Below are 54,645 nucleotides of genomic sequence, written 5' to 3'. Positions count from 1 at the left end.
GGGCATAGGCCGCCGCCTTCTCGACGAAGCGCTGCAGGAAGAGCGCGGCGGTGATGGCGCCGGCGAAGCCGCCGCTCGAGACGTTGTTCACCTGCGCGACCTTCGACTCCAGCATGGAATCGTAGGTGCCCCACAGGGGCAGGCGCCACAGCGGATCCCAGACCGCGAGGCCGAGGCGCTGCAGTTCGCTGGCCAGGCTGTCGTCGCGGGTAAAGAGCGGCGGCAGGTCCGGGCCGAGGGCAACGCGCGCGGCGCCGGTAAGCGTGGCAAAGTCGATGAGCAGCTCGGGTGCCTCTTCGTCCGCGAGGGCCAGCGCGTCGGCGAGAATGAGCCGGCCCTCGGCATCGGTGTTGCCGATCTCGACCGTGATGCCCTTGCGGCTGCGAAGGATGTCGCCGGGGCGGAAGGAGGCGCCGGAAACGGCGTTCTCGACCGCCGGAACGAGGAGACGCAGGCGCACGGGCAGTCGCGCGTCCATGATCATCTGCGCAAGGGCGATGGCCGCCGCCGCCCCGCCCATGTCCTTCTTCATCAGCAGCATGGCGCTCGAGGGCTTGATGTCGAGCCCGCCGGTGTCGAAGGCGACGCCCTTGCCGACGAGGGTGACCTTTGGCGCATCGGCCGCGCCCCAGGTGAGATCGATGAGGCGCGGCGGCACCGCCGAGGCGCGGCCGACCGCGTGGATCATCGGCAGGTTATGTGCCAGGAGCTCGTCGCCGACGATCGTGCGCACCCCGGCGCCGAAGCGCGTGCCGAGCGCCCTGATCGCCTCCTCGATGCCGTCCGGGCCGAGGTCGTTGGCTGGCGTGTTGATGAGGTCGCGGCCGAGCGTCACCGCCTCGACGATCCGCGCCAGTTCGTCGCCGTCCACGCCGTCCGGCAGCACGATGCGGCAGCCGCCCTCCTTCGGCTCGCAGTAGCGTTCGAACCGGTAGGTGCCGAGCAGAAAGGCGAGGGTGGCCGTCTCGGCGCTGCCAGGCGGCAGCGTGGCGAAGTGATAGGTCCCGTCGGGCAGGAGTCCCGGCAGCTTGCCGGGCAGGAAGGGATTGGCCCGGGGGCTGTCGGCGGGGTCGATGCCGAAGAGCACGGCCGCGATGGTCCCCTTCGCGTCGGGAAGGGCGAGACAGCGCCCCGGCTTCGGCTCGAAGCCGTGCGCCTCGGCGAAGGCGCGGGCACTCGCCGGCAGGCTGTCGCGAACGCCGGGCCAGCCGTCCGGCTGCACGAGGTGAATGGCGATGGAAGGGGTGTCGATGGCGGCGACGAGCGCGTGCACGGTCACGGGTCCTCCTCGATGAACCTGACCCGTCGATAGCACGGGCGCGTTGCCCGGTCACAGATCCTTCTGCATCAGGAGCAGATCGAGCGAACGGCCGAACTTGCGGCCGATGCCCCGGAGTGTGCCGACCTCGCGGAAGCCGAAACGGGCGTGGAGGGCGCAGGAAGGCTCGTTCGGCAGGCCGATGGCCGCCACCATCACGGCGCGCCCGTCGCGGCGGGCTTCGGCGATCAGCGCCTCCATCAGTGTGGACGCGATGCCGCGATGCTGGAAGGCGTCGCAGACGTAGATGGAGTTCTCGACAGTGAGGTCGTAGCCGGCGCCGGTGCGGAAAGGGCCGTAGGTGGCGAAGCCCGCAAATTGCGCAGCGCCCTCGGACGAGGCCACCTCCGCGACGAGGACCGGAAGCCCCGCTGCGTGCGCTCGCGGAACCAGCCGAGCCGCTCGTCGAGACTGGCGGGCTCGTGTCGCCAGATGGCGAGGCTGTTGAGGATGTGGTGGTTGTGCAGGGCGAGAATGGCGGGAACGTCCGCTTCGCGGGCGGGCCGGATGGTCGTCATGGCTCAGAGCGTCTTGTAGAAGAAGGTCGTCGGCGCCGGCGTGCCGTCGGTCGTGAGCGCGTGCCCCGGCACGACGCCGAACTCCTGCCAGCCGCACGCGCGGTAGAGCGCCTCGCCGGCACTGCCCGTCTGTGTGTCGAGCAGGAGGAGCGTGCGCCCGGCAGCCCGTGCCGTCTCCTCCGCCGCCGCGAGCAGGCGCCTGCCGATGCCGCGCCGGCGGTGGCTCGCCAGCACCAGCATCTTGGTGATCTCGCCCCGGTGCGGCGCGTTGGGCTGGTGGGCATAGGTGAGGATGACGGTGCCGACGATGCACCCCGCCTCCTCCGCGACGAGCAGCACGCGCCCGCCGTCGGCAAAGCCGGGCAGCTGGCTGCGCCAGAAGGCGGCGGCCTCCTGGGCGGTGAGCCCCGCGAGGAAGTTGACGGAGGCGCCGTGGGCCACGGCATCGACCAGGACGGCGGCGAGCTCTTCCAGGCGTGCGGTCGCCTCGCCGGCCGTCAGCGGGCGAACGACGACGGATGCGGCGGCGTGCCCTTCGGCGATGGGAGCAGTGTCGTTCATGGTCTCAGCCCTTGCGCGGGTCGACGGGGGCGAGCACGACGGCGTAGCGCACCGGCCGCGTGCCCGGATTGCGGTAGACGTTGGGGCGGTCGAGCCGCATGTGCAGGCAGTCGCCCGTATGGAGCAGGAAGACCTCGTCGCCGACGGTCTTCTCCAGCGTGCCGTCGAGCACCCAGACGTGCTGGTCGATGCCGCGCGACAGCCAGGGGTGGTCGAAGGCGACGCGCGCGCCCGGCGGCAAGGTCACGTCGACGATCTCGACAGGCGAGCCGGTGCCGGGAGGCGAGACGGCGCGCCGGACGTAGCCGGTCTCCGGGTCCTGCCACACGGGCTGCTCGTCGGCCCTCTGCACCGGGCTCGCCACGGGCGTCTCGCGCGCGAAGAGCGAGGCGAGGCTGACACCGAGCCCGGCGCAGAGCCGGCCGAGCAGCACGGCAGTGGGGTTCGACTCGCCGCGCTCGATGCGCGAGATCATAGCGCGGCTGATGCCTGTCTCCTCCGCGAGCGCATCGAGCGTCAGCCCGGCCTTCTGGCGCAGCGCCTTGAGCCGGCGCCCGAGCGCCCTCGCCATGTCTTCGTCCGATGGTGCATTATCCAACATAAGAGAATTATCGTCTCATATGTTGGAATGGGAAAGCCCGAAGAATCGGCAGGCTCGCCCGCATATCGGGCAGCGACCTTCCATGCTGCTGCCGCCCCTCCTCGCCGGGCCGCCGTTAACGCCTCGTTAGGGTTAACGATCTATCAACGGCGTCGGGCGCACGATGCGCAATCAGTATCGGGGGCAATCATGGCGGCTCAATCGTGCAGGCCGTTCGCGCGGCGTGGGGCATCCATGGTTTTCTGGCGTGCCGCGGCAGTTTCGGCTCTGGCGCTGTCGCTCGGCGGCTGCCTGTCGAGCGGCGACGTCACCGGCTCGATCGGGCTCATCGGCTCGCGCAAGACCGAGCCGCAGACGCAGGCGACGGCCGCCCGCGGGGAGGCCGAGTGGCGCGCCGCCGCGCAGGAGTGGGGCAAACACTACGAGGCGCGCCCCACCGACAAGCAGGCCGCCCTCAACTATGCGCGGGCGCTGCGCGCACTCGACCAGCGCGCGCAGGCAGCAGCCGTGCTGCAACAGGCGGCGCTGCACAACCCCAAGGACCAGGAGGTTCTTGCCGCCTACGGCAAGGCGCTCATCGATGTCGGGCGCTTCAAGGAGGCGGAGGGGGTGCTGGCCCGCGCCCATACGCCCGACAAGCCTGACTGGCGCGTGCTGTCGGCGCAGGGCACGGTGGCTGACCAGCTCGGTGACCACGCGGTCGCCCAGCGCTTCTATCTCACCGCCCTCAAGATCGTGCCGGGGGAGCCGAGCGTCCTGTCCAACCTCGGCCTGTCTTATGCCCTGTCGAAGCAGCCGGCCGAGGCCGAGCGCGTGCTGCGCGAGGCGGCGGCGCATCCCCGGGCCGATGCGCGCGTGAAGCAGAACCTTGCGCTCGTGCTGGCGCTGCAGGGCAAGCTGGCGGAGGCCGAGCAGGTCCTGTCCCAGAGCCTGCCGCCGTCCGAGGTGGCCGCCTATATGGCCTATCTCAGGCAGACCACCGGCCGTCGCGCCTGAATCAGCGCGACACGGGCGCCGGCCGAAAGGTTGACCGGTGATCGCCGAGGAACGCGGCGGCGATCAGCTCGCGCGTGTAGGCCTCGCGCGGATTGTCGAAGATCGCCGCGACCGGGCCGCGCTCGACCACCTTGCCCGACTTCATCACCATGATCTCGTCCGCAAGCGCCCGCACCACGGCAAGGTCGTGGCTGATGAAGACATAGGCGAGGCCGTGCTTCTGCTGCAGGTGGCGCAGGAGTTCGACGATGCTCTTCTGCACCGAGCGGTCGAGGGCCGAGGTCGGTTCGTCCAGAACAACGAGCGCCGGCTTGAGGATCATGGCGCGCGCGATGGCGATGCGCTGGCGCTGCCCGCCCGAGAACTCGTGCGGGAAGCGGTGGCGGGTGGCCGGGTCGAGCCACACCTCCTCGAAGGCAGCGGCGGCGCGGCGGTCGCGCTCGGCGCGTGTCAGGCCGGGCTCGTGCACGAGCAGGCCCTCGGTGACGATCTCACCCGCGGTGAGGCGCGGCGACAGCGAGCCGAAGGGATCTTGGAAGACGAGCTGCATGTGGCGGCGCAGCGGCCGCATCGCCGCCCGGTCGAGCGGCATCAGCGCGCGGTCCTCGTAGCGCACGATGCCGGCCGCCGGCACGAGGCGCAGCAGGGCGCGGCCGAGTGTCGACTTGCCGGAGCCCGATTCCCCGACGATGCCGATGGTCTCGCCACGGCGCACCGTGAGGTCGACGCCGTCGACGGCGCGCAGCTCGTGCCGCCGCCGGCCGAATAGGCCCTCCCGCTGCGCGAAGACGACCTGCACATTCTCTGCCGTGAGCACCGTCGGGCTGCCGGGCGGTGGCGGCTGTTTGCGGCCGGTTGGCTCGGCGTCGATCAGCATGCGCGTGTAGTCGTGCCGCGGACGGTCGAAGAGCGTCTGCGTCGGCCCGCTTTCCACCACCTCGCCGCCCTTCATGACATAGGTCCGGTCGGCGAAGCGGCGTACAATGCCAAGGTCGTGGGTGATGAAGACGATGGCCATGCCGAGCCGTTGCTTGAGCTCGGACAGGAGTGCGAGGATGCGCGCCTGCACCGTGACATCGAGCGCCGTGGTCGGCTCGTCGGCGATGAGGATGTCGGGATCGTTGGCGAGCGCCATGGCGATCATCACGCGCTGGCGCTGGCCGCCGGACAGCTCGTGTGGGTAGGACGAGAGGCGCCGCTGCGGATCGGGGATGTGGACGAGGTCGAGCAGCTCGGCGGCGCGCCGCAGGGCCGCCGCGCGGGAGAGTCCCGCATGGCGCATCAGCGGTTCCGCGATCTGGTCGCCGACCCGGTAGAGCGGGTCGAGCGAGGTCATCGGCTCCTGGAAGATCATGCTGATCTTGCGCCCGCGGTAGCGGTTGAGCGCGCTTGGTTCGAGGCCCAGGATCTCCTCGCCGCGATAGCGCACGGAGCCTTCGGCGCGGCCGTTGCGGGCCAGAAGGCCCATCACCGCCATCATCGTCTGGCTCTTGCCGGAGCCGGATTCGCCGACGATGGCCACCGTCTCGCCGGCGTGGACGTCGAGGTCGACGCCCTTCACGGCCTCCACCGGGCCGGTCTCGGTGTCGAAGCGGACGGAAAGGCCGCGCAGGCTGAGCACGGGGTCGGCCATCAGCGGTCCCTCGGGTCGAGCGCGTCGCGCAAGCCGTCGCCGATGAAGTTGAGGGCGAACAGCGTGGCGACGAAGAAGACGGACGGGAAGATGATGAGATAGGGCGCGCTCTGGATGTTGGCCGCGCCTTCCGAGATGAGCACGCCCCAGCTCGTCAGCGGGGCCTGCACCCCGAGGCCGAGGAAGGAGAGGAAGCTCTCGAGCAGGATGATCTTCGGCACCATCAGCGTCACGAAGACAACGACGGGCCCGAGGAGGTTCGGCACGATGTGCCGCCGCAGGATGCCGGCCGTGCCGACGCCGAGGGCTTCCGCCGCCTGCACGAACTCGCGGCGTTTCAGCGCCAGGGTCTGGCCACGCACGATGCGCGCCATGTCGAGCCATTCGACGGTGCCGATGGCGACGAAGATGAGGACGAAGTCGCGGCCGAAATAGACCACGAGCAGGATGACGAAGAAGACGAAGGGCAGGGAATAGAGCACGTCGACGAAACGCATCATGAGGTCGTCGATGCGCCCGCCGGCGAAGCCTGCCACGGCGCCATAGGCGACGCCGATGACGAGGCTGACGACGGTGGCGAGAAGGCCGACGAGAAGGGAGATGCGGCCGCCGACCATGATGCGCGTCATCAGGTCCCGGCCGCTGCGGTCGGTCCCCATCAGGAAGAGCTGGCGGTTGACGTGGCCCTCCACGACGAGCGCGCGGCCGTCATCGCGGGTCGCGACCACGCGCGTATCGGAGAATTCGTCGAGCCGGTCGATGTAGCGCGTGCTGCGCGGGTCGATCGGTTTGTCGGAGCGGAGAGTGACGCTGAAGTGGTCCCCGTCCACCTGGAAATCGGCCATGGCGAGGCGCGCCCGCTGCAGCGCCTCCGCCATGGCGCCGGCGAGGGCGGATTCCTTCGGATAGCGCTCGAGGCTCGGCGGCACCCCGACATAGGAACGATAGACCCGGTCGTAGGGGTGGGGTGACAGCCACGGCCCGACGACGCAGAAGACGGTGACGAGGGCGAGGATGATGCCGCCCGCAACGGCCGCGCGGTTGCGCAGCAGGCGCCGCACGGCGAGCGAGAAGAGGCTGCGGCCGGCGGGGGCGTGCAGTGCTTCGGCGGTTTCGGGAATGAGGGAGCCGTCAGTCATAGCGCACCCGCGGGTCGAGCGCCGCGTAGGCGAGGTCGACGAGGAGGTTGAAGACGACGACGAAGCCCGCCAGCGTCACCACCGTGCCCATGACGAGCGTGTAGTCCCGGTTGAGGGCGCCCTCGACGAAGTAGGCCCCGACGCCGGGGATGGCGAAGATCTTTTCGATGACCACGGAGCCGGTGACGAGGGCGGCGGCGGCCGGTCCGAGATAGGAGATCACCGGCAACAGCGCGCCCTTGAGGGCATGGCGGACAACGACATGGCCGGGCAGGCCGCAGGCCCTCAGCGTGCGGATGTGGTCGGCGCGCAGCGCCTCGATCATGGACGAGCGGGTGAGGCGGGCAATCACCGCCATCTGTGGCAGGGCGAGCGCCACCGTGGGCATCACCAGGTGGGCGAGGTCGCCGTCGCCCCAGCCGCCGAGGGGCAGGAGCCCGAGCATGAGGCCGAAGACGAGCTGGAGAACAGGGGCTACCACGAAGTTGGGCACCGTAACGCCGACTGTCGCCACCGTCATGACGGAATAGTCGGCGGCACTGTTCTGGCGCAGGGCCGCGAACACGCCGGCCGCGACGCCGCCGATGATCGCCAGCACGAGGGCGCTGAGGCCGAGTGTGACGGAATAGGGCAGCGCCCGGCGCAGCATCTCTCCCACCGTGAAGTCGATGGCGACGTAGCTCGGACCGAAGTCCCCGCGCACCAGCTTGCCGAGATAGTCGAGGTACTGGAGGTAGAGCGGCTGGTCGAGCCTGTAGGCCCGCCGCAGGTTCTCAAGCACCTGCGGCGCGAGCGGCTGCTCGAGGTCGAAAGGGCCGCCCGGTGCGAAGCGCACGAGGAAGAAGGCGACGGTGACGATGACAAAGAGCGTCGGGACAGCCCCGAGGAGGCGGCGAAGGGTGTAGGAGAGCATGAACTTTCCGCGTGCGAGGGGTGGCCCCGGCGGGGCCGGCCCGGAGGCATCAACGGTCGATGCTGATGTAGCGGCTGCGATGCACGTTTCGCACGTTGGGGGCCCATCCCTTCACCCTGTCGGAGACGAGGTGCAGCGACGAACGGTTGAGAAGGGGAATGAGGCCCATGTCGGCGAGCAGGACAGCCTCCGCCTCGGCCATGATCCTGGCCCGCTCCGCCGGATCGAGCGTGGCGTCGGACATCTTCACGAGTTCGTCGTACTTCGGGTTGCTGTACTGCCCATAGTTGCCGACGGCGTTGCCGGTGAGGCCGAGGTAGAGGAAGTTCTGCGCGTCGGCATAGTCGCCCACCCAGCCGGCGCGTGCCACGTCGAAATCGCCCCGGTTCTGCAGGTGGGCGTAGTGGGTCTTGATGTCGGTGTTGAGCAGCGTCACCTCGGCGCCGAGCACCTCCTTCCACATGTCGGCGATGGCCGTTGCCACCTTCTTGTGCGCGTCGTTGGTGTTGTAGCGGATCTCGATCTTGAGCGGCTTGCCGCCGGGGCCGTAGCCGGCCTCCTCGATCAGCTTCCTTGCCTCGTCCTCGCGGTCGAGCTGCGACATCGCCGCGAAATCGGCCTCGGCCGGCGTGTAGCCGTTGATGCCGGGCGGCACGAGGCTGTAGGCGGGCGTGGCCGCGCCGCTCCAGATCTTCTCGGCGAGGAAGTCGCGGTCGATGGCCATGGCAAGGGCGCGGCGCACGCGCGGGTCGCTGAAGGGCTCCTTCCTGTTGTTGATGGCGTAGTACTCGATGGCGAGATAGGGCGAGGTCTTCACCTGGTCGCCCAGCTTTTCCGTGAGGAAGGGCAGCTGGTCGATGGGAAACTGGTAGTTGGTGTCGAGCTCGCCGGCCATGAAGCGGCGCACGGCGGCGGCGTTGTCCTCGGTGGGATAGAACATCACCACGTCGGTTTGGACGTTCGCCGCATCCCAGTAATGCGGGTTCTTGACCAGCTTGATGTGGTCGCCTGGCACGTTCTCGGCGAGGCTGTAGGCGCCGTTCGAGACGAAGTTGCCGGGCCGTACGAAATCCTTGCCGAACCGCTCGACGCTCGCCTGATGCATCGGCAAGGCCGTCTGGTGGGTGAGCAGCTCGAGGAAGTAGGGCGTCGGCCGCTCCAGCGTGATCTCGACCGTCAGGTCGTCGACGGCCCTGACGCCAAGCTCCTCAGGCTTCATCTCGCCCCTGTTGACCTTCTCGGCGTTCTTGATGGGGTAGTGCAGCGAGGCGTACTTCGCCGCCGTCTGCGGGTCCATGATGCGGCGGAAGGAGAAGACGAAGTCCGACGCCCTGACGGGGTCGCCGTTCGACCACTTGCCGTTCGCCCGCAGTTTGAAGGTGTAGACCGTGCCGTCCGGCGACAGCGTCCAGCTCTCGGCGGCGCCGGGCACGATCCTGCCGGCCTCGTCATAGGTGACGAGGCCCTCGAGGAGATCCCACAGGATGTTGGCTTCGACGTCGATCGACGTCTGGTGGGCGTCAAGCGTCTTCGGGTCGCCGGCATTGCCGCGGTGATAGACGGTTTCGGCCTGCGCGCCGGCGGAGATCGCGCACAGCGCGGCGACGGCGCAGAGGAACGTTCGAATACGGCTCACAGCAGCCTCCCGCTTTCCGGATGCGCCGGCATTTGACTAAAAGTTGAGTAGTTTCAGGACATTCCGGCGCGGCGACCATGTCGGGTGCAGGAAAGCACTCGCCCCTCGTGCCGTCAATCGCGGCGCAGAGGTGCAGGGTGGCGTGGCGTGCCGAGACGGCAGGGGCCGTCGCTCAGGCCGGTGCCGCACGCGGCGAGCCGTCGGGATCGGTCGCCTCGGGTTCCTGAGAGATGGGAGCGGCGGTCGGATCGATGATGTCGAACGGCCGCTCGGCGCGCACGGCCGGCGGCGGACGCGAGGCGATGCGCAGGCGGGCCACTGCGGCGAGCAGGAGCGCAATGGAGGCCATGAAGTAGAGGAGCCCGTCGATGTCGAGCCGTGCCATCACGCCTGAGCCGATCATTGGCCCGAGGGCCGAGCCGAAGCCGCTGACGAGCACGAGCCGTCCGCTCACCGCCACGACACGGTCGGCCGGCATCCGGTCGAGCGCATGGGCAACGCAGACTGGATAGAGCGTCGACATGAAGCCGCCGAGCAGGGCGGCGACGGGCAGGACGGCGGCCGCATGGCGCGGAAGGACCGCGAGCAGGACCGCCGAGACCGCGAAGCCGGCGGCGAGCCCCGCCAGCACGAGGCGGCGGTCGTTGCGGTCTGACAGGCGGCCGACCGGCATCTGCAGCGCGAGCCCGCCGAGCACGGCAACCAGCATGAAGACCGCGATGGTATTCTGGGCGATGCCCTCGCGCAGCATCCAGGCCGGCACGAGGCCGTAGAAGGCGCTGGTGATCATGCCGCCGATGACGCAGCCCGCCACGGCGACAGGCGCCTGGCGGGTGAGATCGCCGTAGCGCAGGGTCACGTCCGGCAGCATGCCCGGCGCCTCGGCGTGCGTCGTCGTCACCATGACGAGCGGGAGGGCGAAGAGCACGACGATGACCGAGAACGGCGCCGGCGACTGGATCGGCAACTGTCCGATCACGAGCTGCCCGGCGGCCAGGGCCGTGAAGGTACCGACCATGTAGACGGAGAAGACGCGGCCGCGCTGGTTCGCTTCGGCCTTGGCGTTGAGCCAGCTTTCGGTGGTGATGAACAGGCCGACGCAGCCGAGGCCGACGGCCGCCCGACAGATGATCCAGAGCGGCAGCGAGACGGCGAGCGGCATGGCCGCCGTTGCAGCCACGACCATGCCGGCGAAGGCGGCATAGGCGCGGATGTGACCAATGCGCTGGATGAGCCGGCCCGAGCCCACGGCGCCGGCCGTGAAGCCGACGAAATAGGCGCTGAGCACGACGCCCGTGCCGGTCGGGCCGAAGTCCTCCACCGTCAGGCGCAGGGAGAGGAAGGTGTTGAAGAAGCCGTTGGCCAGCTGGACGAGGCTCGTCGCGGCGATGAGGGTTCCGATCTGGACGAGCATCGGGGCGGCTCCTGCATCGGCTCCGGCTGTCTGGGCTCCAAGGACAAAAAGTGGAGCGAATGCGTCCCGGAAGAACCGCCTTGCCGTGATAGGGTTCCTGTCACGATGCGGCAGCCCGCCGTCATGTATAATCGGCCCGAATGGCCACAGGGGGGAACATCATGACCCATGCGAAGGGCCGTGCCGGGGGCAGTCGCGCCTTCCGCCTGCGCGTCCTCCTGGCGGTGCTGCTGGCTGGTGCGCCGCTCGCCGTGCGGGCGCAGACTGTGGAGCACGCCACGCGGGAGAGGGTGATGGCCGCTCTGCCGCCGCTGGAGGAAATGGCCCGGCAGTTCGTGGACAGGGACGACGTGCCGGGCCTTTCCGTCGCTGTCGTCCACCGGGACGAGGTCGTGTTCCTCAAGGGCTTCGGCGTCCGGGACGAGGCTGGCCGCGAGCCTGTTGACGCCGACACGGTCTTTCAGCTCGCTTCGCTGTCGAAGCCGCTCGCCGCGACCGTCGTGGCGGCGCTCGTCGGCGAAGGCGCGGTGAGCTGGGATGCACGCATCGCCGACATCGACCCCGGCTTCCGGCTTCGCGAGGCCTATCCCTCCGCGCAGGTGACGGTGCGGGACCTGTTCTGCCACCGCAGCGGCCTTCCGGGCTCTGCCGGCAACGAGCTGGAGGGGCTCGGCTACGACCGCGACACGATTCTCCACCGGCTGCGGCTGGTCGAGCTGTCGAGCAGCTTCCGCGCCGGCTATTCCTACAGCAACTTCGGCCTCACGGCGGGCGCCGTCGCAGCGGCGAAGGCGGCGGGTCTCAGCTGGGAGGATGCGGCCGAGACGCGGCTCTACCGGCCGCTCGGCATGGCGTCCACCAGCTCGCGTCATGCCGATTTCGTCGCGCGTCCCAACCGGGCCACGCTCCACGTACGGGACGGCGGCGGGTGGAAGGCGCTGTCCAGGCGCGATCCCGATGCCCAGTCGCCCGCTGGCGGCGCCAGCTCCAGCGCGCGCGACCTCGCCCAGTGGGTGCGGTTGCAGCTCGGCAGTGGCAAGTTCGACGGCAGGCAGCTCATCGACGCCCACGCGCTCGGCCAGACGCACCAGCCGCACATGTGGCTTGGCCGGCATCCCATCACCGGCAGCCTGACCTTCTACGGCCTCGGCTGGAACGTCGAATACGGCCGCTACGGCGAGGTCTGGGGCCATGCCGGCGCGTTCAGCGAGGGGGCGCGGACCCTCGTCAGCCTGCTGCCGGGAGAGCAGCTCGGCATCGTGGTGCTCGCCAACGCCTTCCCGACCGGCGCGCCGGAGGCGCTTGCCGACAGCTTCTTCGACCTCGTGATGAGGGGTGACGTCACCCGCGACTGGAAGAAGGAGTGGGACCGGCTCTATGAGCAGGTCTTCGGGCAAACCATCGAGGAAGCAGCCAGGCGCTACGGCACGCCGCCGGCATCGCCGCAGCCGGCGCTGCCGGCCGCAGCCTACGTCGGCGTCTATGCCAACCCCTATGTCGGGCGTGCCGTGGTGGCCGAGGCGGACGGGACGCTGCAGATCCGGCTGGGGCCGGAGGGCAAGTGGGTCGTCCCCCTCCGCCATTTCGACCGTGACCTGTTCACCTATCGCCCCTTCCCTGAGATGCCGGACCTCATGTCCTCCGCGACCTTCTCGGTCGGGCCGGACGGGAGGGCGAGCGCGGTGACGCTCGAGCATCTCCACGATCTGGGGCTCGGTGTCCTGAAGCGCATCGAGGAGCCGGCGCCCTGACGGCCCGCTTGGGCGGGGCGTCCCGCTACTTCCAGTCGAAAACCTGGATGAGTGCCGGGATGATGATGACGACGAAGAGCACCGGCAGGAAGAAGAGGATCATCGGCACCGTGAGCTTTGGCGGCAGGGCGGCCGCCTTCTTCTCGGCCTCGGTCATGCGCTGGTCGCGGCTCTCCTGCGCCAGGACGCGCAGGGCCTGGCCGAGAGAGGTACCGTAGCGCTCGGCCTGGATCAGCGCGGTTGCGACGTTCCGGACGACGTCGAGCCCCGTGCGGTTGCCAAGGTTCTCGAAGGCGGCGCGCCTGTCGGGCAGGTAGGAGAGCTCTGCGGTCGCGAGCGTCAGCTCCTCCGCCAGCGGCACGGACTGGGAGCCGATCTCCTGCGCCACCTTGCGGAAGGCCTGCTCGATCGACATGCCGGACTCGACGCAGATGAGCAGCAGATCGAGCGCGTCGGGCCAGGCGCGGCGGATCGAAGCCTGCCGTTTCTGGATGGCGTTGGAGACAAAAAGTTCCGGCAGCTTGATGCCGGCATAGGCGGCGAAGATGACGATGCCCAGCTTGATGGCGAGCGGCTGCTGCAGCTTCAGCAGCACGAAGACGTAGAAGGCCGTGATCAGGCACAGGCCGATGGGCAGCACCATGCGGAAGAAGAGGAAGGCAATCTCTGCCTGCTGGCCACGGTAGCCGGCCATGGTCAGTCGCGCCCGGGCGGTGTCCGTGCCCAGCCAGCGGTCGAGGTTGAAGCGGTCGACCACCTGCTTCATGTAGGCCTTGGGCTGCTGCCGCAGGGTGATGCGCTGCCGGTTCATCACGCGCTCGCGCTCGCGGGCGCGGATTTTGTCCCGCTCCAGCGCCACGGCCCTCATGCGCTTGTCGAGCGCGTTGCGCTCGGCGAGCGGCAGGGCGAGCGTCAGCACCGTGCCGGCGGCGGCGACGGCGGCGAGGGCCGCCAGCATGAACTGGCTGTCGAGCAGCCGGTCGAGGAGCGCCTGGACGATGGCCACCCGCGCCTCCTCAGAAGTCGAAGTTGATCATGTTGCGCATGACCATGATCCCGATCAGCATCCACGCGCCCGACAGGGCTAGGGCGATCTTGCCGGTGTCCTTGAGCCACAGGAGCTCGATGTAGCTGGGGCTCGTGATGTAGACGAGGATGGCGACGACGAAGGGCAGGGAGGCGATGATGGCGGCGGAGGCCTTGGCCTCCATGCTCATCGCCTGGATCTTGTCCTTCATCTTCTTGCGCTCGCGCAGCACGCGCGACAGGTTGGCGAGCGCCTCGGACAGGTTGCCACCCGCCTTCTGCTGGATGGCAATGACGATGGCGAAGAAGTTGGCCTCTGGCACGGGCATGCGCTCGGGCAGGCGCGCACAGGCGTCCGCCACCGACAGGCCGAGCGCCTGCGCCTCCACGATGGCGCGGAACTCGGAGCGCACGGGCTCGGCGGCCTCGGAGGCGATGATCTTCAGGCAGTCGCCCAGCGGCAGGCCGGCGCGCACGCCGCGTACGACTACGTCGAGCGCGTTCGGCAGCTCCTCGATGAAGCGTCTCATGCGCCTGGTGCGCAGGTGGGAGAGCAGCCAGCGCGGCACGCCGAGGGAGCCGACGAAAAGGCCGGTGAGGCCCACGAGGGGCCGGTGCGTCAGCGCAAGGAAGAGGAGCGCGGTGGCGAGGCCGAGCCCGGCGCTGACGAGGAAGAAGCGGCCCCTGGACCAGTCGAGCCCGGCCTGGGTGATGCGCATCTCCAGGGAGAGCCTGTTACGGCGCCTCTCGCGCGCCTCGATCTCCCTGAGGCTCTGGGCCACCTGCTCGCGCTTGTTGGCGGTGGCGGCGTCGAGGCGCTCGGCTGCCCGCTGCGCGGGGCTGCCGACGAGAGCCTTCTGTCGCTCCTCGACCCGTTTCTCGCCGGACAGCCAGGGATAGATGACCACGTAGGCGATGCCGCCGATGGCGACGGCCGCCAGCACCGCGACCGCGAGGTTGGCCGGTGTGAGGGCGTCGAGGAGGGCGAGGAGCGCATCGTTCATGGTGCGGCTCTCACGCCAGGGCTTCGCCGCTCTTGCGCTCCAGGGCGTCGAGCGCGGCGGCGAGGTGCTGCTCCTCGCCGTAGTAGCGTGCCCGCTCCCAGAAGCGGGGGCGGCCGATGCCCGTCGAGCGGTGCTGGCCGATGAGGCGCCCGTTCGCGTCCTCGCCGATGATCTCGTAGGTCAGCACGTCCTGCGTGATAATGACATCGCCCTCCATACCCATGACCTCGGTGATGTGGGTGATGCGGCGCGAGCCGTCGCGCAGGCGCGCGGCCTGGATGATGACGTCGACCGAGGCGCAGATCATCTCGCGGATGGTGCGCGAGGGCAGCGCGAAGCCGCCCATGCTGATCATGGATTCGAGACGTGACAGCGCCTCGCGCGGCGAGTTGGCGTGGAGCGTGCCCATGGAGCCATCGTGGCCGGTGTTCATGGCCTGCAGCAGGTCGAAGGCCTCGGCGCCGCGTACCTCACCGACGATGATACGCTCGGGGCGCATGCGCAGGCAGTTGCGCACCAGGTCGCGCATCGTGACCTGTCCCTGCCCCTCGAGGTTCGGCGGGCGCGTCTCCAGGCGCACCACGTGCGGCTGCTGCAGCTGCAGCTCGGCCGCGTCCTCGCAGGTGATGATGCGCTCGTCGTGGTCGATGTAGCGCGTCAGGCAGTTGAGCAGCGTCGTCTTGCCCGAGCCGGTGCCCCCCGAGATGATGGTGTTGCAGCGGACGCGGCCGATGATGCGCAGGATCTCGGCGCCTTCCGGCGAGATGGAGCCGTAGGAGACGAGCTGGTCCAGCGTCAGCTTGTCCTTCTTGAACTTGCGGATGGTCAGTGCCGGCCCGTCGATGGCGAGCGGCGGCACGATGACGTTGACGCGCGAGCCGTCCGGCAGGCGCGCGTCGCAGATGGGCGAGGCCTCGTCCACGCGCCGACCGACCTGGCTGACGATGCGCTGGCAGATGTTCATCAGCTGCTGGTTGTCGCGGAAGCGCACGTTGGAGCGCTGGATCTTGCCGCCGACCTCGATGTACGTGTTGTTGGCGCCGTTCACCATGATGTCGGCGATGTCGTCGCGGGCGAGCAACGGCTCGAGCGGTCCGTAGCCGAGCACGTCGTTGCAGATGTCCTCGAGCAGTTCCTCCTGCTCGGCGATGGACATGACGACGTTCTTGAGGGCGATGATCTCGGTGACGATGTCGCGGATCTCGTCGCGCGCCGTGTCGGTGTCGAGCTTGACGAGCTGCGACAGGTCGATCGCCTCGATGAGCGCGCCGAAGATCATGCTCTTCGTCTGGTAGTATTCCTCCGAATGGCGCGTTTCCGTCCGCGACGGTTCCGGTTCCGGCTGCGGGATGGCGGGCGCCGGGGCTGCCGGCGGAGGCGGCGGGTCGAACCGTGCCGGTGCCTCAGCCGGGTCGGGCTGCGCCGCCGGCTGGGGGGCCGGTGTCGCCCGGCCGAGGGGACCATTCTGGCTCGTCCGCTTGCCGAACATGTCGTGATCAGTTCCGTTTCCGTATCGCCGTTACGATTTGCGTCGCGCGAACCGGGCGATGATGGGCGAGAGGAAGGCGCTCGCCCGTCCCCGCCGCTGCTCCGCGCGGCCGGTGATGGCCGCGGCAAGTTCGTCGAAAATGGCGGGAATCTTGCCCGAGGGCTGCACCTCGGACAGCATCTGGCCTCCGTTTGCCGCCGTGCCGAAGAGCTGCGCATCGAAGGGGATCGTGGCCGCGAACTCGACGTCGAACGCCTTGAGGAAGTCGGCTGTGGCGATTTCGGGCCGCTTGGGCACGCCCACCCGGTTGAGGATGAGGCGCGGCTTGCGGTCGTTGGGCCGCGTCTGGCGCAGAAGGTCGGCCAGGTTCTTGGCGTTGCGCAGGTTGGCGAGATCAGGCTCGGCCACGATGACGACGTCGTCGGCGGAGGTCAGCACCCGGCGCAGCCAGCCCGTCCAGACATGCGGCAGGTCCAGCACGATGGCCGGGGTCGAGGCCCGCAGGACGTCGAGCAGCTGGTCGAAGGCGCCCTCGTCGAGGTCGCAGGTGCGGTCGAGCACGGCCGGGGCCGCCAGCAGGCTGAGGTTATCGCTGCAGCGTGACAGCAGCCGGTCGACCAGGTTGGAGTCGACCCGGTCCGGCGAGAACACGGCCTCGGCGATGCCCTGCGGCGGGTCCTGGTTGAAGTCGAGGCCGGTCGTGCCGAAGGCGATGTCGAGGTCGGCGATGACGGTGGCCAGATGCGCCGTGCGGGCGATCGACCAGCCGAGGTTGTGCGCCACGGTGGAGGCGCCGACGCCGCCCTTGGCACCGATGACCGCGATGGTGCGCCCGAGCGGCTCGGCGCCGGGCGACGTGAAGAGCTCGGAGATCGCGGCGATGGTGTCGACGACCGACAGCGGGGCGATGAGATAGTCGCTGACGCCGCGGCGCATCAGCTCGCGGTAGAGCTGCACGTCATTGACGTGGCCCACGACGAGCACCTTCGTGCCCACGTCGCAGACCTCCGCCAGGCTGTCGAGATGGGCGAGGATGGCCTCGCGGTCGCTGTTCGTTTCGAGGATGATGACGTTCGGCGTTGGCGCGTGGCGGAAGGCTTCGACCGCGGCCGGGGCGCCGCCCATGGAGAGCTTGGTCTGGGCGCGGGCAAGGCGCCGGTCGGCGGCGACGCTCTCGAGCACCGCGGCGACGGCCGGCGTTTCGCAGAAGGCTTCGATGGTGACGCGTGGCACCGGCGCGATGAGGCGCTCGCCGGTCTGTTCGTGCGCAAGGTCGTGGGCGTTCGCCATCAGTTGCCTCCGACCGCGTTACTGATCTGGGTGGCTTCGATCGTGTAGATCGTCGAGGGGTCCTTGCCCTCGCGCAGCTTCTGGTTCGCGTTGAGGCGCTTGATCGTGTCGACGGGCCCTTCGGGCCGCGGCCGGGCGAGGTCGAGCGGATCGGCCACCTGGGCGGCGAAATTGGCCTGATAGGCGCAGCCGAGGTTCCAGTAGGGCCGGTTCTTCCAGCCGTCGACGCTGCTGCCGCTGGCGAGGTCTTCCGGCCAGGTGCCGCACTTGCTGTCGACGCGGGTACTGAGCCTGGCGTAGCTGAGGCGGATCGGCGCTGCGAGCATGGGCTCGGTCGGCGTGTAGCGGGCAACCCGCAGGGCCGAGGCCGGCACCCCGGCTTCGGCGAAGACCTGCCGCACCGCCTTGAGTGCTCCCTGCAGGGCGCGCTCCTGCCCGGTGCCGTTTGGCAGGTAGGCGGTGACGACGCTCTTGCCGTGGCGGCGGTATTCGGAGGCGTAGGCGAGAATGTCGGTGCGCTGGCGGGCGTCGATGCCGTGGGCCGACGTCACGAAGACGTCGAGCGTCTCGGGCGCGTCCGCGAGGATGATCGGGTGGCGCTCGCGGAAATCCGCCGGGTAGGTGGCGTTGGTGACATAGCGGTCTGCCCCGCAGGCGGCGAGCGGCATGGCGAGGAGCGCCGCGGCGAGGGAAGGAACGGCTGATGTGCGGGTGCGGGGCATGGTGGCGTCTCCGCGCGTGAGGCTGGGCCCGTCAGTCATTGATGAAACCGAAGATGCCGCGCGCCACAGCGGGCTGCGGGACGTTGCCGCCCTTGCCGTAGACGCGGTTGAGGCGACCGAGGAAGACGGTCTGCGGGTCCATCGCGTCGGCAAAGCCTGCATCCGGCCGGGTGACGGCATTGGCGCTGATGGGCTTGGCGATGTACGGCGTGACGGCGATCATCAGTTCGCTCTCGTCGCGCTGGTAGTCGCGCGAGCGGAAGAGCGTGCCGAGGATCGGGATGTTGAGCAGGCCGGGAAAGCCGTTGATGGCCTGGCGTGACTTCTGCTGGATGAGGCCGGCGGTGACGAGCGTGCCGCCGGAGGGCAGCTCGACCGTGGTCTCCGACCGGCGCACGTTGAAGCCCGGGATGATGAGCGTGTTGCTGCGGTAGGTGTTCTGGTTGTCGATCTCCGACACCTCGGTGGCAATGCGCAGGCTCATGCGCGCTTCCGACTGCACAACCGGCGTGAAGGTGAGCGCGACACCGAACTTCTTGAACTCGATCGTCGTGGTGCAGCCCGTGTTCGGCCCGCTGCAGCTGTAGCCGGTCGGGATCGGCACCTCGCCGCCAACGAGGAAGGTGGCGGTTTCGCCCGACACGGCCGTCAGGGTGGGTTCGGCGAGCGTGCGGGCGACTCCCGCCTGCTCGAGCGCGCGCAGGATGGCGGAGTTGCCCCCGCCGCTGGCGCTGATGCTGCTCCCGGGAGTTTCGTTGCCGAGGCCGAAGGCGTTGGTGATCGCACCCGCCAGCGTCATGTCGCCGAGACGCCATTCGCCGGTGGTGTCGATGCCGAGCTGCTTGATGACGTTGCGCTTGATCTCCGCCACGGTAACGCGGAGCATCACCTGATCCTTGCCGCGGATGGTCAGCGCGTTGATGACGCGGCCGCCGCCGCCTCCATTGCCATCCTGGCCGCTGTTGCTGCCGCTCCCGCTGCCGAGGAAGGCGCCCGCGATGTCACTCGCCTGCTGGGCTTCGCCCGCATTGGCGACGGTGCCGACGAGGAGCACGGACTCGCCGGCGGGCTTCACCTCAATCCGGGCATTGGGCAGCGCCGTGCGGAGCATCTGGCGAAGGACGTTGAGGTCACGGCCCACCGTGATCTCGAAGGCCGCGATCTGCCGGCCGGCGGCGTCCATGACGAAGATGGAGGTGGCGCCGTCCGAGACGCCGATGAGGAAGACCTTGCGTGTCGAGCGCACCACCGCGTTCGCCACCTTGGGATCGGCCACGAAGACCTCCTTGGCGTCTCGCGGCAGGTCGACGACGATCGAGCGGCCGACGGAGAGCTCGATGCGGCGGGCGATGGCGTGCTCGTCGCCGCCGACGGCGAGGGCGGGGGTGGCCACCGTTCCCTGCGCCAGGGCCGCCGCCGGCAGGACGAGCGTCGCGGCGGCGAGGCCGGCAAGCAGCAGGCGTCGCAGGCTTCCATGTCGGGTCGTCATGGTGGTGCGCGGCTCGGGTGCCGCCGTGTGGGTCGTATCGTGCATCGGGGCCGCCATGACTCAGCGTCTCGGGGTCTGCACCGGCACGCCGAAGCGCACGATGGTGAGGGGGCCATCGTCGCTCGGAGGGGCGGAGCCGGTATCGTTGGCATCGGCGAGAGAGCGCAGGGCGAGCGAGATCTGCCCCACCTTCTGCGCGAGCGTCAGCACCTCGGCCTGGGCGGGGTCGACCTCGAGCGTCGCCGTCTCGCCTGTGACGACCTTTTCGCCGTCCTTCTCCTGCACCGTCTGGCCGATGGCCAGCACGCGGATGTTGGTGAGGATGGTCTCGGCCACCGTCACGTCGACACCCTGCTGCTTGGAGGCCTCCTCGTCGCGCCAGGTGCGGATGACGTCGACGTGGTCATTCGGCAGGATGAAGCCGCCGGCGGAGGAGGCGCCGCGATTGTCGATGCTGATGGCGATGGCGCGCTTGCCGGCGGGCAGGATGGCGGACATGAAGCCCGAGCCGTCGGCCTTGATCAGCCGCTCGTGCCGCACGGGCTCGCCGGCCAGGATGGCGGTGCGGGCGATGGCACCGGAGATGGCCTCCATGGCACCCGGCTCAGCCGCGCGGGTGATGACGCCCTTGGGCACGCTGTCTTCCGGCCAGGCCTGCCAGCGCAGGTCGTCCGCCTTGATGCTGTTGCCCATGGGCAGGTCGACGGCGGCGACGAGCACCTCCTCGGTCTTGACCGCGGGCTCGGCAGCAACCGGCTCTGGCGCCGGTGCCGGCGGTGGCTTGCGGCCGGCGGCCAGATAGGCTGCAGCCACGCCGGCGGCGAGCGCGACGCCGAGAATGACGAGACGGGCTGGTTTCATATCGATCAGAGACCCCAACGAGGGTCACTCCCCCATTGGCGGGAATCTGATCAGCCAATCGTCAAATTATGGTTAACAGAACGTATGCCCGACCGTTCGAATGGCATTTGTTGCCGGGCGGCTGCTGTCAGTGGGCGAGGAGCGCGGCCCGCCAGATGTCCGTCTGCGGATAGATGAGGAGCGCCGCGCCGGCGAGGGCGACGCCGTAGGGGATGCCGCGGTTGGCAGCATGCAGGCGCTGTGCCCAGCCCCAGCCGAGCGCGAAGGCTGGCAGCGGCACCTTGCGCAGGCCGAGGACGACAAGGGTGAGAAGGCCGCCGAGCAAGGATGCGCTCACGAGATAGGCCATGAGGTGGCCGAAGCCGAACCACAGCGCGGTCGCCGCCGCGAGTTTGGCATCACCTCCGCCGATCCAGCCGGCGGCGAAGAGGCCAAAGCCGATGGCGAGAACCAGCGCCGCCGCCGCGACGTGCCAGCCGATGACGGACAGCGGCAGCCCTGCGGCGAGGGCGACGACGAAGAAGCCGGCCACCAGTGCGAGGCTCACCCTGTTTGAGATCGTCATCGTCGCGATGTCGCTCGCCGCGGCGAAGGCCATGAGCGCGGGAAAGAGCGTGAGGATGGCGACGTCGGTCATCGGGGCCCGCCTTGCGCTGTCCTGAGGCGTCTCGAGATGGTGGCTGTCCGCCAAATGCGGTTGCAACGGCTCCGCCCGTTGCGGAGCCGTTGCAAGCGATCCGTCAGTGCCCGACCCTTACTGAGTCTTGGCGGCTTCCGCCGACAGCTTGTTGCCGACGCCCTCGAAGATGTCGGTCAGCCCGTCGCCGAGCACGCCGAGCGCGGTGATGATCGCGACCGCGACGAGAGCGGCGATGAGGCCGTATTCGATCGCGGTGGCGCCGGACTCGTCGCTGACGAAACGGGAAAACAGCGTCTTCATGGATGAACTCCTGCTATCACACTCTTGCACTGTCCGCCGGTTATTTCGCTGCACCGCTCGGAACTGGCTCGACGTTATCGGCAGCTTCTTTCGGCAAAGTTAAAGTGATCGCAGAAAGCGGCATCTGGCGATGACTTGTGCGGCGTAGTTAAGCGCCGGTTATTACGATTGTCGACAAATAGTAACCGGGCATTCAGAAGTTGCGGCCCGCGCCCCGCTCCGTTCCCCTTTTCGCCGCAGCTTCTTTCGCCGCATGGCTCGGTTCCGTTGCGTTGCCGGCGGGCGGCGATGTTGCGTTAGGCAATGTTTCACCAATGTCCGGCAAGTTGACGGCAATATTCGTGGGAGAAGTGAGGGGTTGGCATGAAAGCGCGCCGGAACATGGGTTCGGCAGGCGGCGGGGGCGGGCTGGCCGCGGTGCTCGCGGCCGTTGCGTGTCTCGTGGCCGCCTCGCCGGCACCGGCCCTGACGAAGGGCGAGACGGTCACTGTCGCGGCCGACCAGGCGCGGCTCGTGCGCCTGCCGGCCGGTGCGCAGACGGTCATCGTCGGCAACCCGGCCATTGCGGACGTGAGCATGCAGCGCAACGGCATCCTCGTCGTCACCGGCAAGAGCTTCGGCACAACCAACCTCATCGCGCTCGACGCAAGCGGCAACGTGCTCGCCGAATCCCTCATCCAGGTGGAGGAGCCGGCGTCGACCGTGGTCACTGTCCTGCGCGGCACGGCGCGCGAATCGCTCTCCTGCACGCCGAACTGCCAGCCCATGCTGACGCTCGGCGACGATATGACCTATTTCACCGAGCGCGCGGACCAGATGAAGCAGCGCAACCAGCTCGCCACCGGCCAGTAGTGACAGGGCGGCGGGGGCTTCGTGCAATGCGGCGCATCGGACGGCACCAAGGCGCCTGCGGTCCTGTGAGCGGGGCCGGCGTGTCCCGCTTCCTATCCCTGCTGCGGCGCTTCCGCCGCGGGGAAGACGGCGCGACGGCGGTGGAATTCGCCCTCGTCGTCATCCCGTTCGTCGCCCTCATGTTTACGCTGATCGAGACGGCGCTCGTCTTCTTCACCGAACAGGCGCTCGAGACGGCGGTGCAGAATTCGGCGCGTCTCATCCTCACCGGACAGGTGCAGGCGGAAAGTTACGGCGGCGCGGTGGATGAGAAGCTCAAGAGGTTCAGGGAAGACGTGTGTGCGCAGGGGCCCTTCGTGCTCGTCAGCGTCGAGGACTGCCGCGCCCGCGTTGCCATAGACGTGCGCACAGTCTCGGGCTTCGCCGCTGCGGACACGTCCCTGCCGGTCAACCATCGCGGCGAGATCGATACGAGCAACTTCATCTTCTCGCCCGGCCAGGCCGGCGATATCGTTGTGGTACGCGTGGCGCTCGAGGTGCCGATTTTCATTCCGATCCTCAATCCCGGCCTCGCCAACCTTGCCAACGGCAACCGGCTGGTCATGTCCTCGGCGGCTTTCCGCAACGAGCCGTTTCCGCAGCCGGTCGGCCAGGGGACGTGAGCCGATGCGTCGACCCGGCAGAACTTCCCCCGCTTCGGCCCGCTGGCTGACGGCCCGGCTCGGTATCCTCCGGCGCGACCGGCGCGGCGTCGCTGCCGTCGAGTTCGCGCTGGTGCTGCCACTGATGCTCGTCATGTACATCGGCATGGCGGTGGTGACGGTCGGCATCAGCATTGACCGCAAGCTGACCATCGCCTCGCGCGCGCTCGCTGACCTCGCGGCCCAGCGCAGCCGCATCAGCGACAGCGAGAAGGACAACATCTTCGCGGCGGCATCGGCGGTGATGGCGCCCTATTCGCCGGCCGGGGCCGAGCTCGTCCTGTTCAGCGTCTACATCGACAGCAAGGGCGTGGCGCGGGTGTGCTGGTCCGACGGCAACAAGCCCGGCATCGCACCGAAGCCGGGCTCGGTCTTCACCTTCCCGCCTTCGGCAGAGGATCTTGCCAAGAACCGCAACTCGTCCGTCATCGTCGGCCAGATCACCTATCCCTATTCCACCGGCCTGACGGGCCTCTTCGAGAGGCTCGGCGTCTTCGGCAACACCTTTGTCAACGGCGTGCTGCGCCTGAGCGAGACGACCTACATGCGTCCCCGGTCCGTGGCCCAGGTGGCGCGCGACGGCCAGTCGACCTGCAAGGTGGGCTGAGGGCGGCGCGCGGGCTTGTCCCTGCCGGGGCCGTGGCGCAGATTGCGGCCGACGAGCCATCCCGAGGAGCCTGCATCGCACCATGGTCCATCACGAGGCTGCAGCCATGACGCGCATCACCACCGTCGTCTTCGACGTCGGCAATGTCCTCATTTCGTGGGATCCGCGCCACCTCTACCGCCGCATCTTCGACGGCGACGAGGAGCGGGTCGAGCGTTTCCTCGCGGAGGTCTGCACGGCGGAGTGGAACCTCGAGCAGGACCGTGGCCGCTCCTTCGCCGAGGCGATCGCTGAGCGCGTGGCGGCCTTCCCGCAGTGGCGGGAGGAGATCGAGGCCTACGACCGGCGCTGGCACGAGATGGTGCCGGGTGCCATCGAGGGCACGGTGCGCATCCTGGAGACGCTGCGCGCCGCGGGCGTGCCGACCTATGCCATCACCAACTTCTCGGCCGAGAAGTTCGCCGAGACGCGGGCGCGCTTCCCCTTCCTCGACGGCTTCCACGGCATCGTCGTTTCAGCGCACGAGAGACTGGTGAAGCCGGACGAGGCGATCTATCGCGTGCTTCTCGACCGCTACGGACTCGAGGCCGGGCAATGCCTGTTCATCGACGACAGCCCGGCGAACGTGGCGGCGGCCCGTGCCGTGGGCATGGCCGCGCACCATTTCACCGCTCCAGACCGCCTGGCGCAGGCCCTCAGGGCCGAGGGCCTGCCGGTCTGAGGCGCGGTGCCGATCAGATCGTCTGGTTGTAGGCGCCGACCTCGGGGTTCTCGCGCAGCACCGTGTCGACGGCCTTGAACATCTCGCGCATGCGCGCTTCCGACACCGGGCTCTCGACGACAACGACCAGCTCCGGCTTGTTGGAGGAGGCGCGCACGAGGCCCCATGTGCCGTCCTCGGCAACGACGCGTACCCCGTTGACGGTGATGAGGTCCGCAATCTTCTGGCCAGCGACGGTTTCGCCCCGGTCCCGCATCTCGGTGAAGCGCTTCACCACGCGCTCGACGACCTCGTACTTCACCTCGTCGGCGCAGTGCGGCGCCATGGTCGGCGAGCCCCAGGTCTTCGGCAGGTCGCGGTAGAGGTCGGCCATCGACTTGCCGGGGTTGCGGTCCAGCATGTCGCAGACGGCAAGGGCCGTCAGGATGCCGTCGTCATAGCCGCGACCGATCGGCCTGTTGAAGAAGAAGTGGCCCGATTTCTCGAAGCCGGCGAGCGCCGACAGCTCGCTGACGCGGCGCTTGATGTAGCTGTGGCCGGTCTTCCAGTAATCCACCTTCACGCCGTTCGCCTTGAGGGCAGGGTCGGTGTTGAACAGGCCGGTCGACTTCACGTCCACGACGAAGGTGGAGCCGGGGTAGAGGCTCGACAGGTCGCGCGCCAGCATGACGCCGATCTTGTCGGCGAAGATCTCGTTGCCCTCGTTGTCCACGACGCCGCAGCGGTCGCCGTCGCCGTCGAAGCCGAGGCCGACGTCGGCGCCCGTCTCGCGCACCTTCTCCGCCATGGCATGAAGCATCTTCATGTCCTCGGGGTTGGGGTTGTAGCGCGGGAAGGTGTGGTCGAGCTCGGCATCGAGCGGGATCACCTCGCAGCCGATGGCTTCGAGCACTCTCGGCGCGAAGGCACCGGCCGTGCCGTTGCCGCAGGCGGCGACCACCCTGATCTTGCGCGTCAGCTTGGGACGGTTCGTGAGGTCGGCGATGTAGCGCTCGGGGAAGTTCTCGATGAACTCGTAGGCGCCCCCGCCGGAGAGGTCGAAGCTCGCCGACAGCACGATGTCCTTCAGTCGGCCCATCTCCTCGGGGCCGAAGGTGACGGGGCGGCGCGCCCCCATCTTCACGCCCGTCCAGCCGTTGTCGTTGTGTGAGGCGGTGACCATGGCAACCGCCGGCACGTCAAGGTCGAACTGGGCGAAGTAGGCCATCGGCGACAGGGCGAGGCCGATGTCCTTCACCCGGATGCCCGCGGCCATGAGGCCGGAAACGAGGGCATACTTGATGGCCGAGGAATAGCCGCGGAAGTCGTGGCCCGTCACGATCTCGGGCTTGACGCCCATCTCCTTGATGAGCGTGCCGAGGCCCATACCCAGCGCCTGGACGCCCATGAGGTTGATTTCCTTCTGGAACAGCCAGCGCGCGTCGTATTCGCGAAAGCCGGTGGGTTTCACCATCGGCAGCGATTCGTAGTCGTAGGTGTTCGGCGTCAGGGCCGGCAGAGGCTTCGGAAACATGGAGTTGGCTTCGTCCTTCTGATGGGCTCTCGTCGTGCGGTTACATGGTTGGGTCCGAGCCTTGCCGGCAATGGCGGCAGAAGCTGGACCGAGGGGGTCAAGGTCTGGCTCGCCTCACGGTTTCAACACCATCGTGTCGGCGGTGGTCTCGAAGCCGCCGAGGCGGGAGAGGAACGACATGCCGAGGAGCCCCCCGGTAGCGAGCGCCTCGCGCTTCAGGATGACGGCCTGCACGTCGCGCACGACGATGCTCCCGAGCTGCACCTCGCGCAAGATGGTGCGTGCACCGAGGGTCGTGCCGTTGGCCGTGCCGAGACGAAGCTTGTAGTCGCTCGGGAAGGGGCGGATGCCGGCGCGCGCCGCATCGTCCTCATTGAGGACGACGAGGCTTGCGCCCGTGTCCACCATCATGCGCATGGGGACGCCGTTGACGCGGACCTCGGCCACGAAATGGCCGTTGCTGGTTCTCCTCAGCCGTTCGCTGCCGCCGCTTGCGCGCGAAGGGCGCGGGGCATCGACGGCAGGCGCGGCCGCCTGCGTCTCTACGGGCGCCTGCGGTACCGCGAGGCGCCGGGCGAGGTCGGTCGTCACGAACAGGGCGAGCGCAACCACGACGAGCGCCGCGGCCGTCGTCTTCACGATGAGCCCCGTCATGCAGCCTTTCCTCGCGAGCGGCGGACGTCAGCCACATCATGCCGGACAAGCGTGAACGGCGGGTGAACCTCCGGCGGCCGCGTCAGAACGCGGTGCGCTGGCGGATGGCGGCCGAGAGGGTGCCCTCGTCGAGATAGTCGAGCTCGCCGCCGACAGGCACGCCATGGGCGAGGCGGGTGATCTTCACCGGCAGGTGGGAGAGGAGGTCGGTGATGTAGTGCGCCGTGGTCTGGCCGTCGACGGTGGCGTTGAGGGCGAGGATCACTTCCTTCACCTCCGGCGCGGAGGCGCGGGCGACGAGTCTGTCGAGGTTGAGGTCCTCCGGACGCACGCCGTCAAGGGCCGAGAGCACGCCGCCGAGGACGTGGTAGCGCGCGTTCATGACGGCCGCGCGCTCGAGGGCCCACAGGTCCGACACGTCCTCCACGACGATGAGGACGGAAGGGTCGCGCCGCGCATCGGAGCAGACGGCGCAGGGGTCGCTCGTGTCGACGTTGCCGCAGGAGGAGCAGACGACGACGCGCTCGGCGGCAACGCGCACCGCCTCGGCGAGGGGCGCCAGCAGCTGCTCGCGCTTCTTGATGAGATGCAGCGCCGCCCGCCGGGCCGAGCGCGGGCCGAGCCCGGGCAGGCGGGCCAGAAGCTGGATGAGGCGCTCGATCTCGGGTCCGACCGGAGAGGGCATGGCGAAGGCGGCGATGGTTCAGTCAGCGTGCCGGGATCAGGGGGGCTAGAACGGCAGCTTGAGGCCAGGCGGCAGCGGCAGGCCCTTCGTCAGCTCGGCCATCCGCTCCTGCGCGAGGCGCTCGCCCTTCTGGCGGGCATCGTTGCAGGCGGCGACGAGGAGGTCTTCGAGGATTTCCTTCTCCTCGGCCTTCATCAGGTTCGGGTCGATGCTCACGCCGCGCACCTCGCCCTTGGCGGTCATGCGGACGGTGACCACGCCGCCGCCGGCCGTGCCCTCGACCTCGAGGTTGCCGAGCTCGGCCTGCATGTCGGCCAGCTTCTGCTGCATGGCCTGCGCCTGCTTCATCAGGCCCATCAGGTCCTTCATCATCGTCTCCCGCTTGCGCGAACAGAATACCGGGCGACCTGACGGCGGCCCGATCAGAAATCATCGTCGATATAGAGATCTTCCTCAGCCGGGGCGAGCCCTTCCTCCTCCGCCGGCGCGGGCACCGTTTCCTCGGCCGCGATGGGGCGCACGTCCACGATCGCGGCGCCGGGAAAGCGCTGCATGACCGCCTGGACGAGGGGGTGGGCCGCGACACCGCTCAGGCGCTCTGCCGCTTCCGCCTCGGCCTTCTCGTGCAGGGTGGGGGTGTCGGACTCGCGGGCGATGGAGACAACCCAGCGCCGCCCTGTCCACTCCTGCAGGCGGCGGGCGAGGTCGCCGGCCAGCGTCTTGCTGGCGCCCTCGACGAGCGCGAACTCCACGTGCCCGTCCTCGAAATGGACGAGCCGCACGTCCCGCTCCAGGGCGCGCTTCAGCGCCACGTCACGCTTTTCGCCGGCGAGGGCGACGAGGTCCTCGAACCGGGCAAGCCGCATCTGCGGCGCCGCGGCAGCGGCTGCCGGCGCTGCGACGGAGGCGGGAGCCTGCGCGGCGGCCGAGCCGCTCGCCGCGAGCACGGGGCGCGGGCGCTCGGCGGCGCTCATCATCGGCCCGCCGCCGGAGGGCGCGGGGCCGTTGCCGCCCGCGGCTGCGGAGGCGCCGCCCTGGCGCAGCAGGCGCAGCGCCTCATCAGGCGTCGGCAGGTCGGCTGCATAGGCGAGGCGCACCAGCACCATCTCGGCGGCCGCGATGGGCCGCGGTGCCGCCTGGACCTCGGCGATGCCCTTTACCAGCATCTGCCAGGTGCGCGAGAGGACGCGGATTGAGAGCCGCGCCGCGAACTCGGCGCCGCGCGTGCGCTCGACATCCGTGATGGCGGCATCATCGGCTGCGGCAGGCACCAGCTTGAGGCGGGTGACGAAATGGGTGAAGCTGGCAAGGTCGGTAAGGACAACCGCCGGGTCGGCTCCGGCGTCGTACTGGCTCTTCAGCTCCCCGAGCGCCGCCGGCAGGTCGCCGCGCATAATGTGCTCGAACAGGTCGACGATACGTCCGCGGTCGGCGAGGCCCAGCATGGCGCGGACTTCCTCCACGCCGACGCGGCCCGCGCCGTGAGCGATGGCCTGGTCGAGCAGCGACAGCGAATCGCGCACCGAGCCCTCGGCTGCGCGGGCGATCATGGCGAGCGCCTCCGGCTCGGCCTGCACCTGCTCGGCCGCGCAGATTCGCGTCAGGTGCGCGACGAGCGTGCCAGCCTCGACGCGGCGCAGGTCAAAGCGCTGGCAGCGCGAGAGGATGGTGACGGGGACCTTGCGGATCTCGGTCGTCGCGAAGATGAACTTGGCGTGCGGCGGCGGCTCTTCCAGCGTCTTCAGGAAGGCGTTGAACGCCTTCTCCGAGAGCATATGCACCTCGTCGATGATGTAGACCTTGTAGCGGGCCGAGACGGGAGCATAGCGGATGCCGTCGATGATCTGGCGCACATCGTCGATGCCGGTGTGCGAGGCGGCGTCCATCTCCATCACGTCGACGTGCCGCGATTCCATGATGGCTTCGCAGTGCACGCCGAGCTCCGGCATATGGACGGTGGGGCCGGTGACGCCGGGGCGCTCGTAGTTGAGGGCGCGCGCGAGGATGCGCGCCGTCGTCGTCTTGCCGACGCCACGCACGCCGGTCAGCATCCAGGCCTGCGGGATGCGGCCGGTTTCAAAGGCGTTGGAGAGCGTGCGCACCATCGCCTCCTGCCCGATGAGATCGGGGAAGGCGCGGGGGCGATACTTGCGTGCAAGAACCCGGTAGGCGCTGGCAGCCTGTGGTGCGGGAGCCGGCTGGGGCAGGCCAGGCAGGCCAGGCGCATCATCCGGTGCGCCGCCGTTGTCCGTCACGGTCTCGAAATCCGCCATCGGCCCCTTCACGCTGCGGCTCGCGGGACCGTGGCCGCAACCACGTGTCCGACGCTGTGGGCGACGTCCCGAGAGAGGCCAGATCCCGGTCTGATCGAGGTGGGAGGCTGGACGAAGACCCGCCCGATCTCGTTAGGGCTGCTTCCTTCCGGACCTGACCCGGTTGGCGAGTGGAACGTCCAACGCCAACCTCCCGTCCCCTATATCGGGGATCGCGGCCGCTTGTGCAAGCCGCAAGCTGAAGCCTCCACAGCACGGGCGCATCAATGGACGTTGAGGAACTCGTGCCCCCACAACCGGGCTCGGGTACGGTTGGGATCGGCGGCCTGGTCGGCGACGAACTGGATGGATCGCGGATGGTCGGCGTCGTCGGCGACAGCCTGCGCCAGCACTTTGCTGTAGGTCTGCGTGCAGGCCGGCCGGCACAGGAAGAGCTTGTTGACCACGTAGCCGAAGGGGGCGAGTGCGCGGGGGACGGAGAAGAAGCGGTGCACGCCTTCACCGACGCCCATCGTGAGCGGATTGAGGAAGTCGTCCACGGCGACGATGCCGTCGGGCGCCAGCAGCTCTTCTGCCAGTCGCAGGTCCCAGTGGACATCGGCCGCCTCGTGCGACCCGTCGATGCTGATGAAACGGGCGGGCTGCTCCAGAACAGCGAGCAGCGTCTGCGCCGTCACGGCGATGGAGGGCCGCGCCAGAAAGACGACGTCCGGGTGGAGCTCAAGGATGAAGCGCAGGTGCTGCTCGGGAAGCTCCTGCTCGGAAACGAACTGGAAGGTGTCGACCCCTACGATGCGCGAGCCGGTGCGCAGGGCCGACCGGGCAAGGATGGAGAAATAGCGCCCGGCGAAGACGCCGATCTCAAGGAGCGACCCTTCCTTCTTCTGCTCTTCCTGCCAGCGCAGGAGGTCCATGGTCCGGGCGGCCGTGTAGTCGAACAGCCAGCCGGGCACCTTGGCCACGTATTCTTCCAGGAACAGCTTGTCGTCATGAAGCCATTGGGGTGCCCGTCGATAGAGTTTCATGGCGGCTCCGGGAGCAGGAAGTGGTGGCAGGAGGAGATGGGCGGTGCTGGGTTGCAGCGATCGGAGACACTAACCATAAGGTTGTATTAATTCAATATCGCAACCAGTGATAGCGGCGGCCGGCGGCATGTTTTCGCCGTTGGCCGATCGGCGGGCGCGACCTATAGATGGGGCAGTCCCCAATGGCTTCCACAGGATCTGCCAGCATGCCGGACAGTGCCGCCGCTTCCTTCCAGCTCGACGCGCGCCTCGAGGCTGATACCCTCTCTGTCGGCGACCTGCCGCTGTCGCGGCTGCTACTGATGAACGACAGCCGCTTTCCCTGGCTCATCCTGGTGCCGCGCCGGGCCGGGGTGTGCGAGCTCATCGACCTGTCCGAGGCGGACCATGCGGCCCTGAGCACGGAGATCCGGCAAGTGTCGGGGGCGCTGCGTGATCTCGTGCCGGCGGACAAGCTCAACGTGGCGGCGCTGGGCAACATGGTGCCGCAGCTCCATGTCCATGTGATCGCGCGCACGAGGGGCGATGTCGCCTGGCCGGGGCCCGTCTGGGGCGTCGGCCGAGCCGAGCCCTACGACGCTGCGACGGCGGAGCGGCTCGTGGCCGGGCTGTGTGCCCGGCTCGGCCTGTGAGAGGATGGAAGGCATGGCCCGCGACAGGTCAGACCACGGTGCCCTACCGGCCGGCGAGCCCTTTCCCGAGCGCTCGGCGCGGATCGGCTTTTCGCGCAATCGCCTCGTGCGGCATTCGGAGCGGCGGGAGAAGGCCAGCGATATCGCGGCGATGATGGCGGCGCCCGAGGCGCGGTCCTTCGTCGTTGCGGGGGACGTGCCGATCCTGCGGCGCGAGGGTGAAGCTTTCACGCCACGCTTCACCATGGCCGAGGCCGCGGCGCTGGCGCCGGTCGTCGAGACGGCGCTGCTCGGCACGCTCGACGGCACGCCCCTGTTCGCGACGCTGATCGCGGCGGGCGAGGCTGAAAGGCTCAAGCAGGGCGGCCTTTTCGCCATCGACCTGCGCTCCATCGCTGTCCAGGGCCTGCTGCCGCCGGACGAGCTCGGCCCGCTGGGCGAGGCCAAGGCGCTGATGGACTGGCACCGCCGGCATGGCTTCTGCGCAAACTGCGGGGCACGCACGGCGAGTGCCAGCGGCGGCTGGCGGCGTGACTGTGCCGCCTGCGGCGCGCAGCACTTTCCGCGCACCGACCCGGTGGTCATCATGCTGTCGGTTCGCGGCGACCGCTGCCTGCTGGGCCGGCAGGCGCGCTTCGCGCCGGGCATGTACTCCTGCCTTGCCGGCTTCGTGGAACCAGGCGAGACGGTGGAGGATGCCGTGCGGCGCGAGACCATGGAGGAGGCGGGCATCCGCACCGGGCGCGTGCACTATCTCGCCTCGCAACCCTGGCCCTTCCCCTCGTCGCTGATGATCGGCTGCATCGCCGAGGCACTCGACGAGAATCTCGTCGTCGACACACTCGAACTCGAGCACGCGCGCTGGTTCACGCGCGCCGAGGTCGGCGCCATGCTGCGCGGGGAACATCCCGATGGGCTTACGGCGCCGCTGCCCTTCGCCATCGCCCACCACCTCCTCAAGGCCTTTGTCGAGGAGGGGGAAGGGCTTCTGACGGGGCCGCTCAGCCGTCCATCCGGCAGCGGGTGAGCGCGTCGGCGGCGACGATGTCAGGTGCGGCGAGGCCGGAGCCCCGCGCGCCGCGGGAGAGGGCGGCCGGTTCCGCGTGCCAGACGGTGAGTTCGGCGAGGTCGGGCCAGATGACCGCGACCTCCTCCAGCATCGTCTCGCCGGCGCAGGTGCTGCGTGTGCCGGCGACGGTGCCGCCGAGCGCGCGGGCGAAGGCGACGGCCGCCACATTGTCACGCGGGATCCACAGGCCGGCGCTCTTGTGGCCGGAGGCGATCAGCGCATGAGCGAGAGCGCCCATCAGCCGGCCGCCGATGCCACGGAACTGAAGGCGCCGGGCGACGTACGGGGGCGCGATCTCCGCCTCGGTGCCGAGGCTGCCGTCGGTCGCAGGGCCGCCGGCAGCGAAACCCACGATCGTGCCGGCCCGCTCGGCGACGAGCGCGGCGCGGCCGCTGCCGTCGCTGTCGAGCCCGACATAACGGATGCTGCGCTCGCCAACCGGCACGGTCTGCGTGGCGAGCACGTAGTCCGACAGGATGCCGCGATAGGTCTCCCGCCAGACGTCGATGACGAGGCGGCCGATCGCCTCGATGTCCGCCGGTGTGGCGCGTCTGATGATGATCGACATGGCGCGGCTCCCTGATCTTGCGATTGGCGTGCAGCTTCGACCAGGAGAAGGGCCACAAAAGGGCGACACTGGTATGACAACACGACTTTCGCCGAGCCGGCTCGAAAGGCCGGCTTCCTGTCGTTGGTGCACCATAACATGTCGCGGCGGGCCGCGCAGCACCGCGCCGGCGCGATTCTACTCCGCCGGCTCGCGGATGTTCTCGCGATAGGGATGGGCGGGGAAGACGCCGAGGATATTGAGCTCGCGCGAGAAGAACCCGAGCTCCTCGAGCGCCAGCTTGAGGGGGCGCTCCTCCGGATGGCCTTCCACCTCGGCGTAGAACTGGGTGGCGGAGAACTGCCCTTCCACCATGTAGCTCTCGAGCTTCGTCATATTGATGCCGTTGGTGGCGAAGCCGCCAAGCGCCTTGTAGAGGGCCGCTGGCACGTTGCGCACGCGAAAGACGAAGCTGGTGACGGCCTTGCCGGTGCCCACCTCCATCCACTGCGCCGTGCGCGAGAGGATGACGAAGCGCGTGGTGTTGCGGGAATCGTCCTCGACATCCTCCATGAGTGTGTCGAGGCCGTAGATCTCGCCGGCGAGCCGCGTGGCGAGCGAGGCGGCAGTGGGATCGTTCCATTCCGCCACCATGCGGGCCGAGCCTGCCGTGTCGGCGGCCACCACGGCCTTGAGACCGAGCTTGCGGATGATCTTGCGGCACTGGCCGAGGGCGTGGACATGGCTGTAGACGGTCTTGATGGTGGCGAGCGTCGCCCCCTTCGGCGCCAGCAGCTGGTGGTGGATGGGCAGAAAGTACTCGCCGACGATGTGCAGGCCGGATGTCGGCAGCAGGTGATGAATGTCGGCGACGCGTCCAGCGATCGAGTTCTCGATCGGGATCATGCCCAGCTCGGCCCGCCCCTCCTGCACTGCGGCGAAAGCGTCCTCAAAGGTGGCGCAGGGCAGCGGCTCCCAGTCGGGATAGACGTCCTTGCAGGCGATGTGGGAGTTGGCGCCGGGCTCGCCCTGGTAGGCGATGATCTTCTTGGCCATCGAAGGATCCTCGTGAGGGGTCATCGGCGCTGCGCGAGCATGGCGCGCGCGCGCTCGAGATCGTGCGGTGTGTCGACGCCGAGCGGCACGTCATCCACGACGACGATATCGATGCGCATGCCGGCTTCGAGGGCCCTGAGCTGCTCCAGCCGCTCGCGGCGCTCCAGCGGCGAGGGCGGCAGGGCGACGAAGCGCGCCAGCGCGGCGCGACGATAGGCATAGAGGCCGATGTGGTGCAGCAGCGGCCCGTCGCCGTAGGGGGCGGTGGCGCGGGTGAAGTAGAGCGCGCGCAGATGGCCCGGCGCAATCTCGCTGCCGACGGCCTTCACCACGCTCGGCTCTGTCCGCTCCTCCTCACGCGTGATGACGGCGGCGAGGGTGGCGATGTCGACCGCCGGGTCGGCCAGGGGGCGCAGCGAGGCTGCGATGACGCGCGGATCGATGGTCGGCAGGTCGCCCTGCACGTTGACGACAATGTCGTGGCGCCCCTCGGGATCGAGGCGCTCGAGCGCCTCGTGGATCCGGTCCGAGCCCGACTGGTGGTCCTCGCGGGTCATCACGGCGCGCCCGCCGGCCTTGGTGACAGCTTCCGCGATGGCGGGCGTGTCGGTCGCCACGACGACGGGGCCGATGCCCGCCTCCTCGGCCCGGCGCATGACGTGCACGATCATCGGCTCGCCTGCGATGTCCGCCAGGGGCTTGTCCGGCAGGCGCGTCGAGGCGAGGCGGGCGGGGATGAGGACGATGGGATCGGACATGTCGCGTTTCGCTGGTCGGTCTCGTCGAGGCGCGGCCGGGTGCTGGCAGGCGGCGCGGGGGGCTTATAGCAGGCGCTGCGCCGTCCGTCCTCCCCTCACGCGCGGTGGACAATTCCGCGCGTGAGGGCGGTGCGACGACATAACCGCACGCGCCTTATTGCCAAAAGCCCGGCAAAGCGGGTAATCATCCGCCGCCGCATGGGGCTGCTCTCGCGCGGCGCCTTGCCTTTGCCGACACCTCGTCCGGAACGACGGACCGGAGCTGCCGACCGATGGATTCCTTCGAGCTCAACAAGATTGCGGGCGCCGTGCTGGGCACCCTTCTGTTTGTCATGGGCCTCAATATCGTGGCGGGAATCATCTTTGCCCCGCACCGGCCCGCGGTGCCCGGCTACGACCTGCCTTCGGCCGAGGAAACGACCGGTGGTGGCGAAGCCGCCCCGAAGGCGCCCGCCGTGCCGCTGCCCGAGCTTCTGGCCAAGGCCGACCCGGCCCGCGGCGAGAAGGCCGTTGCCAAGTGCAAGGCCTGCCACACCTTCGAGAAGGGCGGCGCGAACAAGGTTGGCCCGCACCTGTGGGGCGTCGTCGGGCGTCAGATCGCAGAGGTGCCGGACTTCAGCTATTCCGCCACGCTCAAGGAGCACGGCGCCAACGGCGAGAAGTGGACCTTCGAGCATCTCAACGAGTTCATTGCCAATCCGAAGGGCTACATGAAGGGCACGATCATGGCCTTCGCCGGCGTCGCCAAGCCGGAAGAGCGGGCCGACATCCTCGCCTATCTGCGTACCCTCTCGGACAATCCCGAGCCGCTGCCGACCGAGTGAGCGGACAAGCGGGACAGGTTTCGACGGCCGGGCCAACAGCCCGGCCGAATCATTTTGTGCGCTCCACCGGGGCTGCTCTCGTCACACATTTTCGACAACCGGGGTTCCGCTGACCGGGCCGCCCGTCCTACTGTGCAGACGCTTCGCGCCGCACCGGCGTGGCGGCGCGCAGGAGGCCGGCTGCCTGGTCGAACATCGGCGCGCCCGGCCCCTTGTCGGAGGAGACGAGACACGTGAACGGACCGCTGTTCGACCCGACGCGCTTTTCCTTCACCCGGCGTGCGCTGCTCGCGGCGGGCGGCGCGGCGGCCGCCGGGCTGTTTGTGCCGCGCATGGGGCTCGCCGAGGAGGCCGAGGTGCACGGCCTGTCCGCCTTCGGCGACCTCGCGTATCCGGCGGACTTCAAGCATTTCAGCTACGTGAACCCCGATGCGCCGAAGGGGGGCACGCTGTCGCTGCAGATCAAGCAGGCGGGCGGCAACCAGAACTTTGACACCTTCAACACGCTCAACATTTTCGTGCTGCGCGGCGACGGCGCGGCAGGGATGGACCTGACCTACGACACGCTGATGGCCGGCTCGGGCGACGAGCCCGACGCGCTCTACGGCCTCGTGGCGCGCGCGGTGCGCATTTCCCCGGACGAGCTGACCTATCGCTTCCTGCTGCGACCCGAGGCGCGCTTCCACGACGGCTCGCGCATCACGGCCGAGGATGTCGCCTTCTCGCTCGACATCCTCAAGACGAAAGGGCATCCGAACTATCGTGCCATCCTGACCCAGGTGGTCGGGGCCGAGGTGGAGCGGGAGGATATCGTCGCCATCCGCCTGTCGCCGCAGCGAAGCCGCGACCTGCACCTCGTCGTGGCGAGTCTGCCGGTGTTCTCCAAGGCCTACTGGAGCGGTCGCGACTTCGAGGCGACGACGCTCGAGCCGCCGCTGGGCTCCGGCCCCTACCGGGTCGGTCGCTTCGAGGTGGGACGCTTCATCGAGTTTGAGCGCGTCGAGGACTATTGGGGGCGCGACCTGCCGGTCAACGTGGGCGTCAACAACTTCGACCGTATCCGCTACGAGTATTTTCGCGACCGGCAGGTGGCCTTCGAGGCCTTCAAGTCGGGCGTCTTCAACTATCATGAGGAATACACGGCGCGAATCTGGGCCACGGGCTATGACTTTCCTGCCGTGCGCGAAGGGCGCGTCAGGCGCGAGGAGATCCCGACGCGCTCGGCCGTGCCCACGCAGGGCTGGTATTTCAACACGCGCCGCCCCCAGTTCCGCGACCCGCGCGTGCGCGAGGCGATCGGCCTTGCCTTCGACTTCGAGTGGACGAACAAGAACATCATGTACTCGGCCTACAAGCGGCTGACGTCTTTCTTCGAGGCTTCGGAGATGAAGGCGACGGGCCTGCCTTCGCCCGAGGAGCTGGCGCTTCTCGAGCCCTTTCGGGCCGAGCTGCCCGCGGAGGTCTTCGGCGAGCCCTATGTGCCGCCTGTTTCGGACGGCTCCGGCAGTGACCGCGCCCTGCTGCGGCGGGCGGACGAGCTGCTGCGCGAGGCCGGATGCAAGCGCGACGGCCGGCGCCTCCTGTTGCCGGACGGGCAGCCCTTCACCATCGAGTTCCTCGACTTCCAGCCGACGCTGCAGCCGCATACGCAGCCCTTCCAGGAGAACCTGCAGAGGCTCGGCATCGAGGCGCGCTCGCGCATCGTCGACGCTGCCCAGTACCGGCGGCGCATCGACGACTTCGACTTCGACATGACGAGCATGGCGCTGTCCGGCAGCCTGACGCCTGGCGACAGCCTGCGCGTGGTCTACGGCTCGGAGGCGGCGAGGACGCCAGGCTCGCGCAACATCGCCGGCATCGCCCATCCGGCCATCGATGCGCTCATCGAGCGCATCGGCCGTGCCAGGACGCGCCAGGAACTGACCATCGCCTGCCGTGCACTCGACCGCATCCTGCGCGCCGGGCGCTACTGGGTGCCCATGTGGTACAAGGACAAGACGCTGGTGGCTTACTGGGACGTCTTCTCACGGCCTGACAAGACGCCGAAATACGGTTCGGGCGCGCCCGGCACGTGGTGGTACGATGCCGAGAAGGCCAAGCGAATCGGCCTCGCAAGATGAGTGGAGCGAACGATTCCCCGGCCGTTGCGGGCGGGCCGCGCGTATTGCTGCGGGCGGAGGGGCTGGTGACGTGGGGGGCGGCGACCTTCGCCTTCTCCCTCACGGGGGCGCCCTGGTGGCTCTATGCGGCGCTCTTCTTTGTACCGGACGTCAGCTTCCTCGCCTACCTTGCCGGTGCACGTGCCGGGGCGATCGCCTACAATGCCCTCCATTCGCACATTGGGCCGGCCGTGCTCGCCGCGGCCGGGTTCGCCCTGGGGATGGAGGAGGTGCTGGCCGTGGCGGCGATCTGGGTTGCCCACATCGGATTCGACCGGGCGCTCGGCTACGGGCTCAAATACGCGAGCGGCTTCGGCGACACGCACTTGGGTCCCGTCGGCAGGAAGGCGGTGGCGTCCTAGATGCTGGCCTACGCGCTGCGACGCATCCTCCTTATGGTGCCGACGCTGTTCGGCATCATGCTCGTTTCCTTCATCATCGTGCAGTTCGCGCCCGGCGGGCCCGTGGAGCGGGTGCTGGCCCAGATCCAGGGCACCGATGCCGGCGCCACCGGCCGATTCGGCGGCGGTGCGGCGGGCGACGCCGGCCAGTCGCACTACCGCGGCGCGCAGGGGCTCGACCCGGCCTTCATCAAGGAGCTCGAGCAGCAGTTCGGCTTCGACAAGCCGGCGCCCGAACGCTTCGCCAAGATGATGCTGGACTACGCCACCTTCGATTTCGGCCGCAGCTACTTCCGCGACATCGCCGTGCTCGACCTCATTGCCGAGAAGCTGCCGGTCTCGATCTCGCTCGGGCTGTGGATGATGCTCATCTCCTATGCCATCTCGATACCGCTCGGTATTGCCAAGGCGGTGCGCGACGGCGAGCGCTTCGACACATGGACATCGGCCATCGTGATCGTTGGCTATGCCATCCCGAGCTTCCTCTTCGCCATCCTGCTCATCGTGCTGTTTGCCGGCGGTTCCTTCTGGCAGATCTTCCCGCTCAGGGGGCTCACCTCGGACAACTGGAGCGAACTGTCCCTCCTGGCCAAGGTCGGCGACTATTTCTGGCACATTGCGCTGCCTGTGCTGTCGCTCACGCTCGGCGCCTTCGCCACCACGACGCTGCTGACCAAGAATTCCTTCCTCGAGGAGATCCGCAAGCATTACGTGCTGACGGCGCGCATGAAGGGCCTGTCCGAGCGGCAGGTGCTCTACGGCCACGTCTTCCGCAACGCGATGCTCATCGTCGTCTCGGGCTTTCCGGGGGCCTTCATCAGCGCCTTCTTCACCGGCTCGCTGCTGATCGAGACCATCTTCTCGCTCGACGGTCTCGGGCTCCTGTCTTTCGAGGCCATCGTCAACCGCGACTATCCGGTGGTCTTCGCCAACCTCTACATCTTCGCCCTCATTGGCCTCGTCGTGAACCTGATCTCGGATCTCACCTACATGTGGATCGATCCGCGCATTGATTTCGAGACGCGGGAGGTGTGAGATGGCCGTGACCTCCACCCTCGCCGGGCCGGACGAGCCGGCAACGCTCGCCCCGCCGCTGCCGCGCCGGGGGCTCCTGCGCCTTTCGCCGATCAACGCCCGCCGCCTCGCCAACTTCCGGGCGAACCGGCGCGGCTACTGGTCGTTCTGGATCTTCACCGTCCTCTTCGTCGTCAGCCTCTTCGCCGAGTTCATCGCCAACGACCGGCCGATCCTCGTCTACTACAGGGGCGAGCTGCTCATGCCGGTGTTCGTCGACTATCCGGAGGAAAAGTTCGGCGGCTTTCTCGCCGTCACGGACTATCGCGACCCGGTGATTGCGGACGAGATCGCCACGCACGGCTGGGCGCTGTGGCCGCCCATCCGCTTCTCCTACAACACCCACAACCGCAACCTGCCGGTGCCGGCCCCCTCGCCGCCGACGTGGCTGCTCTCCGACGCCGAGTGCCGGCCTTCGGCCGAGCGTGTCGGCGGCAGCAGCTGCGCCGACATCGAGTGGAACTGGCTCGGCACCGACGACCAGGGCCGGGACGTGGTGGCGCGGCTCATTTACGGCTTCCGCATCTCCGTGCTTTTCGGCCTGACGCTGACCGCCATCTCCTCGCTGATCGGCGTGGTGGCGGGCGCGGTGCAGGGCTATTTCGGGGGCTGGGTGGACCTCGTCTTCCAGCGGCTCATCGAGATCTGGACGGCGATTCCCGCGCTCTACCTGCTCATCATCATCTCGGCCGTCATCACGCCCGGCTTCTTCGTGCTGCTCGGCATCCTGCTGCTGTTCTCGTGGGTGGCGCTCGTCGGCGTGGTGCGGGCGGAATTCCTGCGCGCGCGCAATTTCGAGTACGTGCGCGCCGCCCGTGCGCTCGGCCTGTCGAACGGCGCCATCATGTTCCGCCATCTTCTGCCGAACGCCATGGTGGCGACACTCACTTTCCTGCCCTTTATCCTCAATGGCTCGATCACGACGCTGACCTCGCTCGACTTCCTCGGCTTCGGCCTGCCGCCGGGGTCGCCCTCGCTCGGCGAGCTGCTGGCGCAGGGCAAGAATCACCTCGAGGCGCCCTGGCTCGGCCTCACCGGCTTCTTCGTCATCGCCATCACGCTGTCGCTGCTCGTCTTCGTCGGCGAGGCGGTGCGCGACGCCTTCGATCCGCGCAAGACCTTTGGCTGAGCCGATGGCAACGAGCCCTCTCCTCTGCGTCCGGGATCTCTCCGTCGCCTTCCGCCAGGGGGGACGGGAGGTGCTCGCCGTCGACCGCGTGTCGTTCGACGTCGCGCCGAGCGAGACGCTGGCCATCGTGGGTGAATCGGGCTCGGGCAAGACGGTGACGGCGCTGTCGGTGCTGAAGCTCCTGCCCTATCCGTCCGCCAGCCACCCCTCCGGCCAGGTGCTGTTCAAGGGCCGCGATCTCATTGCCGCAAGCGAGGCGGAGATGCGGGCCGTGCGCGGCAACGACATCACCATGGTCTTCCAGGAGCCAATGACCTCGCTCAACCCGCTCCACACCATCGAGCGGCAGATCGGCGAGATTCTGCGGCTGCACCGCGGCATGAGCGGGCCAGCCGCCCGCGCCCGCACGCTCGAGCTGCTCGAGCTCGTCGGCATTACCTCGGCCGCCGAGCGGCTCGATGCCTATCCGCACCAGCTCTCCGGCGGCCAGCGCCAGCGCGTCATGATCGCCATGGCGCTCGCCAACGAGCCGGACCTGCTCATCGCTGACGAGCCGACGACGGCGCTGGACGTGACCGTGCAGGCGCAGATTCTCGCCCTGCTTGCCGATCTCAAGAAGCGGCTCGGCATGGCACTGCTGTTCATCACGCACGACCTCGGCATCGTGCGCCGCATCGCGGACCGGGTCTGCGTGATGACGGAAGGTCGCGTGGTGGAGACTGGCCCGGTCGAGGAGGTCTTCGCGCGTCCGCAGCACCCCTACACGCAGAAGCTGCTGGCCGCGGAGCCGAAGGGCGAGCCCCGCCCGGTGCCGCAGACGGCGCCTGTCGTCGTCGAGGCCGGGCCGCTCAGGGTGTGGTTCCCCATCAAGAAGGGGCTGTTCCGGCGCACCGTCGGCCACATCAAGGCGGTCGACGGCATTTCGCTCTCCATCCGTGCGGGCGAGACGCTCGGGGTTGTCGGCGAATCGGGCTCGGGCAAGACGACGCTCGGCCTTGCGCTTCTGCGCCTCATCGCCAGCGAGGGGCCCGTGGTCTTTCTCGGCCGGCACATCGACGGCCTCAGACAGAAGCAGATCCGGCCGCTGCGCAAGGACCTGCAGGTGGTGTTTCAGGACCCCTACGGCTCGCTGAGCCCGCGCATGTCCGTTGCCGAGATCGTTGGCGAGGGCCTCGGCGTGCAGAAGCCGGGCCTGTCCCTCGCCGAGCGGCGCGAGATTGTCGCGCGCGCGCTCGCGGACGTCGGGATCGACCCGGCGGCGATGGACCGCTATCCGCACGAGTTCTCCGGCGGCCAGCGCCAGCGCATCGCCATCGCGCGTGCCATGGCGCTTGATCCCAAGTTCGTCGTGCTGGACGAGCCGACCTCGGCGCTCGACATGTCGGTGCAGGCGCAGATCGTCGACCTGCTGCGCAAGCTGCAGGCCGAGCGCAACCTTGCCTACATGTTCATCTCGCACGACCTCAAGGTGGTGCGCGCGCTCGCCAATTCCCTCATCGTCATGAAGGACGGCGTCGTGGTGGAGGAGGGGCCGGCCGAGGAGATTTTCGCCGCGCCGAAGCACGAGTACACGCGCAGGCTCTTTGCCGCCGCCTTCGCGCGCGCGAAGGAGGTGACCTGAAACAATCTGCAAAGTTAAATGACTTCGCCGGCCGCCGGGGCATCCTACAACCGGCGCCCCCCGCGCATTCCTGAGAGACGCACGCCATGCCACGCGCCCTTCTCATCGTGCTCGATTCGGTCGGTGCCGGCGGTGCCCCCGATGCGGCTGCCTTTGGCGACGAGGGGGCCGACACGCTCGGCCACATTGCGGCGGCCTGCGCGGCAGGCGCGGGGGACCGGCAGGGCCTGCGCCGGGGGCCGCTTGCCGTCCCCAACCTTGCCCGCCTCGGCCTCTCGCATGCCTGCGAACTGTCGGTCGGTCGGCCGCTTGCCGGCGTTCCACGGCCGGACGCGCCAGGGGGGCAGTGGGGCGTGGCGCGCGAGACGGCCATCGGCAAGGACACCCCTTCCGGCCACTGGGAGATCGCGGGCCGGCCGGTGCCCTTTGCCTGGGGTTATTTCCCGAACAAGTGCCCCGCCTTCCCGCGGGAGCTCGTCGCCAGGATCGTCGCCGAGGCAAATCTGCCCGGCATACTCGGCAACAGGCACGCGTCCGGCACCGCCGTCATCGAGGAGTTTGGTGCCGAGCACGTGGTCACGGGCAAGCCGATCCTCTACACCTCGGTCGATTCCGTGCTGCAGATCGCCGCGCACGAGGAGGTCTTCGGCCTGGAGCGGCTCTATGACCTGTGCCGCATCGTGCGCAGGCTGGTCGATCCGCTCAGGATCGGCCGCGTCATCGCCCGGCCGTTCGTCGGCACGGCGGACGGCGGCTTCACGCGCACCGGCAACCGCAAGGACTTCGCCATCCCCCCGCCCGATGGGACGATCCTCGACCGGCTCGCCGAGGCTGGTCGCGCCGTCGTCACGGTGGGCAAGATCGGCGACATCTTCGCGCACCGGCACACCGGACGGGAGATCAAGCCCCACGGCAACGACGCCGTGATGACGGCGACGCTCGAAGCCTTCCGGACGCTGCCGGACGGGGGCTTTGTGTTCTCGAATCTCGTTGATTTCGACACCGAATATGGCCACCGCCGCGATGTCGCCGGCTATGCGGCCGCCATCGAGGCCTTCGACCGGCGCGTGCCCGAGATCGAGGCACTGCTCGGTCCCGGCGACGTCGCCGTCGTCACCGCCGACCACGGCAACGATCCGACCTGGCGCGGCACCGACCACACGCGCGAGCAGGTGCCGGTGCTCGCCTTCGGCCCGGCCGTCGTGCCAGGGCCCATCGGGCTGCGGACGACCTTTGCCGATATCGGCGAGACGCTTGCCGTCCATCTCGGCCTGCCGACGTCCGGGCCGGGCCGGCCGTGGCCCCTGGGCGCGCGGGGCGCCTAGCCTCCATCAGACAGATTGCGCCTTGAGTTGACGCCGTCTGCGCGGTGCAGCAAGCTCCATCCGGTCAAGACCCTTCGAGCCCTTCGGCCTGTTCGGCGAGGGCTCGTTCTCTTCGGGGTACAGGCCATGACGACGCCGAACCGGTCGAGCCATATTCGTCTTACCTCCCATCCCGAGCCCGAGGCACCTGCGCGCTTTCCCATCCGCTGGGGCGCCAGCGATCCTGCCGAGCGAGGGCCGGTGATCGGCACCGTCACGAACCCTGGCCTGCGCAATGTCATCGGCGCACACGGTGGCGCCTATGCGCTCTATCGGGCGCTCGCCGTCTCGTCCGGCCAGCTGAACCCGCTGGCGCGGCCGGACCTGACCAACACCGAGCCGGTCGTCGCCATCGGGCCGCATCCGCAATGGAGCGAGCCCGGACGCATCGTCTCGCTCGATCCCTTCGGCCACATGGTGGCGACCGCCTTCGCCCGCGAGGTTGCGGAAGGGGTGGACATCCGGCCCACCATCGCCGTCACCCGGGCGCGGCTCAACCTGCCGGAGATCCTGGCCGCGATCGCAGGCCATCGCCTGGCGGCCGACGGCACCATCCTGCACGCCTCCGGCGACATCGCCGTCACCAAGATCGCCATCGACCCCGTCTGGTACCTGCCCGGCGTGGCGGAACGCTTCGGCACCAGCGAGCAGAAGCTGCGACGCACGCTGTTCGAGCAGACGGGCGGCATGTTCCCCGAACTCGTGACGCGGCCGGACCTGCACGTCTTCCTGCCGCCCATCGGCGGCACGACGGTCTACATCATTGGCGACGTCGCGGCGCTCACCGACGAGAAACGCACCGTCGCCTGCCGCGTGCATGACGAGTGCAACGGCTCCGACGTCTTCGGTTCCGACATCTGCACCTGTCGCCCCTATCTGGTGCACGGCATCGAGGAATGCGTGCGCGAGGCACAGAAGGGCGGCGCCGGCGTCATCGTCTACAACCGCAAGGAGGGACGGGCGCTCGGCGAGGTCACGAAGTTCCTCGTCTACAATGCCCGCAAGCGGCAGGAGGGCGGCGATCAGGCCGCCACCTATTTCGAGCGCACGGAATGCGTCGCCGGCGTGCAGGATGCGCGCTTCCAGCAGCTGATGCCGGATGTGCTGCACTGGCTCGGCATCCGCCGCATCGACCGGTTCATCTCGATGTCCAACATGAAGTACGACGCCATCACCGGCTCGGGTATCGAGATCGGCGAGCGGGTGCCGATCCCGGACGAGCTGGTGCCGCCTGATGCGCAGGTGGAGCTCGCGGCGAAGAAGGCGGCGGGCTACTACACGCCGGAGCCGCCGCCGGACGAGGAGGCGCTCAAGACGACGGTCGGTCGCGCGCTCGATCTTTACTGAGGACTGGCGGACGATGATGGGAAGGCCGGTGCGCACGCGTGAAGCCGAGAGCGTTTCGTCCGACGCGGTGAGGGGGCTCCTGTCGGCCAGGGCGGTGCGCGAGCGGGCCCGGACCATGCTGGCAATGGCCGAGGAGGGGCGCCTTCTCCACTGCGCCGTGGACATGGATCGGCTGCCCCTGGTGGCGGATTATGTGGTCGATACCATCCGGGCCAACTATCCGACGCTCGCCATCCCTTTCCATGCCCGCTGGCGGCACTTCTCGGCGGGCGGGCACGACCGCTGGGCGGCGCTTGCGGCGCGGACGCGGTGGCCGGACACGGCTGCCAGGGCCAGGGCAGCCTTTGACCTTGCCATCGTCAGCGTGCTCCTCGACGCAGGCGCCGGACCCGTCTGGCGCTACCGGGAGGCCGAGACGGGCGAGACCTATGCCCGCTCCGAGGGGCTCGCGATCGCCTCGCTGCGCATGTTCGAGGCGGGGCTCTTCTCCGCGAAGGCCGACGATCCGCTGCGCGCCGACGCCAGGCGCCTGCGCAGCCTGACGGGCCGTGACCTCGCGGCGGGCTTCAAGGCGGACGAGCAGAACGCGCTCGTCGGCCTCGAGGGCCGGGCGTCGCTGCTCTACGGGCTCGGAACGGTGGCGGCGGGCAAGCCCGACATCTTCGCCCGTGCCGACGGGCCGCGGCCGGGCGGCCTTTTCGACGCGCTCGTCGCCGAGAGCGCCGGCGGGGAGGTGCCGGCCGAACTCATCCTGCACATGCTCCTCGCGCATCTGTCGGCGGTCTGGCCGGCGCGCCTGACCATCGCCGGCGTCGAACTTGGCGACACGTGGATGCATCCGCTCATGCCCGGCGCGGGTGGCACCGCGGGCCTCGTGCCTTTCCACAAGCTCTCGCAATGGCTGGCCTATTCGCTCATCGAGCCGCTGGAGCAGGCGGGCCTCGTCGTCACCGGCATCGACGGGCTCACCGGCCTGCCCGAATACCGCAACGGCGGCCTTCTCATCGATCTCGGCGCCATCCGCCTGAAGGATCCGGAGGATCTGGCGCGCACGCACGAGGTGTCCTCGCCCCTCGTCGTCGAGTGGCGGGCGCTGACGGTGGCCCTGCTCGACGAGGTGGCCCGCCTGGTGCGCGAGCGGCTCGGCTGCGACGAGCGCACCCTGCCGCTCGCACGCGTGCTCGAGGGGGGCACCTGGGCGGCCGGGCGCCGGATTGCACGGGAGAAGCGCCGCGACGGTTCTCCACCGCTTTCCATCGCCAGCGACGGCACGGTCTTCTGATTCGGCCTTCCCGCTGTGGCATGCCCTTGCTTATTGTCGGGCAAGCGGCGCAGGACCGCTCCCATCATTGATCCAGAGGCCGGAGCCGATCCATGGAAGGCGTTACCGTCGTCGACCATCCCCTGGTGCAGCACAAGCTGACGCTGATGCGCGACAAGTCGCGCTCGACCAAGGGCTTTCGCCAGCTGCTGAACGAGATCGGCATGCTGCTGTGCTATGAGGTGACGCGCGACCTGCCGCTCGAGGATGTCGAGATCGAGACGCCGCTGACGCCCATGCGCGCGCCGATGCTCGCCGGCAAGAAACTGGTCTTCGCGCCCATCCTGCGCGCCGGTGTCGGCTTCCTGGACGGCATGCTCGACCTCGTGCCCTCCGCCCGCGTCGCCCACATCGGCCTCTATCGCGATCCCGAGACGCTGACGGCCGTCGAATACTACTTCAAGGCGCCGGCCAACCTCGCCGAGCGTCTCGTCATCGTCATGGACCCGATGCTGGCCACAGCCAATTCGGCTGTCGCCGCCATCGACCGGCTGAAGGAGCGTGGCGCCCGGGAGATTCGTTTCGTCTGCCTGCTTGCTGCCCCCGAGGGCATCGAGAAGCTGCGCGGCGAGCATCCCGATGTGCCCATCTGGACCGCGGCCATCGATGAGCGGCTGAACGACCACGGCTACATCGTGCCGGGGCTCGGCGACGCCGGCGACCGGATGTACGGCACCAAGTGACCGGCGGGATGATCGTCGTCTTCGGCTCACTCAACGCCGATCTCGTCACCCGCGTCGATCGCATCCCGGCGCCGGGCGAGACGGTGATCGGGCCGGGCTATGCCGTGCATCCGGGCGGCAAGGGGGCCAACCAGGCGCTGGCCGCCGCGCGTGCCGGCGCGCGTGTGGTCATGGCCGGGGCCGTGGGGCGGGACGGGCTCGCCGACGTCGCGCTCGGCCTTCTCGAGGCCGCGGGTGTCGACCTGTCCCGCGTGGCGCGGCTCGACGAGCCGACAGGGGCGGCCTTCATCACGGTGGATGCCGCCGGCGAGAACGCCATCGTCGTCGCAGCCGGGGCCAACGGCCATGCGAGCGCCGCGGCGCTGGCGGACCTCGACTGGCAGACGGGCGCGATCCTTCTCCTACAGCGCGAGGTGCCGGAGGCCGAGTGCATCGCCGCGGCGCGCATCGCCAAGGCGCACGGCGCGCGCGTCGTGCTCAATCTCGCCCCGGCGGGGCCGGCGGACCCCGCGCTTGTCGGGCTCGTCGACATCCTCGTCATGAACGAGCACGAGGCGCGGGTGATGGCCGGGACCCTCGGCATTGCGGAAGGCGACCCGGATGCGATCGCCCGCGAGATCGACGCCCGCCACGGCATCGCGGCCATCGTCACGCTGGGTGCCGAAGGTCTCGTCGCCTGGACAGGCGGTGTGCGCCGGGCCGTGCCGGCGCTTCCCGTGACGGTGGTTGACACGACGGCGGCGGGGGATACGTTCTGCGGCGCCTTCGCTGCCGCTCTCGCCGCGGGCTACGGCTTCACCGGGGCGCTGCAGCGCGGCGTCGCCGCCGGCAGCCTCGCCTGCACGAAGGCGGGTGCGCAGCCGAGCATTCCGGACAGGGCGGCCATCGAGGCCGCGGTGGCCGGGAAGTTCCTCTGAGCGGCGGCCTATTCCGCCGCCCGGACCGGGCTGGGGATGGCCGGGCGGGACGGCTCGGAATCGTCGAACTCGAGAGCCTCGATGCGCTCGCCGCGCTTGACGATCTTGTCGGCGGAGATGCGGATCTGGCCGACATCCTCCTGCGCCTGACGGAAGTGGTTGTCGAGCTTCTCCACCCGGTCGCTGAGGCGTCTCACGTCCTCGAGCAGGCGGCGTACCTCCACCTGGATCTTCTGCGCCTCCTCGCGCATGCGCGCGTCGCGCACCAGCGACTGCATGACCTGGATGGCGAGGGCCAGGAGCGACGGGGAGACAACCACCACGCGCGCGCGATGGGCCCGCTGCACCACGTCCTCGAAATGCTCGTGCAGATCGGCATAGATCGCCTCGGACGGGACGAAGAGCAGCGCCATGTCCTGCGTCTCGCCGGGAATGAGGTATTTTTCGGCGATGTCGCGCACGTGGGCGGTGACGTCCGCCCGCACGCGCTGGGCCGCCTGCCGCCGCGCCTCCTCGCTCCGGGCGTCGCGGAAGGCCGCAAAGCCCTCGAGCGGAAACTTGGCGTCGATGACGAGCGGATGGTCGCCCGGCAGGTGGACGAGGCAGTCAGGCCGCGTGCGATTCGATAGCGTCGCCTGGAAGGTATAGGCGCCCGGCGGCAGGCCGTCGCGGACGATGGCCTCCATCCGCCCCTGGCCATAGGCGCCGCGCGCCTGCTTGTTGGCGAGGATCTCCTTGAGGCCCACCACCTCGCCGGTGAGGTCGGTCAGGTTCTTCTGCGCGGCGTCGATGACGGCGAGGCGCTCGTTGAGGCGGGCGATGTTCTCGCTCGTCTGGCGCGCGGTGGTCTCCAGCCCCTGGCCGACGCGGTGCTGCAGGCCGTCGAGCCGCTCGCTCAGCAGCCGCGCGAGGTCCGCCTGGCGGGTGCCGAAGATCTCCGCCATGGTCTGCATGCGGCCGTGCATCTCGGCCTGCAGACGCGCCATCTCCGCCACCTTCTCGTCGAACTCGCGCGCACGTTCGGCGGCGGCAGCGGCCTCCAGCGAGCGCTCGTGCGCCGCCCGCGCCGTGCTGCGCGCGAGCAGGGCGAGCAGCAGGATGACGGCGACGGCGAAGCCGAGCGCCACCTGGGCGTAGGTGAAGGCGTAGGTACCGACGGTGAGGGCAATGTCGTTCATGCACGCAGGCTAGCCGATTCGGTGGCCGGACGCGAACGAAAGCGGAACACATTGACCCGTGCCGCCGGAATGATTATTTCGCCGGTATGTTCAATATCCGGCGTGTGCCATGACCATCCGTCCCATCATCGTCATTCCCGATCCCCGCCTGAAGCAGCGCTCCGAGCCCATCGAGGCGGTGACCGACGAGATCCGCCGGCTGGCCGAGGACATGCTGGAGACGATGTATGCCGCACCCGGCATCGGCCTTGCCGCGGTGCAGATCGGTGTCCTGAAGCGCCTCGTCGTGCTCGACGTCTCGCGCGAGGGCGAGGAAAAGCGCCCGATGGTCTTCATCAACCCCGAGATCGTCTGGGCGTCGGAGGAGACGAGCACCTACGAGGAAGGCTGCCTGTCTATTCCCGAATATTACGAGGAAGTGGAGCGGCCGGCCCGTGTGCGGGTGCGCTATCTCGACCTCGATGGCAAGCAGCAGGAGATCGAGGCGGACGGGCTGCTCGCCACCTGCCTGCAGCACGAGATTGACCATCTCGACGGCGTTCTCTTCATCGATCACCTGTCCAAGCTCAAGCGCGACCGTGTGATGCGGAAGTTCACCAAGGCCGCCCGCCGCGAGGTTGCCGGCTGAGGCGGGGCTTGCCCTTGCCGGTCGCCCGCGTTTAGGGAAGGGCGTCGCGGCGCCGTTCGCCGCCCCACATCCGGCAGGTGCCATGTCTCTGCGCATCATCTTCATGGGCACGCCCGATTTCGCCGTGCCGACGCTGGCCGAAATCGTCGGCCAGGGCCACGAGGTCGTTGCCGTCTACACCCGCCCGCCGGCGAAGGCGGGGCGGGGCATGGGCGAGAAGCGCTCGCCGGTGCACGAGATGGCCGAGCGGTTCGCCATCCCCGTCTTCACGCCCAGGACCCTGCGCAGCGAGGAGGAGCAGGAGACTTTTCGCTCGCTCGGCGCCGATGTGGCGGTGGTTGTCGCCTATGGCCTCATCCTGCCGCTGCCGGTGCTCGAGGCGCCTGCCCTCGGCTGCCTCAACCTGCACGCCTCGCTGCTGCCGCGCTGGCGTGGCGCGGCGCCGATCCAGCGCGCCATCATGGCGGGCGACGCGGAGACGGGCGTTGCCGTAATGAAGATGGAGGAGGGGCTCGACACCGGCCCTGTTGCCATGGTGGAGCGCGTTGCCATCGGCCCTGACATGACGGCCGGCGAGTTGCATGACCGCCTCGCCGTGCTCGGTGCTGACTTGATGGTCCGCGCGCTCGCGGCCCTCTCGCGCGATGCCCTTTCCTTCGTGCCGCAGGCGGCCGAGGGCGTGACCTACGCTGCCAAGATTACCAACGAGGAGGCGCGCATCGACTGGTCGCGCCCGGCCGCGGAGGTGCACAACCTGGTGCGGGGCCTTTCGCCCTTCCCCGGCGCCTTCCTGATGGCCGATCTCGGCAAGGGGCCCGAGCGGGTGAAGGTGCTGCGCACGCGGCGCAGCGAGGGCGCCGGAGCGCCGGGCACGCTGCTTCCGGGCGGGCTGCGCGTGGCCTGCGGCGAGGGGGCTGTCGAGCTCCTGCAGGTGCAGCGCGCCGGCCGTGGCATCACGAGCGGCGAGGAATTCCTGCGCGGCGCGCGCCTCGTACCGGGCGACGTGCTGACGTGAGAGGGTCCGGTCTCGCCAACCCTGCGGAAGGGGCCGGCAGCGCGGCGCGCGGGCCGCTTCCTGTTGCCGCCGTTTTCGTGGCCCTCGGGTGATTGCCATGCCGCGCTACAAGCTTACCGTGGAATATGACGGCAGCCCCTATGTTGGCTGGCAGTGGCAGGAGACTGGGCGCTCCGTCCAGCAGGCGCTGGAGGAGGCGCTCGCCCGCTTCTGCGGCGAGAGCCCGCGCGTGCAGTGCGCCGGGCGTACCGACGCCGGCGTGCATGCCACGGGCCAGGTGGTGCATCTCGACCTCTCCCGCCCGTGGCGCACGGACACGCTGCGCGATGCCACGAATGCGCATCTGAAGCTCATGGGCGATGCGGTGGCGGTGCTGCATGCTGCCGAGGTGCCGGCGGAATTCGACGCGCGTCGCTCGGCGGTGAAGCGGCATTATCTCTACCGCATCCTCAACCGGCGGCCGCAGCCGGTGCTCGAGGCGCGCTTCGTCTGGCATGTGCCGGGGCCGCTCGACGCCGCGGCCATGCACGAGGCGGCGCAGCATCTCGTCGGCCGGCACGACTTCACCACCTTCCGCGCGGCGGAGTGCCAGGCGTCCGGGCCCGTGCGCACGCTCGACCGGCTGGACGTCACCCGCATCGGCGACGAGATCCGCATCGAGGCGTCGGCGCGCTCCTTTCTGCACCATCAGGTGCGCTCGATGGTCGGCACGCTGGAGCGGGTCGGTGCCGGCAAGTGGCGGCCGGACGACGTGCGCCGGGCGCTCGAGGCGCGCGACCGGCGGGCCTGCGGCCCGATGGCGCCGGCGTGCGGGCTCTATCTCGTCCGGGTGGACTACTGACCGTCAGCCGACGACGGAGCGCACCAGCACGAAGGCGGCAATGTCCATGGCGACGACGAGGCCGGCAAGGCCCGCCGAGACGCCGAGCGCGACGCGCGCGAGGAGCCAGCGGAAGTAGAAGACGATAAAGCCGAAGGCCAGCGTATAGAAAAGTGCCAGGCCCGCCGTGGCGAGGCCGAGCACATGCAAGGCCTGGGGCAGGGCGAGCAGCAGGAGCGCTGCGACGTTCGACCAGTTGTAGGCGATGATGTAGCCCACGTAGCGGCGCTCGAGCCCCATCAGCCGCACGAAGCCGAGCATCAGGAGCGGAAAGAGCAACCAGCCCGAGGCGATGACGAGCGCCTGGCCGAGGACGATGTCCGGCTGTGAGAAGAGCCCGCCCTCGAGCATCCACTCCGGGCCGGACCGGCTGTGGCGCGCCGCCGCGACGCCGACAACGAGGACCGGCGCGGTGAGCGCCATGGCGAGGAAGGAATGCCAGAACCCGGTGACGCTGACGTCGAAGGTGTTGAGGGCGCCCCTGCTGCAGTTCAGGACCTGCCAGCAGCCACGCAGGGAACGGGCTACCTCCTCGGCCGTGAAGAGCATGTCGTGCCTCTTGCGGTGCACTTCATGGTGCGCTGCACATAATACAAAAGTCGTACTTCTTCTGTCGAGTTCAGGGGCGGGCGGCCAAGCGCCGCAGGTACCTGCCAGACGCAGGTCCCTGCCAATGGTGCCTCCAAAGTCGCGGGTGAGGCTTTCTTAACCCTGCTTTCGGGTCGCGCTTGCCCGCACCGGGCGCTGCCGAAATAATACGGAACCGAAACGATTGACGCCGTTCCATGCCCGTCGAATTGCGGCCCCTGCAGGCTCTCACCCTCTGGCATCGCGTCACGCTCGATCTCGTGCGCGAGGACGGGCAGGATCGTGCCTTTGACCTCTCGGCGCGGCAGCTCGCCATCCTGCTCACAATCTATCTGGAGCCGCCGCCCCATACGGTGCGCGGCCTCGCCAGCAAGCTGCGCGTGACGAAACCCGTCATCACCCGCGCGCTCGACACGATGGGCCGGCTCGATCTCGTCGCCCGCCGCAGGGATGATGCGGACCGCCGCAATGTCGTGATACAGCGGACGGTGAAGGGCGCGCTTGCCGTGGAGCGGCTGGGTGATCTTATCGTCGCCCATGCCAGCGCGCTGCCGCGATAGGAGAAGACACGGCCATGACGCTGACTGATCCGCGCACGACGCCGGCCAGGCCCGATCTTGCGGCCGACTTCCTTGCCGGCACGGTCTCGGCGGCACGCTATGTGCCGGCCAGGGAGCGGCGCGTCGTGGCGGCGAGCGCGCCGCTGAGACGGGAGCCGCGCCCGGACGCGCCGCTCGACACCGAGGCGCTCGCGTGCGAGGCCGTGCGCGTCTTCGAGGAGGAGGAGGGCTGGGCCTGGGGTCAGCTCGCCAGCGACGGCTACGTGGGTTACCTGCCCGTGTCGACGCTCGGCCCGCCGGAGCCCGCGCCGACGCATCGGGTCGCGGTGCTGCGCACCTTTATCTACCCTGGCCCCTCCATCAAGCTGCCGCCTGTGTCGGCGCTCTCGCTGATGGCCGGCGTTGCCGTGGCGAGCGTCGAGGGCGACTTCGCGCGTCTCGCCGATGGCAGCGCCGTCTTCGCCCGGCACCTCGCCATCGTGGACCACGCGCTCGCCGACGACTTCGTCTCGGTCGCCGAGCGCTTTGTCGGTGTGCCCTACCTTTGGGGCGGCAAGACCAGCCTCGGTATCGACTGTTCCGGCCTCGTGCAGCTCGCGCTGTCCGCCGCCGGCATCGAGGCCCCGCGCGACAGCGACATGCAGGAGCGGGCGCTCGGCACGCCCCTGCCCATTACCGAGGAGTTCAAGGGCCTCAGACGCGGGGATCTGGTGTTCTGGAAGGGGCACGTCGGCATCATGGTGGACGGTGCCAACCTGCTGCACGCCAACGGCCACCATATGGCGACGGTGATCGAGCCGCTCGCCGTCGCGGCCGCGCGGATCGACGCGGCAGGCGCCGGGCCGGTGACGAGCATCAAGCGGCTCTGAGGTTCAATAGCCCCGCTGGCGGTCGACGAGGTGCTCCAGCGGCTCGCCGGCCTCCAGGCGCGCGATCTGGCGCGCGACGAGGCGCACGACGCTCTCCGGATCGCTCATGGCGGCGTTGTGCGGCGTCACGATCACGCTCGGGTGGTCCCAGAAGCGGGAGCTGTCAGGCAGCGGCTCCGTCTCGAAGACGTCGAGCGAGGCGGCCAGGAGCGTGCCGTCGTCGAGCGCCCTCAGGATGTCCTCCTCGACCTGCAGGCCGCCGCGCCCGGCGTTGATGAACACCGGGCCGCCGAGGCGGCCGTCGCGGGCGAGGCCGCGGAACAGCGCGTAGTTGGCGATGCCGCGGGTCTCCGGCGTCAGCGGCAGGAGAAGGACGAGGATGTCCGTGCGGGCGAGGAAGGCGGCGCGCTCCGCCTCGCCGGTGAATACCTTCAGGCCGGGACAGTCCTTGGGCGTGCGGCTCCAGCCTGCGACGTCGAAGCCCATGACGGCGAGCTTGCGGGCGGCGTCCTGCCCGAGGACACCGAGCCCCATGATACCCACCCGCACGTCGCGCGCGGCGGGCTGGTGCCGGTCGTCCTCCCATACATGCGCCCGCTGCTGTGCGTCGTAGCGGCGCTGCTGGCGCAGGTGCATCAGACAGTGCAGGACGACATACTCGCTCATGCGGTTCGTGAGGTCGTGGTCCACGACGCGCGCGATGGGCACGTCCGGAAGGTCGGGATCGCCCATCAGGTGGTCCACGCCGGCGCCCAGGGAGAAGATCGCCTTCAGGTTCGGCAGGCCGCGGAAGGCGCCGGGCGGATGCTTCCAGGCCACGCCATAGATGATCTCTGCGGGGTCGTAGGCCTCGCCGAAGCGCACCACGCGCCGGCCCGGCAGCAGGCGCTGCAGCCGCTCGACCCAGGAATCGACGTGCCAGCCCGTGAGGGCGACAAGAATGGTCATGCCGTTCGCTCCGCCATACGTTCGAGAATGATGCCGCGCGCGGCCGGCCTGTCCTCGGTGATCGTGTAGGCCCGGCGCAGGGCGGCCTCGGCCGCATCGGCCGTGCTTTTGTCGCGCGCGTGGATGATGGCGAGTGGCTGGTCTGGGCCCGCCTCGTCGCCGGGGCCCGCGAGCTGCGTGAGGCCCACGGCATGGTCGATGGGGTCTTCCGCGCGTGTGCGGCCGCCGCCGAGCGCGACGACCGCGATCCCCACGGCGCGGGTGTCGACCGACGCGACGAAGCCGTCGCGCTGTGCGTGGATGGCGCGCTCGATCGGCGCACGGGCGAGGTAGCGTTCGCTCGCTTCGATGATGTCTGCCGGCCCGCCGAGGGCCGCCACCATCATGCCGAAGCGTTCGGCGGCGCGGCCGCTGGCGATGGCCTCCTCCATCCGCACGCGGCCTTCGGCGGGGCTCGCGGCGATGCGGCCGAGGAAAAGCATCTCGGCGCCGAGCCGCACGGTTACCTCATGAAAGCGCGGCTCGTGCCGGCGGCCGGTGAGATAGTCGACCGCATAGGCGACCTCGACCGCATTGCCCGCCGCGCTGGCGAGCGGCGCATCCATGTCGGTGAGCAGCGCGCTCGTGGGCAGGCCGGCGCGGTTCGCCACCGTCACGAGGCTCTTCGCCAGCGACTGCGCCTGCTCCAGGCTCGTCATGAAGGCCCCGGAGCCGACCTTGACGTCCATCACCAGGCCCTCGAGCC

At 69.1% G+C, this 54,645-nt stretch carries 55 protein-coding genes and 1 other RNA gene (2 of these 56 cut by a window edge); 24 read left to right on the top strand and 32 right to left on the bottom strand.

The genetic code is table 11. The annotated features are described in order from the left end of the window. From HNQ73_RS04325 to HNQ73_RS04310, 4 genes are all read right to left on the bottom strand, one after another. Positions 1 to 1,279 carry the 5' portion of a leucyl aminopeptidase family protein gene (locus HNQ73_RS04325; RefSeq protein WP_183332630.1) on the bottom strand. Its footprint begins 119 nt before the window's first position, so 1,279 of the gene's 1,398 nt are visible here — the first part of the coding sequence; it begins with the start codon at positions 1,277 to 1,279; the stop codon falls past the left edge of the window. Between the two features lie 51 nt (positions 1,280 to 1,330). Next, positions 1,331 to 1,663 (bottom strand): GNAT family N-acetyltransferase, encoded by a 333-nt coding sequence (locus tag HNQ73_RS04320; RefSeq protein WP_210304932.1) that lies wholly within the window; start codon positions 1,661 to 1,663, stop codon positions 1,331 to 1,333. Between the two features lie 176 nt (positions 1,664 to 1,839). After that, entirely contained in the window at positions 1,840 to 2,397 is a 558-nt protein-coding gene (locus HNQ73_RS04315; protein ID WP_183332628.1) for a GNAT family N-acetyltransferase, read from the bottom strand. 4 nt (positions 2,398 to 2,401) lie between these two features. Then, positions 2,402 to 2,998, bottom strand: a complete 597-nt coding sequence (locus HNQ73_RS04310; RefSeq protein WP_183332626.1) for a helix-turn-helix domain-containing protein — start codon at positions 2,996 to 2,998, stop codon at positions 2,402 to 2,404. Between the two features lie 234 nt (positions 2,999 to 3,232). Here HNQ73_RS04310 and HNQ73_RS04305 point away from each other — a divergent pair, with 234 nt between their 5' ends. Next, positions 3,233 to 3,994, top strand: a complete 762-nt coding sequence (locus HNQ73_RS04305; RefSeq protein WP_183332624.1) for a tetratricopeptide repeat protein — start codon at positions 3,233 to 3,235, stop codon at positions 3,992 to 3,994. Between the two features lies 1 nt (position 3,995). On the opposite strand, the gene HNQ73_RS04300 is transcribed toward HNQ73_RS04305, so the two are convergent. The 5 genes from HNQ73_RS04300 to HNQ73_RS04280 form a co-directional block, all read right to left on the bottom strand. Beyond that, positions 3,996 to 5,627 (bottom strand): ABC transporter ATP-binding protein, encoded by a 1,632-nt coding sequence (locus tag HNQ73_RS04300; RefSeq protein WP_183332622.1) that lies wholly within the window; start codon positions 5,625 to 5,627, stop codon positions 3,996 to 3,998. Beyond that, positions 5,627 to 6,766, bottom strand: a complete 1,140-nt coding sequence (locus tag HNQ73_RS04295; protein WP_183332619.1) for an ABC transporter permease — start codon at positions 6,764 to 6,766, stop codon at positions 5,627 to 5,629. The genes HNQ73_RS04300 and HNQ73_RS04295 overlap by 1 nt, the downstream gene beginning before the upstream one ends. Continuing rightward, a complete protein-coding gene (locus HNQ73_RS04290) occupies positions 6,759 to 7,679 on the bottom strand; it encodes an ABC transporter permease (protein WP_183332617.1) in 921 nt (306 codons plus the stop codon). Before HNQ73_RS04290 ends, HNQ73_RS04295 begins: the two co-directional genes overlap by 8 nt. 49 nt (positions 7,680 to 7,728) lie before the next feature. Then, a complete protein-coding gene (locus HNQ73_RS04285; RefSeq protein WP_183332615.1) occupies positions 7,729 to 9,315 on the bottom strand; it encodes a peptide ABC transporter substrate-binding protein in 1,587 nt (528 codons plus the stop codon). 172 nt (positions 9,316 to 9,487) lie between these two features. After that, a complete protein-coding gene (locus HNQ73_RS04280) occupies positions 9,488 to 10,729 on the bottom strand; it encodes an MFS transporter (protein WP_183332613.1) in 1,242 nt (413 codons plus the stop codon). A gap of 161 nt (positions 10,730 to 10,890) precedes the next feature. Between HNQ73_RS04280 and HNQ73_RS04275 the strand changes: the two genes are divergently transcribed. Beyond that, positions 10,891 to 12,480 carry a serine hydrolase gene (locus HNQ73_RS04275; protein ID WP_183332612.1) on the top strand — a complete coding sequence of 530 codons (1,590 nt, stop codon included), beginning with the start codon at positions 10,891 to 10,893 and terminating at the stop codon, positions 12,478 to 12,480. A 25-nt stretch (positions 12,481 to 12,505) separates the two neighbouring features. Here the strand turns inward: HNQ73_RS04275 and HNQ73_RS04270 are convergent, their stop codons facing one another. The 9 genes from HNQ73_RS04270 to HNQ73_RS04230 form a co-directional block, all read right to left on the bottom strand. Further along, positions 12,506 to 13,480, bottom strand: coding sequence for a type II secretion system F family protein (locus HNQ73_RS04270; protein WP_373284869.1), 975 nt, complete (start codon positions 13,478 to 13,480; stop codon positions 12,506 to 12,508). A 16-nt stretch (positions 13,481 to 13,496) separates the two neighbouring features. Then, positions 13,497 to 14,510 carry a type II secretion system F family protein gene (locus tag HNQ73_RS04265; RefSeq protein ID WP_183332609.1) on the bottom strand — a complete coding sequence of 338 codons (1,014 nt, stop codon included), beginning with the start codon at positions 14,508 to 14,510 and terminating at the stop codon, positions 13,497 to 13,499. 10 nt (positions 14,511 to 14,520) lie between these two features. Continuing rightward, complete coding sequence (locus HNQ73_RS04260) at positions 14,521 to 15,999, bottom strand: TadA family conjugal transfer-associated ATPase (RefSeq protein ID WP_183332607.1); 1,479 nt, start codon at positions 15,997 to 15,999, stop codon at positions 14,521 to 14,523. Between the two features lie 30 nt (positions 16,000 to 16,029). Then, the gene (locus HNQ73_RS04255; RefSeq protein WP_183332605.1) at positions 16,030 to 17,289 is read right to left on the bottom strand and encodes a CpaE/TadZ family protein; all 1,260 of its coding nucleotides are present in this window, start codon (positions 17,287 to 17,289) and stop codon (positions 16,030 to 16,032) included. After that, the gene (locus HNQ73_RS04250; protein ID WP_183332603.1) at positions 17,289 to 18,011 is read right to left on the bottom strand and encodes a CpaD family pilus assembly protein; all 723 of its coding nucleotides are present in this window, start codon (positions 18,009 to 18,011) and stop codon (positions 17,289 to 17,291) included. Before HNQ73_RS04250 ends, HNQ73_RS04255 begins: the two co-directional genes overlap by 1 nt. 31 nt (positions 18,012 to 18,042) lie before the next feature. Then, positions 18,043 to 19,545: a type II and III secretion system protein family protein gene (locus tag HNQ73_RS04245; protein WP_373284851.1), complete on the bottom strand. Its 1,503-nt coding sequence runs from the start codon at positions 19,543 to 19,545 to the stop codon at positions 18,043 to 18,045. A 15-nt stretch (positions 19,546 to 19,560) separates the two neighbouring features. Beyond that, positions 19,561 to 20,361: a Flp pilus assembly protein CpaB gene (gene cpaB, locus HNQ73_RS04240; protein ID WP_183332600.1), complete on the bottom strand. Its 801-nt coding sequence runs from the start codon at positions 20,359 to 20,361 to the stop codon at positions 19,561 to 19,563. A 127-nt stretch (positions 20,362 to 20,488) separates the two neighbouring features. Beyond that, positions 20,489 to 20,998 carry an A24 family peptidase gene (locus HNQ73_RS04235; RefSeq protein WP_183332597.1) on the bottom strand — a complete coding sequence of 170 codons (510 nt, stop codon included), beginning with the start codon at positions 20,996 to 20,998 and terminating at the stop codon, positions 20,489 to 20,491. Between the two features lie 117 nt (positions 20,999 to 21,115). After that, positions 21,116 to 21,301, bottom strand: coding sequence for a Flp family type IVb pilin (locus HNQ73_RS04230; RefSeq protein WP_183332596.1), 186 nt, complete (start codon positions 21,299 to 21,301; stop codon positions 21,116 to 21,118). Between the two features lie 363 nt (positions 21,302 to 21,664). Between HNQ73_RS04230 and HNQ73_RS04225 the strand changes: the two genes are divergently transcribed. From HNQ73_RS04225 to HNQ73_RS04210, 4 genes are all read left to right on the top strand, one after another. Beyond that, positions 21,665 to 22,153: a pilus assembly protein N-terminal domain-containing protein gene (locus HNQ73_RS04225; RefSeq protein WP_183332594.1), complete on the top strand. Its 489-nt coding sequence runs from the start codon at positions 21,665 to 21,667 to the stop codon at positions 22,151 to 22,153. 80 nt (positions 22,154 to 22,233) lie between these two features. After that, positions 22,234 to 22,815 (top strand): TadE/TadG family type IV pilus assembly protein, encoded by a 582-nt coding sequence (locus HNQ73_RS04220; protein WP_183332592.1) that lies wholly within the window; start codon positions 22,234 to 22,236, stop codon positions 22,813 to 22,815. A gap of 4 nt (positions 22,816 to 22,819) precedes the next feature. Then, positions 22,820 to 23,461, top strand: a complete 642-nt coding sequence (locus HNQ73_RS04215; RefSeq protein WP_183332590.1) for a TadE/TadG family type IV pilus assembly protein — start codon at positions 22,820 to 22,822, stop codon at positions 23,459 to 23,461. A 106-nt stretch (positions 23,462 to 23,567) separates the two neighbouring features. Next, a complete protein-coding gene (locus tag HNQ73_RS04210) occupies positions 23,568 to 24,182 on the top strand; it encodes an HAD family hydrolase (RefSeq protein ID WP_244649869.1) in 615 nt (204 codons plus the stop codon). Positions 24,183 to 24,195: 13 nt separating this feature from the next. Here the strand turns inward: HNQ73_RS04210 and HNQ73_RS04205 are convergent, their stop codons facing one another. From HNQ73_RS04205 to HNQ73_RS04175, 7 genes are all read right to left on the bottom strand, one after another. Next, positions 24,196 to 25,695 (bottom strand): phosphomannomutase/phosphoglucomutase, encoded by a 1,500-nt coding sequence (locus HNQ73_RS04205; RefSeq protein WP_183332586.1) that lies wholly within the window; start codon positions 25,693 to 25,695, stop codon positions 24,196 to 24,198. A 114-nt stretch (positions 25,696 to 25,809) separates the two neighbouring features. Then, positions 25,810 to 26,349: a retropepsin-like aspartic protease family protein gene (locus HNQ73_RS04200; protein ID WP_183332585.1), complete on the bottom strand. Its 540-nt coding sequence runs from the start codon at positions 26,347 to 26,349 to the stop codon at positions 25,810 to 25,812. 82 nt (positions 26,350 to 26,431) lie between these two features. Then, complete coding sequence (recR, locus tag HNQ73_RS04195; protein ID WP_183332583.1) at positions 26,432 to 27,034, bottom strand: recombination mediator RecR; 603 nt, start codon at positions 27,032 to 27,034, stop codon at positions 26,432 to 26,434. A 45-nt stretch (positions 27,035 to 27,079) separates the two neighbouring features. Next, on the bottom strand, positions 27,080 to 27,403 hold the full coding sequence (locus HNQ73_RS04190; protein WP_183333308.1) for a YbaB/EbfC family nucleoid-associated protein: 324 nt from the start codon (positions 27,401 to 27,403) through the stop codon (positions 27,080 to 27,082). Between the two features lie 53 nt (positions 27,404 to 27,456). Further along, positions 27,457 to 29,307 (bottom strand): DNA polymerase III subunit gamma/tau, encoded by a 1,851-nt coding sequence (locus tag HNQ73_RS04185; protein WP_183332581.1) that lies wholly within the window; start codon positions 29,305 to 29,307, stop codon positions 27,457 to 27,459. 98 nt (positions 29,308 to 29,405) lie between these two features. Then, positions 29,406 to 29,502, bottom strand: an RNA gene (ffs, locus tag HNQ73_RS04180) — signal recognition particle sRNA small type. A 68-nt stretch (positions 29,503 to 29,570) separates the two neighbouring features. After that, positions 29,571 to 30,332, bottom strand: coding sequence for a class I SAM-dependent methyltransferase (locus HNQ73_RS04175; protein WP_183332579.1), 762 nt, complete (start codon positions 30,330 to 30,332; stop codon positions 29,571 to 29,573). Between the two features lie 206 nt (positions 30,333 to 30,538). Here HNQ73_RS04175 and HNQ73_RS04170 point away from each other — a divergent pair, with 206 nt between their 5' ends. Then, positions 30,539 to 30,964 carry an HIT domain-containing protein gene (locus HNQ73_RS04170; RefSeq protein WP_183332577.1) on the top strand — a complete coding sequence of 142 codons (426 nt, stop codon included), beginning with the start codon at positions 30,539 to 30,541 and terminating at the stop codon, positions 30,962 to 30,964. A 13-nt stretch (positions 30,965 to 30,977) separates the two neighbouring features. Then, positions 30,978 to 31,991, top strand: coding sequence for an NAD(+) diphosphatase (nudC, locus tag HNQ73_RS04165; RefSeq protein ID WP_183332575.1), 1,014 nt, complete (start codon positions 30,978 to 30,980; stop codon positions 31,989 to 31,991). Here the strand turns inward: nudC and HNQ73_RS04160 are convergent. The 3 genes from HNQ73_RS04160 to HNQ73_RS04150 all read right to left on the bottom strand — a co-directional run bounded on the left by HNQ73_RS04160 (position 31,966) and on the right by HNQ73_RS04150 (position 34,394). Next, on the bottom strand, positions 31,966 to 32,601 hold the full coding sequence (locus HNQ73_RS04160; protein WP_183332573.1) for a GNAT family N-acetyltransferase: 636 nt from the start codon (positions 32,599 to 32,601) through the stop codon (positions 31,966 to 31,968). The genes nudC and HNQ73_RS04160 overlap by 26 nt on opposite strands. Before the next feature lie 177 nt (positions 32,602 to 32,778). Then, on the bottom strand, positions 32,779 to 33,636 hold the full coding sequence (locus HNQ73_RS04155) for a prephenate dehydratase (RefSeq protein ID WP_183332571.1): 858 nt from the start codon (positions 33,634 to 33,636) through the stop codon (positions 32,779 to 32,781). A 20-nt stretch (positions 33,637 to 33,656) separates the two neighbouring features. After that, the gene (locus tag HNQ73_RS04150; RefSeq protein ID WP_183332569.1) at positions 33,657 to 34,394 is read right to left on the bottom strand and encodes a 3-deoxy-manno-octulosonate cytidylyltransferase; all 738 of its coding nucleotides are present in this window, start codon (positions 34,392 to 34,394) and stop codon (positions 33,657 to 33,659) included. Between the two features lie 272 nt (positions 34,395 to 34,666). Here HNQ73_RS04150 and HNQ73_RS04145 point away from each other — a divergent pair, with 272 nt between their 5' ends. From HNQ73_RS04145 to HNQ73_RS04095, 11 genes are all read left to right on the top strand, one after another. Further along, the gene (locus tag HNQ73_RS04145) at positions 34,667 to 35,218 is read left to right on the top strand and encodes a c-type cytochrome (RefSeq protein WP_183332567.1); all 552 of its coding nucleotides are present in this window, start codon (positions 34,667 to 34,669) and stop codon (positions 35,216 to 35,218) included. Between the two features lie 233 nt (positions 35,219 to 35,451). Continuing rightward, a complete protein-coding gene (locus HNQ73_RS04140) occupies positions 35,452 to 37,338 on the top strand; it encodes an extracellular solute-binding protein (RefSeq protein WP_183332565.1) in 1,887 nt (628 codons plus the stop codon). Then, entirely contained in the window at positions 37,335 to 37,739 is a 405-nt protein-coding gene (locus tag HNQ73_RS04135; RefSeq protein ID WP_183332563.1) for a DUF4260 domain-containing protein, read from the top strand. The genes HNQ73_RS04140 and HNQ73_RS04135 overlap by 4 nt, the downstream gene beginning before the upstream one ends. Further along, complete coding sequence (locus HNQ73_RS04130; protein WP_183332561.1) at positions 37,740 to 38,813, top strand: microcin C ABC transporter permease YejB; 1,074 nt, start codon at positions 37,740 to 37,742, stop codon at positions 38,811 to 38,813. A gap of 1 nt (position 38,814) precedes the next feature. Continuing rightward, complete coding sequence (locus HNQ73_RS04125; RefSeq protein WP_183332559.1) at positions 38,815 to 39,981, top strand: ABC transporter permease; 1,167 nt, start codon at positions 38,815 to 38,817, stop codon at positions 39,979 to 39,981. 4 nt (positions 39,982 to 39,985) lie between these two features. After that, on the top strand, positions 39,986 to 41,602 hold the full coding sequence (locus HNQ73_RS04120) for an ABC transporter ATP-binding protein (RefSeq protein WP_183332557.1): 1,617 nt from the start codon (positions 39,986 to 39,988) through the stop codon (positions 41,600 to 41,602). 86 nt (positions 41,603 to 41,688) lie between these two features. Then, positions 41,689 to 42,927: a phosphopentomutase gene (locus HNQ73_RS04115; protein WP_183332555.1), complete on the top strand. Its 1,239-nt coding sequence runs from the start codon at positions 41,689 to 41,691 to the stop codon at positions 42,925 to 42,927. Positions 42,928 to 43,053: 126 nt separating this feature from the next. Further along, positions 43,054 to 44,313 (top strand): GTP cyclohydrolase II, encoded by a 1,260-nt coding sequence (locus tag HNQ73_RS04110; RefSeq protein ID WP_183332553.1) that lies wholly within the window; start codon positions 43,054 to 43,056, stop codon positions 44,311 to 44,313. A gap of 13 nt (positions 44,314 to 44,326) precedes the next feature. Then, a complete protein-coding gene (locus HNQ73_RS04105) occupies positions 44,327 to 45,595 on the top strand; it encodes a URC4/urg3 family protein (protein ID WP_373284850.1) in 1,269 nt (422 codons plus the stop codon). 92 nt (positions 45,596 to 45,687) lie between these two features. Then, entirely contained in the window at positions 45,688 to 46,317 is a 630-nt protein-coding gene (gene upp, locus HNQ73_RS04100; protein ID WP_183332551.1) for a uracil phosphoribosyltransferase, read from the top strand. Further along, positions 46,314 to 47,234: a ribokinase gene (locus HNQ73_RS04095; RefSeq protein WP_306415743.1), complete on the top strand. Its 921-nt coding sequence runs from the start codon at positions 46,314 to 46,316 to the stop codon at positions 47,232 to 47,234. Before upp ends, HNQ73_RS04095 begins: the two co-directional genes overlap by 4 nt. Positions 47,235 to 47,242: 8 nt before the next feature. Here HNQ73_RS04095 and HNQ73_RS04090 read toward each other — a convergent pair whose 3' ends face one another. Next, positions 47,243 to 48,412, bottom strand: a complete 1,170-nt coding sequence (locus HNQ73_RS04090) for a DNA recombination protein RmuC (protein WP_183332549.1) — start codon at positions 48,410 to 48,412, stop codon at positions 47,243 to 47,245. A 109-nt stretch (positions 48,413 to 48,521) separates the two neighbouring features. On the opposite strand from HNQ73_RS04090, the gene HNQ73_RS04085 reads away from it, so the two are divergent. The 3 genes from HNQ73_RS04085 to truA all read left to right on the top strand — a co-directional run bounded on the left by HNQ73_RS04085 (position 48,522) and on the right by truA (position 50,896). Next, positions 48,522 to 49,040, top strand: coding sequence for a peptide deformylase (locus tag HNQ73_RS04085; RefSeq protein ID WP_183332547.1), 519 nt, complete (start codon positions 48,522 to 48,524; stop codon positions 49,038 to 49,040). A gap of 82 nt (positions 49,041 to 49,122) precedes the next feature. Next, positions 49,123 to 50,055 (top strand): methionyl-tRNA formyltransferase, encoded by a 933-nt coding sequence (fmt, locus tag HNQ73_RS04080; RefSeq protein ID WP_183332545.1) that lies wholly within the window; start codon positions 49,123 to 49,125, stop codon positions 50,053 to 50,055. A gap of 97 nt (positions 50,056 to 50,152) precedes the next feature. Continuing rightward, positions 50,153 to 50,896, top strand: coding sequence for a tRNA pseudouridine(38-40) synthase TruA (gene truA / locus HNQ73_RS04075; RefSeq protein ID WP_183332543.1), 744 nt, complete (start codon positions 50,153 to 50,155; stop codon positions 50,894 to 50,896). Between the two features lie 3 nt (positions 50,897 to 50,899). On the opposite strand, the gene HNQ73_RS04070 is transcribed toward truA, so the two are convergent. After that, positions 50,900 to 51,484: a hypothetical protein gene (locus HNQ73_RS04070; protein WP_183332541.1), complete on the bottom strand. Its 585-nt coding sequence runs from the start codon at positions 51,482 to 51,484 to the stop codon at positions 50,900 to 50,902. Positions 51,485 to 51,720: 236 nt separating this feature from the next. On the opposite strand from HNQ73_RS04070, the gene HNQ73_RS04065 reads away from it, so the two are divergent. Both HNQ73_RS04065 and HNQ73_RS04060 read left to right on the top strand, forming a co-directional pair. Continuing rightward, the gene (locus tag HNQ73_RS04065) at positions 51,721 to 52,083 is read left to right on the top strand and encodes a MarR family transcriptional regulator (RefSeq protein ID WP_183332539.1); all 363 of its coding nucleotides are present in this window, start codon (positions 51,721 to 51,723) and stop codon (positions 52,081 to 52,083) included. Positions 52,084 to 52,097: 14 nt separating this feature from the next. Then, complete coding sequence (locus HNQ73_RS04060; RefSeq protein ID WP_183332537.1) at positions 52,098 to 52,952, top strand: C40 family peptidase; 855 nt, start codon at positions 52,098 to 52,100, stop codon at positions 52,950 to 52,952. Between the two features lie 3 nt (positions 52,953 to 52,955). On the opposite strand, the gene HNQ73_RS04055 is transcribed toward HNQ73_RS04060, so the two are convergent. Further along, positions 52,956 to 53,900 (bottom strand): 2-hydroxyacid dehydrogenase, encoded by a 945-nt coding sequence (locus HNQ73_RS04055; protein WP_183332535.1) that lies wholly within the window; start codon positions 53,898 to 53,900, stop codon positions 52,956 to 52,958. Further along, positions 53,897 to 54,645, bottom strand: partial view of a thymidine phosphorylase gene (deoA, locus tag HNQ73_RS04050; protein WP_244649867.1) — the 3' portion only. The gene runs 577 nt beyond the window's last position; only the last 749 of its 1,326 coding nucleotides appear in the window; its start codon lies off the right edge, out of view; the stop codon is at positions 53,897 to 53,899. Before deoA ends, HNQ73_RS04055 begins: the two co-directional genes overlap by 4 nt.

This window comes from Chelatococcus composti, assembly GCF_014201415.1.
Lineage (GTDB): Bacteria > Pseudomonadota > Alphaproteobacteria > Rhizobiales > Beijerinckiaceae > Chelatococcus_A > Chelatococcus_A composti.
Note: the sequence above shows the minus strand (reverse complement) of the source record. Positions and strands in the feature narration are given on the sequence as shown.

Excerpts from the sequence above, each read along its gene's own strand:
- HNQ73_RS04315 (WP_183332628.1), bottom strand. The coding sequence starts at position 2,397 with ATGAACGACACTGCTCCCATCGCCGAAGGGCACGCCGCCGCATCCGTC.
- HNQ73_RS04310 (WP_183332626.1), bottom strand. The coding sequence starts at position 2,998 with ATGTTGGATAATGCACCATCGGACGAAGACATGGCGAGGGCGCTCGGG.
- HNQ73_RS04305 (WP_183332624.1), top strand. The coding sequence starts at position 3,233 with ATGGTTTTCTGGCGTGCCGCGGCAGTTTCGGCTCTGGCGCTGTCGCTC.
- HNQ73_RS04300 (WP_183332622.1), bottom strand. The coding sequence starts at position 5,627 with ATGGCCGACCCCGTGCTCAGCCTGCGCGGCCTTTCCGTCCGCTTCGAC.
- HNQ73_RS04295 (WP_183332619.1), bottom strand. The coding sequence starts at position 6,766 with ATGACTGACGGCTCCCTCATTCCCGAAACCGCCGAAGCACTGCACGCC.
- HNQ73_RS04290 (WP_183332617.1), bottom strand. The coding sequence starts at position 7,679 with ATGCTCTCCTACACCCTTCGCCGCCTCCTCGGGGCTGTCCCGACGCTC.
- HNQ73_RS04280 (WP_183332613.1), bottom strand. The coding sequence starts at position 10,729 with ATGCTCGTCCAGATCGGAACCCTCATCGCCGCGACGAGCCTCGTCCAG.
- HNQ73_RS04275 (WP_183332612.1), top strand. The coding sequence starts at position 10,891 with ATGACCCATGCGAAGGGCCGTGCCGGGGGCAGTCGCGCCTTCCGCCTG.
- HNQ73_RS04265 (WP_183332609.1), bottom strand. The coding sequence starts at position 14,510 with ATGAACGATGCGCTCCTCGCCCTCCTCGACGCCCTCACACCGGCCAAC.
- HNQ73_RS04260 (WP_183332607.1), bottom strand. The coding sequence starts at position 15,999 with ATGTTCGGCAAGCGGACGAGCCAGAATGGTCCCCTCGGCCGGGCGACA.
- HNQ73_RS04255 (WP_183332605.1), bottom strand. The coding sequence starts at position 17,289 with ATGGCGAACGCCCACGACCTTGCGCACGAACAGACCGGCGAGCGCCTC.
- HNQ73_RS04250 (WP_183332603.1), bottom strand. The coding sequence starts at position 18,011 with ATGCCCCGCACCCGCACATCAGCCGTTCCTTCCCTCGCCGCGGCGCTC.
- HNQ73_RS04245 (WP_373284851.1), bottom strand. The coding sequence starts at position 19,545 with ATGCACGATACGACCCACACGGCGGCACCCGAGCCGCGCACCACCATG.
- cpaB (WP_183332600.1), bottom strand. The coding sequence starts at position 20,361 with ATGAAACCAGCCCGTCTCGTCATTCTCGGCGTCGCGCTCGCCGCCGGC.
- HNQ73_RS04235 (WP_183332597.1), bottom strand. The coding sequence starts at position 20,998 with ATGACCGACGTCGCCATCCTCACGCTCTTTCCCGCGCTCATGGCCTTC.
- HNQ73_RS04230 (WP_183332596.1), bottom strand. The coding sequence starts at position 21,301 with ATGAAGACGCTGTTTTCCCGTTTCGTCAGCGACGAGTCCGGCGCCACC.
- HNQ73_RS04225 (WP_183332594.1), top strand. The coding sequence starts at position 21,665 with ATGAAAGCGCGCCGGAACATGGGTTCGGCAGGCGGCGGGGGCGGGCTG.
- HNQ73_RS04215 (WP_183332590.1), top strand. The coding sequence starts at position 22,820 with ATGCGTCGACCCGGCAGAACTTCCCCCGCTTCGGCCCGCTGGCTGACG.
- HNQ73_RS04210 (WP_244649869.1), top strand. The coding sequence starts at position 23,568 with ATGACGCGCATCACCACCGTCGTCTTCGACGTCGGCAATGTCCTCATT.
- HNQ73_RS04205 (WP_183332586.1), bottom strand. The coding sequence starts at position 25,695 with ATGTTTCCGAAGCCTCTGCCGGCCCTGACGCCGAACACCTACGACTAC.
- HNQ73_RS04200 (WP_183332585.1), bottom strand. The coding sequence starts at position 26,349 with ATGACGGGGCTCATCGTGAAGACGACGGCCGCGGCGCTCGTCGTGGTT.
- recR (WP_183332583.1), bottom strand. The coding sequence starts at position 27,034 with ATGCCCTCTCCGGTCGGACCCGAGATCGAGCGCCTCATCCAGCTTCTG.
- HNQ73_RS04190 (WP_183333308.1), bottom strand. The coding sequence starts at position 27,403 with ATGAAGGACCTGATGGGCCTGATGAAGCAGGCGCAGGCCATGCAGCAG.
- HNQ73_RS04185 (WP_183332581.1), bottom strand. The coding sequence starts at position 29,307 with ATGGCGGATTTCGAGACCGTGACGGACAACGGCGGCGCACCGGATGAT.
- HNQ73_RS04175 (WP_183332579.1), bottom strand. The coding sequence starts at position 30,332 with ATGAAACTCTATCGACGGGCACCCCAATGGCTTCATGACGACAAGCTG.
- HNQ73_RS04170 (WP_183332577.1), top strand. The coding sequence starts at position 30,539 with ATGCCGGACAGTGCCGCCGCTTCCTTCCAGCTCGACGCGCGCCTCGAG.
- nudC (WP_183332575.1), top strand. The coding sequence starts at position 30,978 with ATGGCCCGCGACAGGTCAGACCACGGTGCCCTACCGGCCGGCGAGCCC.
- HNQ73_RS04160 (WP_183332573.1), bottom strand. The coding sequence starts at position 32,601 with ATGTCGATCATCATCAGACGCGCCACACCGGCGGACATCGAGGCGATC.
- HNQ73_RS04155 (WP_183332571.1), bottom strand. The coding sequence starts at position 33,636 with ATGGCCAAGAAGATCATCGCCTACCAGGGCGAGCCCGGCGCCAACTCC.
- HNQ73_RS04150 (WP_183332569.1), bottom strand. The coding sequence starts at position 34,394 with ATGTCCGATCCCATCGTCCTCATCCCCGCCCGCCTCGCCTCGACGCGC.
- HNQ73_RS04145 (WP_183332567.1), top strand. The coding sequence starts at position 34,667 with ATGGATTCCTTCGAGCTCAACAAGATTGCGGGCGCCGTGCTGGGCACC.
- HNQ73_RS04135 (WP_183332563.1), top strand. The coding sequence starts at position 37,335 with ATGAGTGGAGCGAACGATTCCCCGGCCGTTGCGGGCGGGCCGCGCGTA.
- HNQ73_RS04130 (WP_183332561.1), top strand. The coding sequence starts at position 37,740 with ATGCTGGCCTACGCGCTGCGACGCATCCTCCTTATGGTGCCGACGCTG.
- HNQ73_RS04125 (WP_183332559.1), top strand. The coding sequence starts at position 38,815 with ATGGCCGTGACCTCCACCCTCGCCGGGCCGGACGAGCCGGCAACGCTC.
- HNQ73_RS04120 (WP_183332557.1), top strand. The coding sequence starts at position 39,986 with ATGGCAACGAGCCCTCTCCTCTGCGTCCGGGATCTCTCCGTCGCCTTC.
- HNQ73_RS04115 (WP_183332555.1), top strand. The coding sequence starts at position 41,689 with ATGCCACGCGCCCTTCTCATCGTGCTCGATTCGGTCGGTGCCGGCGGT.
- HNQ73_RS04110 (WP_183332553.1), top strand. The coding sequence starts at position 43,054 with ATGACGACGCCGAACCGGTCGAGCCATATTCGTCTTACCTCCCATCCC.
- HNQ73_RS04105 (WP_373284850.1), top strand. The coding sequence starts at position 44,327 with ATGATGGGAAGGCCGGTGCGCACGCGTGAAGCCGAGAGCGTTTCGTCC.
- upp (WP_183332551.1), top strand. The coding sequence starts at position 45,688 with ATGGAAGGCGTTACCGTCGTCGACCATCCCCTGGTGCAGCACAAGCTG.
- HNQ73_RS04090 (WP_183332549.1), bottom strand. The coding sequence starts at position 48,412 with ATGAACGACATTGCCCTCACCGTCGGTACCTACGCCTTCACCTACGCC.
- HNQ73_RS04085 (WP_183332547.1), top strand. The coding sequence starts at position 48,522 with ATGACCATCCGTCCCATCATCGTCATTCCCGATCCCCGCCTGAAGCAG.
- fmt (WP_183332545.1), top strand. The coding sequence starts at position 49,123 with ATGTCTCTGCGCATCATCTTCATGGGCACGCCCGATTTCGCCGTGCCG.
- truA (WP_183332543.1), top strand. The coding sequence starts at position 50,153 with ATGCCGCGCTACAAGCTTACCGTGGAATATGACGGCAGCCCCTATGTT.
- HNQ73_RS04070 (WP_183332541.1), bottom strand. The coding sequence starts at position 51,484 with ATGCTCTTCACGGCCGAGGAGGTAGCCCGTTCCCTGCGTGGCTGCTGG.
- HNQ73_RS04065 (WP_183332539.1), top strand. The coding sequence starts at position 51,721 with ATGCCCGTCGAATTGCGGCCCCTGCAGGCTCTCACCCTCTGGCATCGC.
- HNQ73_RS04060 (WP_183332537.1), top strand. The coding sequence starts at position 52,098 with ATGACGCTGACTGATCCGCGCACGACGCCGGCCAGGCCCGATCTTGCG.
- HNQ73_RS04055 (WP_183332535.1), bottom strand. The coding sequence starts at position 53,900 with ATGACCATTCTTGTCGCCCTCACGGGCTGGCACGTCGATTCCTGGGTC.